At 35.8% G+C, this 57671-nt stretch carries 58 protein-coding genes and 1 other annotated feature (1 of these 59 running past the window's edge); of the genes, 54 read left to right on the plus strand and 4 right to left on the minus strand.

Annotation, left to right across the window (positions count from 1 at the left end; genetic code table 11):
* The first annotated feature begins 327 nt into the window (after nt 1–327).
* The 24 genes from spoIIGA (at nt 328) to pyrE (ending at nt 24880) form a co-directional block, all read left to right on the plus strand.
* Complete coding sequence (gene spoIIGA / locus COD11_RS07825; protein WP_098796208.1) at nt 328–1260, plus strand: sigma-E processing peptidase SpoIIGA; 933 nt, start codon at nt 328–330, stop codon at nt 1258–1260.
* A 218-nt stretch (nt 1261–1478) separates the two neighbouring features.
* Nucleotides 1479–2198: an RNA polymerase sporulation sigma factor SigE gene (sigE, locus tag COD11_RS07830; protein WP_098796209.1), complete on the plus strand. Its 720-nt coding sequence runs from the start codon at nt 1479–1481 to the stop codon at nt 2196–2198.
* Between the two features lie 141 nt (nt 2199–2339).
* Nucleotides 2340–3119, plus strand: coding sequence for an RNA polymerase sporulation sigma factor SigG (sigG, locus tag COD11_RS07835; protein ID WP_098796210.1), 780 nt, complete (start codon nt 2340–2342; stop codon nt 3117–3119).
* A gap of 256 nt (nt 3120–3375) precedes the next feature.
* Nucleotides 3376–3645 carry a YlmC/YmxH family sporulation protein gene (locus COD11_RS07840; protein ID WP_098796211.1) on the plus strand — a complete coding sequence of 90 codons (270 nt, stop codon included), beginning with the start codon at nt 3376–3378 and terminating at the stop codon, nt 3643–3645.
* A 94-nt stretch (nt 3646–3739) separates the two neighbouring features.
* Nucleotides 3740–4576 (plus strand): peptidoglycan editing factor PgeF, encoded by an 837-nt coding sequence (pgeF, locus tag COD11_RS07845; RefSeq protein WP_098796212.1) that lies wholly within the window; start codon nt 3740–3742, stop codon nt 4574–4576.
* A gap of 2 nt (nt 4577–4578) precedes the next feature.
* On the plus strand, nt 4579–5265 hold the full coding sequence (locus tag COD11_RS07850; protein ID WP_098796213.1) for a YggS family pyridoxal phosphate-dependent enzyme: 687 nt from the start codon (nt 4579–4581) through the stop codon (nt 5263–5265).
* A gap of 1 nt (nt 5266) precedes the next feature.
* Nucleotides 5267–5725 carry a cell division protein SepF gene (locus COD11_RS07855; protein ID WP_141549661.1) on the plus strand — a complete coding sequence of 153 codons (459 nt, stop codon included), beginning with the start codon at nt 5267–5269 and terminating at the stop codon, nt 5723–5725.
* Nucleotides 5726–5731: 6 nt separating this feature from the next.
* The gene (locus COD11_RS07860) at nt 5732–5995 is read left to right on the plus strand and encodes a YggT family protein (protein ID WP_098796214.1); all 264 of its coding nucleotides are present in this window, start codon (nt 5732–5734) and stop codon (nt 5993–5995) included.
* Nucleotides 5996–6053: 58 nt separating this feature from the next.
* Nucleotides 6054–6830: a YlmH family RNA-binding protein gene (locus COD11_RS07865; protein WP_098796215.1), complete on the plus strand. Its 777-nt coding sequence runs from the start codon at nt 6054–6056 to the stop codon at nt 6828–6830.
* Nucleotides 6831–6968: 138 nt separating this feature from the next.
* Complete coding sequence (locus COD11_RS07870; protein WP_098796216.1) at nt 6969–7475, plus strand: DivIVA domain-containing protein; 507 nt, start codon at nt 6969–6971, stop codon at nt 7473–7475.
* A gap of 75 nt (nt 7476–7550) precedes the next feature.
* Nucleotides 7551–7783 (plus strand) — a binding site (T-box leader).
* A gap of 111 nt (nt 7784–7894) precedes the next feature.
* The gene (ileS, locus tag COD11_RS07875; protein WP_098796217.1) at nt 7895–10657 is read left to right on the plus strand and encodes an isoleucine--tRNA ligase; all 2763 of its coding nucleotides are present in this window, start codon (nt 7895–7897) and stop codon (nt 10655–10657) included.
* 355 nt (nt 10658–11012) lie between these two features.
* Nucleotides 11013–11336 (plus strand): TraR/DksA family transcriptional regulator, encoded by a 324-nt coding sequence (locus COD11_RS07880; protein ID WP_098796373.1) that lies wholly within the window; start codon nt 11013–11015, stop codon nt 11334–11336.
* Nucleotides 11337–11508: 172 nt separating this feature from the next.
* Complete coding sequence (lspA, locus tag COD11_RS07885; RefSeq protein WP_098796218.1) at nt 11509–11976, plus strand: signal peptidase II; 468 nt, start codon at nt 11509–11511, stop codon at nt 11974–11976.
* A complete protein-coding gene (locus COD11_RS07890) occupies nt 11977–12891 on the plus strand; it encodes an RluA family pseudouridine synthase (protein WP_098796219.1) in 915 nt (304 codons plus the stop codon).
* 219 nt (nt 12892–13110) lie between these two features.
* Nucleotides 13111–13653 carry a bifunctional pyr operon transcriptional regulator/uracil phosphoribosyltransferase PyrR gene (gene pyrR, locus COD11_RS07895; RefSeq protein ID WP_098796220.1) on the plus strand — a complete coding sequence of 181 codons (543 nt, stop codon included), beginning with the start codon at nt 13111–13113 and terminating at the stop codon, nt 13651–13653.
* A 256-nt stretch (nt 13654–13909) separates the two neighbouring features.
* Entirely contained in the window at nt 13910–15190 is a 1281-nt protein-coding gene (locus COD11_RS07900) for a solute carrier family 23 protein (protein WP_098796221.1), read from the plus strand.
* Nucleotides 15191–15365: 175 nt separating this feature from the next.
* Nucleotides 15366–16283, plus strand: a complete 918-nt coding sequence (locus tag COD11_RS07905; protein ID WP_098796222.1) for an aspartate carbamoyltransferase catalytic subunit — start codon at nt 15366–15368, stop codon at nt 16281–16283.
* Nucleotides 16267–17553, plus strand: coding sequence for a dihydroorotase (locus tag COD11_RS07910; RefSeq protein ID WP_098796223.1), 1287 nt, complete (start codon nt 16267–16269; stop codon nt 17551–17553). Before COD11_RS07905 ends, COD11_RS07910 begins: the two co-directional genes overlap by 17 nt.
* Nucleotides 17550–18638 (plus strand): carbamoyl phosphate synthase small subunit, encoded by a 1089-nt coding sequence (locus COD11_RS07915; protein WP_098796224.1) that lies wholly within the window; start codon nt 17550–17552, stop codon nt 18636–18638. The genes COD11_RS07910 and COD11_RS07915 overlap by 4 nt, the downstream gene beginning before the upstream one ends.
* On the plus strand, nt 18638–21850 hold the full coding sequence (gene carB, locus COD11_RS07920; RefSeq protein WP_098796225.1) for a carbamoyl-phosphate synthase large subunit: 3213 nt from the start codon (nt 18638–18640) through the stop codon (nt 21848–21850). The genes COD11_RS07915 and carB overlap by 1 nt, the downstream gene beginning before the upstream one ends.
* Entirely contained in the window at nt 21847–22626 is a 780-nt protein-coding gene (locus COD11_RS07925; protein ID WP_098796226.1) for a dihydroorotate dehydrogenase electron transfer subunit, read from the plus strand. The genes carB and COD11_RS07925 overlap by 4 nt, the downstream gene beginning before the upstream one ends.
* A 1-nt stretch (nt 22627) precedes the next feature.
* Nucleotides 22628–23563, plus strand: coding sequence for a dihydroorotate dehydrogenase (locus COD11_RS07930; protein WP_098796227.1), 936 nt, complete (start codon nt 22628–22630; stop codon nt 23561–23563).
* A complete protein-coding gene (pyrF, locus tag COD11_RS07935) occupies nt 23535–24251 on the plus strand; it encodes an orotidine-5'-phosphate decarboxylase (protein WP_098796228.1) in 717 nt (238 codons plus the stop codon). Before COD11_RS07930 ends, pyrF begins: the two co-directional genes overlap by 29 nt.
* On the plus strand, nt 24248–24880 hold the full coding sequence (gene pyrE / locus COD11_RS07940; protein ID WP_098796229.1) for an orotate phosphoribosyltransferase: 633 nt from the start codon (nt 24248–24250) through the stop codon (nt 24878–24880). The genes pyrF and pyrE overlap by 4 nt, the downstream gene beginning before the upstream one ends.
* An 84-nt stretch (nt 24881–24964) precedes the next feature.
* On the opposite strand, the gene COD11_RS07945 is transcribed toward pyrE, so the two are convergent.
* Entirely contained in the window at nt 24965–25240 is a 276-nt protein-coding gene (locus COD11_RS07945; RefSeq protein WP_098796230.1) for a hypothetical protein, read from the minus strand.
* A 405-nt stretch (nt 25241–25645) separates the two neighbouring features.
* On the opposite strand from COD11_RS07945, the gene COD11_RS07950 reads away from it, so the two are divergent.
* The 7 genes from COD11_RS07950 to COD11_RS07980 all read left to right on the plus strand — a co-directional run bounded on the left by COD11_RS07950 (nt 25646) and on the right by COD11_RS07980 (nt 31425).
* Complete coding sequence (locus COD11_RS07950; RefSeq protein ID WP_098796231.1) at nt 25646–26347, plus strand: phosphoadenylyl-sulfate reductase; 702 nt, start codon at nt 25646–25648, stop codon at nt 26345–26347.
* 12 nt (nt 26348–26359) lie between these two features.
* Nucleotides 26360–27427, plus strand: coding sequence for a sulfate permease (locus COD11_RS07955; protein WP_098796232.1), 1068 nt, complete (start codon nt 26360–26362; stop codon nt 27425–27427).
* A gap of 90 nt (nt 27428–27517) precedes the next feature.
* A complete protein-coding gene (gene sat, locus COD11_RS07960) occupies nt 27518–28657 on the plus strand; it encodes a sulfate adenylyltransferase (RefSeq protein ID WP_098796233.1) in 1140 nt (379 codons plus the stop codon).
* A 13-nt stretch (nt 28658–28670) separates the two neighbouring features.
* Nucleotides 28671–29279, plus strand: coding sequence for an adenylyl-sulfate kinase (gene cysC, locus COD11_RS07965; protein ID WP_098796234.1), 609 nt, complete (start codon nt 28671–28673; stop codon nt 29277–29279).
* Between the two features lie 100 nt (nt 29280–29379).
* Complete coding sequence (cobA, locus tag COD11_RS07970) at nt 29380–30159, plus strand: uroporphyrinogen-III C-methyltransferase (protein WP_098796235.1); 780 nt, start codon at nt 29380–29382, stop codon at nt 30157–30159.
* On the plus strand, nt 30156–30944 hold the full coding sequence (locus tag COD11_RS07975) for a sirohydrochlorin chelatase (RefSeq protein WP_098796236.1): 789 nt from the start codon (nt 30156–30158) through the stop codon (nt 30942–30944). The genes cobA and COD11_RS07975 overlap by 4 nt, the downstream gene beginning before the upstream one ends.
* Entirely contained in the window at nt 30925–31425 is a 501-nt protein-coding gene (locus COD11_RS07980) for a precorrin-2 dehydrogenase/sirohydrochlorin ferrochelatase family protein (RefSeq protein ID WP_176551015.1), read from the plus strand. The genes COD11_RS07975 and COD11_RS07980 overlap by 20 nt, the downstream gene beginning before the upstream one ends.
* Nucleotides 31426–31465: 40 nt before the next feature.
* Here COD11_RS07980 and COD11_RS07985 read toward each other — a convergent pair whose 3' ends face one another.
* Both COD11_RS07985 and COD11_RS07990 read right to left on the minus strand, forming a co-directional pair.
* On the minus strand, nt 31466–32383 hold the full coding sequence (locus tag COD11_RS07985; RefSeq protein WP_098796238.1) for a DMT family transporter: 918 nt from the start codon (nt 32381–32383) through the stop codon (nt 31466–31468).
* A gap of 141 nt (nt 32384–32524) precedes the next feature.
* A complete protein-coding gene (locus COD11_RS07990) occupies nt 32525–34240 on the minus strand; it encodes an Rqc2 family fibronectin-binding protein (RefSeq protein ID WP_098796239.1) in 1716 nt (571 codons plus the stop codon).
* A 291-nt stretch (nt 34241–34531) separates the two neighbouring features.
* Between COD11_RS07990 and COD11_RS07995 the strand changes: the two genes are divergently transcribed.
* From COD11_RS07995 to spoVM, 18 genes are all read left to right on the plus strand, one after another.
* A complete protein-coding gene (locus COD11_RS07995; protein WP_098796240.1) occupies nt 34532–37210 on the plus strand; it encodes a calcium-translocating P-type ATPase, SERCA-type in 2679 nt (892 codons plus the stop codon).
* Between the two features lie 277 nt (nt 37211–37487).
* A complete protein-coding gene (locus tag COD11_RS08000) occupies nt 37488–38351 on the plus strand; it encodes a YicC/YloC family endoribonuclease (protein ID WP_231309463.1) in 864 nt (287 codons plus the stop codon).
* Nucleotides 38352–38425: 74 nt separating this feature from the next.
* Nucleotides 38426–38689 carry an extracellular matrix/biofilm regulator RemA gene (gene remA / locus COD11_RS08005; RefSeq protein WP_098796242.1) on the plus strand — a complete coding sequence of 88 codons (264 nt, stop codon included), beginning with the start codon at nt 38426–38428 and terminating at the stop codon, nt 38687–38689.
* A gap of 15 nt (nt 38690–38704) precedes the next feature.
* Nucleotides 38705–39319 (plus strand): guanylate kinase, encoded by a 615-nt coding sequence (gene gmk / locus COD11_RS08010; protein ID WP_098796374.1) that lies wholly within the window; start codon nt 38705–38707, stop codon nt 39317–39319.
* A 1-nt stretch (nt 39320) separates the two neighbouring features.
* The gene (gene rpoZ / locus COD11_RS08015) at nt 39321–39521 is read left to right on the plus strand and encodes a DNA-directed RNA polymerase subunit omega (protein WP_098796243.1); all 201 of its coding nucleotides are present in this window, start codon (nt 39321–39323) and stop codon (nt 39519–39521) included.
* Nucleotides 39522–39631: 110 nt separating this feature from the next.
* Nucleotides 39632–40843, plus strand: a complete 1212-nt coding sequence (coaBC, locus tag COD11_RS08020) for a bifunctional phosphopantothenoylcysteine decarboxylase/phosphopantothenate--cysteine ligase CoaBC (protein ID WP_098796244.1) — start codon at nt 39632–39634, stop codon at nt 40841–40843.
* Nucleotides 40840–43257: a primosomal protein N' gene (priA, locus tag COD11_RS08025; RefSeq protein ID WP_098796245.1), complete on the plus strand. Its 2418-nt coding sequence runs from the start codon at nt 40840–40842 to the stop codon at nt 43255–43257. Before coaBC ends, priA begins: the two co-directional genes overlap by 4 nt.
* A gap of 152 nt (nt 43258–43409) precedes the next feature.
* Entirely contained in the window at nt 43410–43892 is a 483-nt protein-coding gene (gene def / locus COD11_RS08030; protein WP_098796246.1) for a peptide deformylase, read from the plus strand.
* A 5-nt stretch (nt 43893–43897) separates the two neighbouring features.
* Nucleotides 43898–44857 (plus strand): methionyl-tRNA formyltransferase, encoded by a 960-nt coding sequence (gene fmt / locus COD11_RS08035; protein WP_098796247.1) that lies wholly within the window; start codon nt 43898–43900, stop codon nt 44855–44857.
* Nucleotides 44826–46178: a 16S rRNA (cytosine(967)-C(5))-methyltransferase RsmB gene (rsmB, locus tag COD11_RS08040; RefSeq protein ID WP_098796248.1), complete on the plus strand. Its 1353-nt coding sequence runs from the start codon at nt 44826–44828 to the stop codon at nt 46176–46178. The genes fmt and rsmB overlap by 32 nt, the downstream gene beginning before the upstream one ends.
* A 2-nt stretch (nt 46179–46180) precedes the next feature.
* Nucleotides 46181–47278, plus strand: coding sequence for a dual-specificity RNA methyltransferase RlmN (rlmN, locus tag COD11_RS08045; protein WP_231309465.1), 1098 nt, complete (start codon nt 46181–46183; stop codon nt 47276–47278).
* 5 nt (nt 47279–47283) lie between these two features.
* Complete coding sequence (locus COD11_RS08050; protein WP_098796375.1) at nt 47284–48039, plus strand: Stp1/IreP family PP2C-type Ser/Thr phosphatase; 756 nt, start codon at nt 47284–47286, stop codon at nt 48037–48039.
* Entirely contained in the window at nt 48033–50027 is a 1995-nt protein-coding gene (gene pknB, locus COD11_RS08055) for a Stk1 family PASTA domain-containing Ser/Thr kinase (RefSeq protein ID WP_098796250.1), read from the plus strand. The genes COD11_RS08050 and pknB overlap by 7 nt, the downstream gene beginning before the upstream one ends.
* A 115-nt stretch (nt 50028–50142) precedes the next feature.
* Nucleotides 50143–51027 carry a ribosome small subunit-dependent GTPase A gene (gene rsgA / locus COD11_RS08060; RefSeq protein ID WP_098796251.1) on the plus strand — a complete coding sequence of 295 codons (885 nt, stop codon included), beginning with the start codon at nt 50143–50145 and terminating at the stop codon, nt 51025–51027.
* A 1-nt stretch (nt 51028) separates the two neighbouring features.
* Nucleotides 51029–51685, plus strand: coding sequence for a ribulose-phosphate 3-epimerase (gene rpe / locus COD11_RS08065; RefSeq protein WP_098796252.1), 657 nt, complete (start codon nt 51029–51031; stop codon nt 51683–51685).
* 78 nt (nt 51686–51763) lie between these two features.
* Nucleotides 51764–51943, plus strand: coding sequence for a hypothetical protein (locus COD11_RS08070; RefSeq protein WP_098796253.1), 180 nt, complete (start codon nt 51764–51766; stop codon nt 51941–51943).
* 62 nt (nt 51944–52005) lie between these two features.
* Nucleotides 52006–52650: a thiamine diphosphokinase gene (locus COD11_RS08075; RefSeq protein WP_098796254.1), complete on the plus strand. Its 645-nt coding sequence runs from the start codon at nt 52006–52008 to the stop codon at nt 52648–52650.
* Nucleotides 52651–52796: 146 nt separating this feature from the next.
* Nucleotides 52797–52877, plus strand: coding sequence for a stage V sporulation protein SpoVM (gene spoVM / locus COD11_RS08080; RefSeq protein WP_003328987.1), 81 nt, complete (start codon nt 52797–52799; stop codon nt 52875–52877).
* A gap of 157 nt (nt 52878–53034) precedes the next feature.
* On the opposite strand, the gene rpmB is transcribed toward spoVM, so the two are convergent.
* Nucleotides 53035–53223, minus strand: a complete 189-nt coding sequence (gene rpmB, locus COD11_RS08085) for a 50S ribosomal protein L28 (protein WP_098796255.1) — start codon at nt 53221–53223, stop codon at nt 53035–53037.
* Between the two features lie 276 nt (nt 53224–53499).
* Between rpmB and COD11_RS08090 the strand changes: the two genes are divergently transcribed.
* From COD11_RS08090 to recG, 5 genes are all read left to right on the plus strand, one after another.
* Entirely contained in the window at nt 53500–53862 is a 363-nt protein-coding gene (locus COD11_RS08090) for an Asp23/Gls24 family envelope stress response protein (RefSeq protein WP_098796256.1), read from the plus strand.
* A 17-nt stretch (nt 53863–53879) separates the two neighbouring features.
* On the plus strand, nt 53880–55547 hold the full coding sequence (locus tag COD11_RS08095; protein WP_098796257.1) for a DAK2 domain-containing protein: 1668 nt from the start codon (nt 53880–53882) through the stop codon (nt 55545–55547).
* Between the two features lie 207 nt (nt 55548–55754).
* Nucleotides 55755–56417: an L-serine ammonia-lyase, iron-sulfur-dependent subunit beta gene (gene sdaAB / locus COD11_RS08100; RefSeq protein ID WP_098796258.1), complete on the plus strand. Its 663-nt coding sequence runs from the start codon at nt 55755–55757 to the stop codon at nt 56415–56417.
* Between the two features lie 58 nt (nt 56418–56475).
* On the plus strand, nt 56476–57354 hold the full coding sequence (sdaAA, locus tag COD11_RS08105; RefSeq protein ID WP_098796259.1) for an L-serine ammonia-lyase, iron-sulfur-dependent, subunit alpha: 879 nt from the start codon (nt 56476–56478) through the stop codon (nt 57352–57354).
* A 1-nt stretch (nt 57355) separates the two neighbouring features.
* Nucleotides 57356–57671: the start of an ATP-dependent DNA helicase RecG gene (gene recG / locus COD11_RS08110; RefSeq protein WP_098796260.1), read on the plus strand. The gene runs 1733 nt beyond the window's last position; 316 of the gene's 2049 nt are visible here — the first part of the coding sequence; its start codon is at nt 57356–57358; its stop codon lies beyond the right edge, outside the window.

A 57671-nucleotide genomic window follows, 5' to 3' on the forward strand; every position in this document is an offset into this window, starting at 1 on the left:
AGATCATAATTGTTTTATTTTGAATGATAAAAGATGTACTAGAAACCTAGAACTAGTCAATTAAGTTTGATTTTCCTCATATTTTTCTTCAAGTATCTCTATTTCTACTAATTGTTTTCGAACTTTGACTATGACTCTTATAATTTAGTCGACAAAAATTCTAATAATCTTTCAAAAATTCTTACGTTCTATCGGCACTAAATGACAGACTTCCTATTTCTTAGGATTTATACTTAATGCAACAGGTCCAAAAGCTTTGAATTGTAATATAAGACAGAGTCAGAGTAGAAAGGACTATTATTAAAACAGAAGGGAAAGGAGTAACAGATGTCTATTTATTTAGACGTTATTTGGCTCTTAAACTTTTCCTTTGATTTGTTTCTACTTGTTTTAACAGCCATTGCATTGAAAAGGAAAATAATGAAAATAAGAATTATTCTTGCAGCACTATTAGGCTCAAGTATCGTTATTATGATGTTTAGCCCTTTAGCATTTATCTCTACACATCCTCTTGGAAAAATGAGTATCTCTATTTTAATGGTCTTGTTGGCATTTGGGTTTAAACGATTTCGCTATTTTTTTCATGGCCTTTTCACCTTTTATTTTGTCACTTTTCTAGTAGGTGGTGGAATGATCGGTGTTCATTATTTTTTACAGGCAGAAATCACTTATTTAGACGGAATCTTAATGACTAATTCAACTGGCTTTGGACACCCAATCAGCTGGTTATTTGTACTTATTGGATTTCCGGTTTTGTGGATGTTTGCAAGGAATAGTTTAGAAGGCTTTGAAGCAAAAAAAATACATTACGAACAATTGGTGACTGTTAAGATAAAGGTAGATTCAACTCAAATGACCTTAAAGGGGCTGGTTGATAGTGGAAATCAACTGTTTGATCCGATTACTCGTAGTCCTGTTATGATTTTAGATACACAGAAAGTTAAGGACTATATTCCTGAACAACTCGTTCACCATGCGCTGCAAGATGATGTGATGAAGGCAATGACTGACGATCAACAAGAAGGTCACGAATGGGAGCATCGAGTTCGGATTATACCTTATCGTGTGGTAGGAAAAGAGAATCAGTTTTTATTAGGATTTAAGCCAGATGAAGTGTGGATAGAAACAAATAGTGAAAAAATTAAGGTGCAAAAGACAATTGTTGGTTTAAATCGAACTGCTCTGTCTTCAGAAGATGAATATCAATGTATCGTTCATCCGAAAATGCTTCAAGGCCCATCTATCCAAAATGTTTCGTAAAATTACCTACTTCTATCTTACTCCGGTTCCATTTATTTATTACGCCAGGTATAAGATTTTTTATACTATCAGAACGTAAAAGGTTTAATGGTTGATAGTAGGAGAATATGGCTCACGTCATTTGGATTTGGCATTAAGCCAATTTGTTAAAATAATGAATTTAAGGAAGAGATCAGGGGAGAAAAACGCAACTGTCATATTTTAGAAGGGGGAGGAAAATGAAAAAATTAAAGTTACAGCTAACATACTTATGGTATAAGTTATTAATTAAACTAGGGATTAAATCTGATGAGGTATACTACATTGGTGGAAGTGAAGCATTACCACCACCTCTTTCTAAAGATGAAGAAGAAGTTTTGCTACAAAAACTACCTTCAGGTGATCAAGCCGCTCGATCAATTTTAATTGAACGAAATTTACGATTGGTTGTTTATATTGCACGTAAATTTGAAAATACAGGAATAAATATAGAAGATTTAATCAGTATTGGTACGATTGGCTTGATTAAGGCAGTTAATACATTTAACCCGGAAAAGAAAATAAAATTAGCTACATATGCTTCAAGATGTATAGAAAATGAAATACTCATGTATTTACGAAGAAATAACAAATTACGCTCAGAGGTTTCTTTTGATGAACCCTTAAATATTGATTGGGATGGTAATGAGTTACTATTATCAGATGTTTTAGGTACAGAAGATGACATTATTACAAAGGATCTTGAAGCAAATGTAGACAGAAAATTACTTTTAAAAGCACTACATCAATTAAATGACCGAGAAAAACAAATTATGGAATTAAGATTTGGATTGCTTGGTGGTGAAGAAAAGACTCAAAAGGATGTGGCAGATATGTTAGGCATATCTCAATCCTATATCTCCAGGCTTGAGAAGCGTATTATTAAAAGGCTGCAAAAAGAATTTAATAAAATGGTCTAAAAAATTTTTTTCAGTAAAAAGTCCTTTTATATCAATTATTTAGACGGTTTCTACTCCCTTTAACTTGAAAGCTTGTGCATATTTTTTCCTGTCCAGGAGATACTTAACACTGTACAGCAACTCCTGTTAGGAGGGAAAGATGTGACAAGAAATAAAGTTGAAATTTGTGGAGTAGATACCTCTAAACTTCCAGTTCTTAAGAATGAGAAAATGAGAGAGCTATTTAAGCGAATGCAAAACGGAGACATATCAGCAAGAGAAGAGCTGGTAAATGGCAACTTAAGATTGGTACTTAGTGTAATCCAGCGATTTAACAACCGAGGAGAATTTGTTGACGATTTGTTTCAAGTTGGCTGTATAGGATTAATGAAATCAATCGATAATTTTGACTTAGGCCAGAACGTCAAATTTTCAACATATGCTGTACCAATGATTATCGGAGAAATCCGAAGATACTTAAGAGATAATAACCCAATCCGTGTCTCCCGTTCTTTAAGAGACATCGCTTACAAAGCACTACAAGTAAGAGAACGTTTAATGAGTGAGACCTCCCGGGAGCCAACCGCAGAGGAAATATCAAAAGTACTTGATGTCCCACATGAGGAAATTGTATTTGCACTTGATGCTATTCAAGACCCGGTTTCACTTTTTGAGCCTATTTACAATGATGGGGGAGACCCAATTTTTGTCATGGATCAGTTAAGTGATGAAAAAAATCGCGATATTCAGTGGATTGAAGAATTAGCATTAAAAGAAGGTATGAGACGCCTTAACAGTCGAGAAAAGCTAATTCTACGCAAGAGATTTTTCCAAGGTAAAACTCAAATGGAAGTCGCAGAAGAAATAGGGATTTCTCAAGCACAAGTTTCTCGTCTAGAAAAAGCTGCAATTAAACAAATGAATAAAAATATCCAAAATTAAGGCTGCTCTTTTGAGTAGTCTTTTTATTTTGTAAGTTGTTACCCAGCTCATTCTGTAAAGTCCTTACCACTTCTTCACTACACTTCAGGAATCTAAGCCATCACTTCAGCAACAAGCAGTAGTATACCTATTTTAAGTATGACATAAAAAAATCTGAACGAATTGAATAGTTTATGCTATAAGCTACATAGATATGTAATAGGGGATTTCTTATAAATGTAAACAGGAATGATTTAATAGATAATGAATTTGAATAATGGGGGTAAAGTTAATGAATATATCCGAGTTCCAAACAAAAGATGTTGTTAATGTTTCTGATGGAAAAAAGATGGGTAACATTGGAGATTTTGATATTAATGTTACAACAGGAAAAATTCAAGCCATTATTATAAATGGTCAAGGAAGAATGCTTGGTTTTTTTGGAAAAGACGAGGAATTCGTCATTCCATGGCGAAATATAGTAAAAATAGGGGAAGATGTTATTTTAGTGAGAATGAATCGACAAATTGAGCCTCAAGATGAATAAATTGTCAATGAAAGCTAAACGTAACGGGTAATATGTGGTAAAATAAAGAGCGTTAGAACCGAATTAATGTCGAATATAAAAGGTTGAAACAATGATGACAGCAAACTCTTTTCAGTTAGAAGATAAAATGTATTTGTCAGTCAGTCCCTGGGATGGTTTAATAAAGGGTCTTTCAGTTGGGTTTACAACTAAAAACGGTGGTAATAGTGTTGAAGGATTTTCCTCTTTAAACCTGGGTCTTCACGTTAACGACCAAACCGAAATTGTTATAAAGAACAGAGATCAACTTGCAAAGGCTTTAGGATTTTCATTAGATAACTGGGTTTTTGCAGAACAAGTTCATTCCAATGTTATAAAGAAAGTGACAAAAGAGAGCAAAGGAAAGGGAATAAGTGTATATACAGATGGATTAACTGCATCTGACGGGATTTACACGTCTGAAAAGGGAATCATGTTATCTCTGTGTTTTGCAGATTGTGTGCCTTTATACTTTATTGCTCCCGAACATTCTTTAATTGGTCTTGCTCATGCTGGCTGGAAAGGGACAGTAAAGAATATTGCTGGTGAAATGATCATAAAGTGGAATAAAGACGAGGGAGTAAACCTAAAGGATATTAAAGTAGCTATTGGTCCCGCAATTAATGATTGTTGTTATATTGTTGACGAAAAAGTGATATCCTCTATAGATAAGAATATTTTAAAAGATTACCCATTGCCTTATAACACTGTATCAGAGGGGCAATACAAATTAAACCTTCCTCTACTTAATAAATACTATCTTTTTAGTGCGGGTATACCGGATGAAAATATTATAACATCCGATTTATGTACAAGTTGTGAAAGTGGACTGTTTTTTTCTCATCGTCGTGACAAAGGAAAAACAGGTAGGATGTTAAGCTTTATTGGAATAAATGAGGAGGCTCACCTGTAGAAATGAACGTGCAGGAAAATTACCGTAATATACGTAGTACAATTGAAAAAACATGTGAACGAATAGGTAGAAATGCAGATGAAGTTCATGTAGTTGCTGTAACAAAGTATGTAAGTGTTCAACGTGCTAAGGAAGCCCTTGATGCTGGAGTTAAACATCTAGGAGAAAACAGAGATGAAGGTCTTATTGAAAAAATAGAAAATATAGGAGAAGGTCCTATTTGGCACTTTATCGGTTCATTGCAAACACGTAAGGTGAGGAATATCATCAATAAAGTTGACTATATTCATTCGTTAGATCGTCTTTCATTAGCAAAAGAAATTGATAAGCGTGCTCAAAAACCTATTAAATGCTTTGTTCAAGTTAATGTTTCCGGCGAAGAAGCTAAGCATGGCTGTTCACCAGAAGATGTTTTAAAATTTATTCAAGCATTATCAGAGTATCCTAACATTATTATTATTGGATTAATGACAATGGCACCATTAACTGAAGACCATGATGTTATTCGAGGCTGTTTTAAACGATTAAAACAGCTTCAGCAAGATGTACAAGCATTACAACTCCTATCGGCGCCTTGTATGGAATTATCAATGGGTATGTCTAATGATTATGAAATAGCGATTGAAGAAGGTGCTACTTTTATTAGAATTGGCACTTCTCTCGTTGGAAATGAAATTGGAGGTGTATAAGATGTCAATCAAAAATAGATTTAAAAGTTTTTTTGCATTAGAAGATGAAGAATATGAATATGATGAAAATGAGGGATATGATGAAGAGTTTGAAACAACTCAACAGCAACAACAACCCTTGGCAGCTAAACATCCATCTCAACCAGCAAAGCAAAATGTGGTGAGTTTGCAAAGTATTCAAAAATCCTCTAAAGTTGTTTTAAGTGAACCAAGAGTGTATGCTGAAGCTCAAGAAGTTGCAGATCATTTGAAGAATCGCCGTGCGGTGGTTGTTAATCTTCAAAGTATACAAAGAGATCAGGCGAAAAGAATTGTTGATTTTTTGAGTGGTACGGTATACGCAATTGGTGGAGATATTCAGCGAATTGGAATGAACATTTTTTTATGTACTCCTGATAATGTTGATGTTTCAGGCTCCATATCTGAATTAGTAACAGAAGATGATCATCAAAGGTGGTAGACAAACATGGGTATATTATTTAGTTTACTCTCTACATTAATTACTTTTTATTCGTATGCGTTAATTGTTTACATATTACTTTCTTGGTTTCCAGGGGCAAGGGAATCAGGATTTGGGCAATTTTTAGCAAAAATTTGTGAACCATACTTAGAGCCCTTCCGAAAATTTATTCCACCACTTGGTATGATTGATATTTCACCGATTGTTGCAATTTTAGCTCTACGATTTGCTCAGTATGGAATTGCTTCGATCTTCAGAATGATTGGCTAAGGGACTATAATTAGTCCCTCTTTTTCATTTATGTAAAGAAATATATTGGAGTTGGGTTATGGATCATATATATCAACATTTTCGCAATGAAGAGAAACAATTTATTGATCAAGTTTTAGAGTGGAAGGATACTGTTTTAAATCAATATAGCCCAAAGCTTACTGATTTTTTAGATCCACGCGAGCAAGAGATTGTAGCATCAGTAATAGGTGAAAATCTGGATATAAAGGTGATGTTTTCTGGTGGTGTTCAGGATACCGAAAGAAAAAGAGCTTTTATTTATCCGGATTATTGTCAGCCACTTGAAGAGGATTTTCAGTTAACACTTTTTGAAATTCATTATGCAAGTAAATTTGTTTCTTTACAGCATAGACAAGTATTAGGTTCTTTAATGAGTTTAGGTCTAAAGAGATCTAAATTCGGAGATATACGATTTTACGAAGAAGTTGTTCAATTTGTGTGTGCAAGTGAAATTGCCGATTATTTGCGTGCTAATTTCCATGAGATTGGCCGAGCCAAAGTTACTCTCAAAGAAATGAATGTAGAAAAACTTATTCCTCATGTTGAAGATGTACAGGAAATAGTAACAACGGTATCTTCTCTTAGACTAGATGTGGTTTGTTCAGCTATTTATACTATTTCACGACAAAAGATTCAACCGTTAATTACAAATGGACTCGTAAAAGTGAACTGGAAAACAGTAGACTCGGTCTCATTTGAATGCCGGGAAGGGGATACTCTCTCAGTCAGAGGTTTTGGAAGGAGTAAACTAGTTTCAATGGAAGGAAAAACAAAAAAAGACCGATTTAGAGTTATCATTCATAAACAAAAATAAATGACCCGAAATAGTTTAGAAAAGATTGAAACATAAAATTATTTTAAGAAAAAACAGGAATTTCAACAAACCTGTCGAAATATGATTTATAATGTTGACAAGGATTAACTATTTCACTACATATTGGAGGTGGCACCCGTGCCTTTAACACCGTTAGATATCCATAATAAGGAATTTAATAAAGGGTTTCGTGGATATGATGAAGATGAAGTTAACGAGTTTTTAGATCAGGTTATCAAAGATTATGAAATGATTATCAGAGAAAAGAAAGAGCTTGAATCTCGTGTTACAGAACTAACAGAGAAACTAGGTCACTTTACTAATATTGAAGAAACGTTGAATAAATCGATCATTATAGCACAAGAAGCAGCGGAAGAAGTGAAGCGGAATGCTCAGAAAGAATCAAAGCTGATTATTAAAGAGGCTGAGAAAAACGCGGATCGAATTATTAATGAATCCTTATCTAAATCAAGAAAAATTGCTATGGAAATTGAAGAGCTAAAAAAACAATCAAAAGTATTCAGAACTCGTTTCCAAATGCTTATAGAGGCACAACTTGACCTGCTTAAAAATGATGATTGGGATCATTTATTAGAATATGAGGTTGAGCCTATTTTTGGAGAAACAGAAGAATCCAAAAGTTAAACTTGACTTTTTTAATTTCAATCGCATATAATACGAAAACATAGATATGTTTTTGCTCTAATAATACAAATACTAAATATAACTGTGATAGGGACAGTAGTCTTTTATTTTCTTTATATTAGCGAATCGAGGATGGTGTAAGCTCGACATAAAGATAAAAGATGAACATCACCCTTGAGTTCCAGGCTGAACATGTTACCATTAGTAAGCTGTGGCGTATATATTCACGTTACGAATACTAGAGTGGATTAAAGTAGTGTATTTAATCTAGTAGGGTGGTACCGCGAGAAAACCTTCTCGTCCCTTTTGGGATGAGAAGGTTTTTTGTGTTGTATTAGATAGAATTTTTAAAACATTTACTTATTTTGATCAACAATTTAATGAAAAAAGAGCTATTAAAATAACTGGAGGAATTAGTGATGGAATACAAAGATACCCTTCTGATGCCGAAAACTGAGTTTCCAATGCGTGGAAACCTACCTAACAGAGAGCCGTTAATGCAAGAAAAATGGGATAAGATGAATATCTACGAAATGGTACAAGAACGAACAAAAGATCGTCCACTGTTTGTTTTACATGATGGACCTCCATATGCAAATGGAGACATTCATATGGGGCATGCATTAAATAAAATCTTAAAAGATTTTATTGTGCGTTTTAAATCTACGAGTGGGTATTGTGCACCATATGTTCCGGGTTGGGATACACATGGTTTACCAATTGAGACAGCTCTTACAAAAAATAAGAAAGTAAAAAGAAAAGAGATGTCTGTTGCTGAATTTCGTAAGCTTTGTGAGGAATACGCTTGGGAACAAATTAATGGTCAACGTGAGCAGTTTAAACGCTTAGGGGTTCGTGGGGATTGGGAAAACCCATATGTAACCTTGAAGCCTGAATATGAAGCACAACAAATTAAAGTTTTTGGTGAGATGGCGAAAAAAGGCTATATTTATAAAGGGTTAAAACCTGTATACTGGTCACCATCAAGTGAATCAGCACTCGCTGAAGCAGAAATTGAATATCAAGATAAACGCTCTCCATCGATTTATGTTGCCTTCCCTGTAAAAGATGGAAAAGGCGTATTATCTCATGATGAGAAAATTATCATCTGGACAACAACTCCTTGGACAATGCCAGCAAATTTAGGAATTTCAGTACATCCAGAGTTAGAATATAGTGTTGTAGCTGCTAATGGTGAAAAGTATGTTGTTGCGTCTGAACTAGTTGAATCTGTTGCAACAACTATTGGTTGGGAAAGTTATGAAGTTGACCGTAAGTTAAAAGGTATTGAATTAGACCGTGTAACGGCAAAACACCCAATTTATGACCGAGAATCACTTGTTATGCTAGGTGAGCATGTTACAAGTGATGGAGGAACAGGTTGTGTTCACACTGCTCCAGGTCATGGAGAAGATGACTTTATTGTTGGACAGCAATACGGACTAGATGTATTATGTCCAGTTGATGAAAAAGGATATATGACAAAAGAAGCACCAGGGTTTGAAGGGCTTTTCTATGATGAAGCAAATAAGCCAATCACTGAAAAACTTCAAGAAGTGGGCGCATTACTGAAGCTTCAATTTATTACACACTCTTATCCACATGATTGGAGAACGAAAAAGCCAACAATATTCCGTGCTACTGCACAATGGTTTGCATCAATAAAAGATTTTCGTGAAGATCTTTTAAAAGCTGTTAATGATACAAAATGGGTCCCGGCATGGGGGGAAACTCGTCTTTACAACATGGTTCGTGATCGTGGAGATTGGTGTATTTCCCGTCAACGTGCTTGGGGTGTCCCGATTCCTGTGTTTTACGCAGAAAATGGTGAACCAATCATTACGGATGAAACAATTGAGCATGTGTCAAACTTATTCCGTGATCATGGTTCTAATATTTGGTTCGAACGCGAAGCAAAAGACCTTTTACCAGATGGTTTTTCACATAAAGGAAGCCCTAACGGTAAGTTTACAAAAGAAAATGATATTATGGATGTTTGGTTTGATTCAGGATCTTCCCACCAAGCGGTACTTTTAGAAAGAGAAGATCTTCAAAGACCAGCAGACTTGTATTTAGAAGGATCTGACCAGTATCGTGGTTGGTTTAACTCTTCTTTATCAACAGCAGTTGCTGTGACTGGCAAAGCTCCATATAAAGGTGTCCTAAGTCATGGTTTTGCTCTTGATGGTGAAGGTCGAAAAATGAGTAAATCTTTAGGAAACACTGTTGTACCTGCTAAAGTTATGAACCAATTAGGTGGAGATATTCTTCGTCTATGGGTTGCTTCAGTTGATTATCAAGCAGATGTTCGTGTTTCTGACGCAATTTTAAAGCAAGTTGCTGAGGTTTACCGTAAAATTCGTAATACATTCCGTTTCCTTCTGGGTAACTTAAGTGATTTTAACCCAGCAACTGATTCGGTTAGCTTAGAGAACCTTAGAGATGTAGATCGATATATGCTTGTAAAACTAAATAAGCTAACAAAACGAGTAAAAGAAGCTTATGAACAATATGAATTTGCTGCGATTTATCATGCTGTTCATAATTTCTGTACGATTGAATTAAGCTCATTCTATTTAGATTTTGCAAAAGATGTACTTTATATTGAGTCAAAAGAAAATCAGGAACGTCGTGCGATTCAAACTGTACTACACGAAACATTATTATCACTTGTTAAATTAGTAACACCAATTCTTCCGCACACTGCCGATGAAGTTTGGGAGCATATTGATTCTGTAACAGAAGAGAGTGTGCAGCTTGTTGACATGCCGGAAGTAAAAGAATATGAAAAATCAGATGAACTTGAGAAAAAATGGGATGCATTTATGACATTGCGTGATGATGTTTTAAAAGCATTAGAAGTGGCTCGTAATGAGAAAGTAATCGGAAAGTCGTTAACAGCAAGTATTGCTCTTTATCCAAATGCGGAGTCAAAAGCATTACTTGATTCAGTTGATGAAGACTTAAAGCAATTATTTATCGTTTCAGGCTTTACTATTGCTGGGGATTTTGACAATGCACCTGAAAATGCTCAGGTCTTTGATACAGTGAAAATTGTGATAACACCAGCAGAAGGTAAAACATGTGATCGTTGTTGGATCGTTACACCAGAAGTTGGTCAAGTTGAAGAACATCCAACACTATGTCAGCGATGTGCTTCAATTGTTAAGGATCATTATTAAGATTTAATAAGAGCCTATTTCTTTAATGTGTTAATTGCCTATTAAAGAATAGGCTCTTTTTCTTTTGTACATAACTATGTCAAATCCTAAAAAGTATAGTCTACAGACTATATCCGGAAGTATAAAGCCCAATTTCACAGAAAAAGGTTTTAAAGAGTAAATTCATGGGTAAAAAATACTCATTCAGACAAATGGAAAGAAAGTTAACAAAGTTAGCAGCCATTACAATCACAGGAAAATTCTTATCAGGGTGAGCAATGGATTTTTCGGGCAAAACTAATGTTAACATCATGAGAAGGATAAGGAGTTGTCCATCTTGAATAAATTTTCTGGTATTCGTTACGAATTACAATTGATGAGAGAAGAACTGCGAGCTAGATTATTCAATCACAGTTTGTTTGATATGACTTTAGACGAAGATTACAATAAAAGTCATACATTAATGCATCATATTAAAGAGGAACTTCAAGATGTAGAACGTGCCTTAATGAAAATTGAAAAAGGACTTTACGGGTATTGTGAAGATACCGGTGAAGAAATTCCTTTTGAAAAATTAAGGATACTCCCAACAGCAAGAACAAAATACGATTTCTTTTTTCAAGAATTATTTGAACGAAAATCTCTCCCTCAACACGACTATACTCATGAAGAAACTTATATCACAGGCAGTGATTTCTGACCATCATTGATTTTTGCAACAGCCCAAATTACTTTTTAATTTGGGCTGTAATAATTAATAAATTGTTTTATACAAGCTATACTTCTCCTAATAACTTACGCTTTTGTTCTGATTATGGTACAATTTCTTAGGATAAACCCGAAAATAGAAATTAGAAAGTTGGGGGAAGAACGTGTATTATTACATAATTGCTGCTGTAATTATTTTAATTGACCAAGTCACGAAGTGGTTAATCGTAAAAAACATGCAAATTGGTGAGAATATTACTGTAATAGAAAATTTCTTCTACATTACATCCCATCGGAATCGCGGAGCAGCTTGGGGAATTTTGGAAGGGCAAATGTGGTTTTTCTATATTATAACGGCTGTTGTTATAGTAGGGTTAATTTTTTATATTCAAAAACATACAAAGAATAATAAGGTAATGGGTGTGGCGCTTGGCTTTATGCTAGGTGGTGCAATTGGTAATTTCATTGACCGTTTATTTCGGAAAGAAGTTGTCGATTTTATTAATACATACATTTTTTCTTATGACTTCCCAATTTTCAATATAGCAGATTCTGCTCTTTGTATTGGGGTAGCTTTATTATTTATTCATATGTTGTTTTTTGAAGGGAAACAAGAGAAGGAGCAAGCATAAATGGACATCGTTGAATTACAAGTTAGTGAAGAGCATAAAAACGAACGAATTGATAAGTTTTTGTCTACTTCAAACGAAGAATGGTCAAGAACTCAAGTTCAAATTTGGATAAAAGATGGTTTTGTGAAGGTAAATGAAAAGACCATTAAGACGAATTACAAATGTCAAGTGGATGATAAAGTAGTTTTAGAAATACCTGACCCAGAACCTCTTGATGTAGTAGCCGAAGAAATGGATCTTGATATATATTATGAGGATCAAGATGTGTTAGTTGTTAATAAACCAAAAGGAATGGTTGTTCATCCAGCACCTGGTCATATGAATGGTACCCTTGTTAACGGTTTAATGGCACATTGCAAGGATCTTTCAGGGATCAATGGCGTTTTAAGGCCGGGAATAGTCCATCGAATTGACAAAGACACTTCCGGATTATTAATGGTTGCTAAAAACGATATGGCACATGAATCTTTAGTTCAGCAGCTTGTCGACAAAACGGTAACAAGACGTTATAAAGCAATTGTACATGGCAGCATTCAACATGATCATGGAACAATCAATGCACCAATTGGCCGTGATAAAACAGATCGTCAGAGTATGACGGTAACAAATGTTAGCAGTAAAGAAGCAGTCACACATTTTCATGTGTTAGAGAGATTTGATAACTTTACGTATATCGAATGTCAGCTTGAAACTGGAAGAACCCATCAAATTCGTGTCCATATGAAGTATATAGGCTTTCCGTTAGTTGGTGATCCGAAATACGGGCCGAAAAAAACACTAGACATAAATGGACAAGCACTTCATGCAGGTATCCTAGGGTTTGAACACCCTCGGACTAAAGAATATCTTGAGTTTGAAGCGCCATTACCTAATGAATTTGAAGAAGTATTAAATAGTATTAAAAATAATCGTTGACACATTTCTACATGTTTGTCATAATGTAATTAACTTAATAAGAACCTTTAACACAGTCCCGTGAGGCTGAGAAGGAAAACGGATAAAGACCATAGTCTATATTGGCTTAGTCTAGCTATGTCTTCGTTAACCCTCTCATAAAATCGGTGAGAGGGTTTTTCGTTTTTCAAGGTTATATTTTGAATTTCTACATGTGGAGAAACGAAAGGAGATTATAAAATGTCTCAAAAAGCAGTTTTATTAGATGAACAAGCAATTCGTCGTGCTTTAACAAGAATTGCTCATGAAATTATTGAGAGAAACAAGGGAATTGAAGACAGCATTTTAGTTGGCATTAAAACAAGAGGGATTTACCTCGCCAATCGACTTGCCGAACGAATTGAACAAATAGAAGGTAAAAAAATCGCAATTGGTGAACTGGATATAACACTATATCGTGATGATCTTACGAAGAAAACAGAAGACCTAGAACCGCTTGTAAAAGGTTCTGATATCCCTGTAGATGTAACAAATCAAAAAGTGATTTTGGTTGACGATGTACTATATACTGGCAGAACTGTTAGAGCTGCGATGGATGCACTTGTTGATATTGGAAGACCTGCAAATATACAACTAGCTGTATTAGTTGACAGAGGACACCGTGAACTTCCGATAAGAGCAGATTATGTAGGGAAAAACATTCCAACATCGAGCTCAGAAAAAATTGTCGTTGAATTAAATGAAGCTGATAAAAAAGACCAAGTAACTATTCACGAAAATTAAATAAAACCCTTTTAAGAACAGTCCAGAGAGGCTGCAAAGGGGCGCACATTGGAAGGTGGTCATTAGAATAATGATTGCTGGCCTCTTTGTACCTCTTTGCCTTAGGATTAAGCAAAGAGGTTTTTTTATGGACATAAAAAGCGTTACTTGAGTGAATGGTCGGAAACACAATTCAAAGATTACCGCTATTATAATAAAATTACGATTCTTTCACACATTATAACTAACAAGAATGATGCATATTGGAGGACATAACATGAAAGAAGATCAAATTGTTTTAGATGTAAAAGATACACCAAAACCAATGACCTGGCTTGCACTTAGCTTTCAACATTTGTTTGCCATGTTTGGCGCAACAATTCTAGTACCATTTTTAGTGGAGCTAGACCCAGCTGTAGCACTTATCTCAAGTGGATTAGGAACTATTGCATTTTTACTCATTACAAAAGGTCAGGTACCAGCGTATTTAGGATCGTCCTTCGCATTCATTACGCCAATTATTGTGGCAAAATCAACAGCAGGTGTTGGAGCTGCGATGGTAGGGAGCTTCTTAGCTGGTCTTGTATACGGAATTATTGCTTTACTTATTAAAGGGACTGGTCATAAATGGATAATGAAAATACTTCCGCCAGTAGTTGTAGGACCTGTCATTATCGTTATTGGATTGGGATTAGCAGCAACTGCGGTAGGTATGGCGACAAATAACCCTGCCGGCGATTATAGCTTAAAACATTTCTCGGTTGCGTTGGTAACATTGTTAATCACAATTTTATGTTCAATCTTTCTAAAAGGATTTTTCAACTTAATACCAGTACTTATTGGAATAGCAGGCGGCTATTTCTACTCACTAGCGATTGGAATTATTGATTTTTCAAGCGTAATAGCAGCAAACTGGATTCAAGTACCAAACTTTGTTATACCTTTTGTAAACTACACTCCATCAATCACACTTGATATTGTATTACTTATGGTACCTGTAGTTGTCGTAACAATCTCAGAACATATTGGACACCAACTAGTTTTAGGGAAAGTTGTTGGAAGAGATTATATTGAAAAACCAGGCTTACATCGTTCGATTTTAGGAGATGGTGTAGCTACAATGATTGCTGCTTTAATCGGGGGACCACCGAACACAACATATGGAGAAAACATTGGTGTTCTGGCAATTACAAGAGTTTATAGTGTGTTTGTTATTGCAGGAGCCGCAGTACTAGCCATTTTGTTTGGATTTATTGGAAAGATATCAGCATTTATCAGTTCAATCCCGACACCTGTTATGGGTGGAGTATCCATTCTACTATTTGGTATCATCGCATCATCTGGATTACGTATGATGATAGACAGCAAACTTGATCTTGGAAATAAACGCAACTTAATTATAGCATCTGTTATATTAGTAATTGGAATTGGAGAAGCAACGCTTAAGATTGGAAATTTCGACCTTCATGGGATGGCATTAGCAGCAATAATTGGTATTGTATTAAATTTAGTTCTACCTTATGATAAGGACGAATCAATTAATAATGAAACGGCATAAGAAAATGGCTTAGATCTTTTAATGAAAAGTCCAGAGAGGCTTAAAAGGGTGTAAGGCAAACAAAGGTATTTCTATACCTTCATTTGCTCTACCTTCAAACACCCTGATTTAGTAAATCAGGGTGTTTTTCTATAAAAAGAGACTTATTAAAACAAGATTATAGGAGTGGTTGGGCATGTCAAATCTATTAACTATGAACCAGCTTACAAATGAAGAAATTCACGCCATCTTAGAGGATGCAGAGCAGTATAAATCAGGGCAAGGTTGGAAGGCTCTAGATACAGTGTTTGTCTCAAATTTGTTTTTTGAGCCAAGTACAAGAACAAGATTCAGCTTTGAAGTAGCTGAAAAGAAGTTAGGGCTTCAAGTCTTAAATTTTACAGCAGAACATTCTAGTGTGCAAAAAGGTGAAACTTTATATGATACGGTTAAAACTCTTGAGTCAATTGGGGCAAATGCAGTAGTCATTAGGCATCAACAAGATCACTTTTTTGATGATTTGGTCGGAAAGGTATCAATACCAGTGATTAATGCAGGAGATGGTTGTGGTCATCACCCTACACAATCATTACTTGATTTACTAACAATTAAACAAGAGTTTGGACAGTTTAAAGATTTGACAATATCAATACATGGTGATATTCGACACAGTCGTGTTGCAAGGTCAAATGCGGAAGTATTAACAAGGCTTGGAGCAAGGGTGTTATTTTCTGGACCTGCTAAATGGCAAGATCCATTAAACACATATGGAGAATATGTCGAAGTTGACGAAGCAATCCAACAGTCAGATGTTGTGATGCTTCTTAGAATACAGCATGAGCGACACGAAGAAAAAGCATCAGCACAAGATTATCTACAGCAATATGGTTTAACAAAAGAAAGAGAAAAACAAATGAAACAACATGCCATTATCATGCATCCAGCTCCAGTAAATCGTGGTGTTGAAATTAATGGTGATTTAATAGAATGCGAACGTTCTAGAATATTTAAACAAATGGAAAATGGTGTTTTTGCTAGAATGGCTGTTTTAAAGAGAGCTTTACAACAAATTGAGCAAAATCAGGAGGTAATGAAACATGCTATTTATTCTTAAAAATGGATTAATTTTAGATGAGCTTGGTGAGTTGAAAAAGTCTGATGTGAAGGTGGAAGACGGAGAGATACTTGAGATTGGAGAAAATCTTTCTACAGACGGATGTGAAATCATTTCAGTTGATGGAAAGTTGGTTTCAGCAGGTTTTATTGACCTTCACGTCCATCTAAGAGAGCCAGGTGGCGAGCACAAAGAAACAATCGAAACAGGTACACAGAGTGCAGCAAAAGGCGGATTTACAACAATAGCTCCAATGCCAAATACTCGCCCAGTTCCTGACACCAAAGAGCAAATGGAATGGTTGCAAAATCGAATTAAAGAAACTGGGGTTGTAAAAGTTCTTCCATATGCTTCGATTACAACAAGACAGTTAGGTGAAGAATTAACAGACTTCCAAGGATTAAAAAACGCAGGTGCATTTGCCTTCACGGATGATGGTGTTGGTGTACAATCTGCTGGCAAAATGTTAGAAGCAATGAAACAGGCAGCTTCGATCGGTGCAGCAATTGTGGCACACTGCGAAGAAAATACATTAATTAACAAAGGTTCAGTACATGAAGGTGAATTTTCTAAAAAACATGGTATTAATGGGATTCCTTCTGTATGTGAGTCTGTACATATCGCGAGGGATATCCTTCTAGCGGAAGCTGCAGGCTGCCACTATCATGTGTGTCATATCAGTACAAAAGAGTCTGTACGTGTAGTAAGAGATGCAAAACGTGCCGGAATAAACGTAACAGCTGAAGTAACACCACATCACTTATTATTATGTGAAGAAGATATTCCTGGCCTTGATCCGAATTTTAAAATGAACCCTCCTTTAAGAGGAAAAGCAGATCAAGAAGCTTTAATAGAAGGATTATTAGATGGAACAATTGACTTTATTGCAACAGACCATGCACCACATGCAGCAGAAGAAAAAGCAGAAGGCATGCAGTTAGCACCATTTGGAATTGTGGGATTAGAAACAGCATTTCCACTACTTTATACACATTTCGTACTAACGAAGAAATTTACACTAAAGCAACTTGTAGACTTCTTGACAATTCAACCTGCAAAAGCATTTGGATTATCTGGAGGAGTGCTTGAAGTTGGAGCTGCTGCTGATATTACAGTGGTAGATTTGGAAACAGAATCATCAATTAACCCAAGTGAATTTTTATCAAAAGGCAAAAATACACCATTCACAGGCTGGACTTGCAAAGGTTGGCCAACCACAACAATCGTAGATGGAAACATTATATGGGAAAAGGGAGGCATCACAGTATGAAAAGACAACTAATCTTAGAAGATGGAACAGTATTTTTGGGTGAAGCATTTGGAAGTGATAAGGAAAATTTTGGAGAAGTAGTATTTAACACAGGGATGACAGGGTACCAAGAAATCCTTTCAGATCCATCATATTGTGGACAAATCGTCACTTTAACGTATCCTTTAATCGGGAACTATGGCATTAACAGAGATGATTTCGAAACAATTACGCCATTTATAAACGGATTTGTTGTAAAGGAATTCTGTGACTATCCTTCTAACTGGAGAAGTGAATATACAATTGATGAGTATTTTAAAATGAAAAACATTCCTGGAATCTCAGGCATTGATACTCGTAAGCTTACAAGAATTATTCGTATGCACGGTACATTAAAAGGAGCAATTTGCTCAGCAGATGCAAATCCAGAAGAAGTAATTAGTAAGCTAAAAGGAACGCAACTTCCTACAGATCAAGTACAAGCTGTTTCAACAAAAACAGCCTATCCAAGCCCAGGCAGAGGACATCGTGTAGTGTTAGTTGATTTTGGAATGAAGCATGGTATTTTAAGAGAATTAAATAAACGTAACTGTGACATTGTTGTTGTACCTCATAATGTAACAGCCGAGGAAGTACTACAACTTAAACCAGATGGTATTATGCTATCAAATGGTCCAGGAGATCCAAAAGATGTACCAGAAGCAATTGAAATGATCAAAGGAATTCTTGGTAAAGTTCCATTATTCGGAATTTGTTTAGGTCACCAATTATTTGCCTTAGCTTGTGGTGCAGATTCAGAAAAAATGAAATTCGGTCATCGTGGGTCAAACCACCCGGTAAAAGAATTAAGCACAGGGAAAGTTGATATTACTTCACAAAACCATGGATATACAGTTAGAGAAGATTCAATTAAGGATACAGATTTAGAAGTAACACATGTTGCATTAAATGATGGAACAGTAGAAGGTCTCAAACATAAACAAGCACCTGCATTCACAGTTCAATACCATCCAGAGGCTTCACCAGGCCCTGAGGACGCGAACGGATTATTTGATCAATTTATAAACTTGATGAATGAAGCTAATAAGAAAGAAGGGGTTCTATAATGCCAAAACGTACAGACATCAATAAAATTCTTGTTATCGGTTCAGGTCCAATCGTCATTGGTCAAGCAGCAGAGTTTGATTATGCTGGAACACAAGCATGTATCGCATTAAAAGAAGAAGGATATGAAGTAGTTCTTGTTAACTCAAACCCAGCAACAATTATGACGGATACAGAAATTGCAGATAAAGTATATATCGAGCCTCTTACGGTTGAATTTTTAAGCAACATTATTCGTAAAGAACGTCCAGATGCCCTTGTTCCAACTTTAGGAGGGCAAACGGGTCTTAACATGGCCGTTCAATTAGCAGAATCAGGTGTACTTGATGAATGTGGAGTGGAAATTTTAGGTACTAAGCTTTCCGCAATCCAACAAGCAGAAGATCGTGATTTATTCAGAAGATTAATGAATGAATTAAATGAGCCTGTACCTGAAAGTGAAATTATCCATAACTTAGATGAAGCTTTTGCGTTTGTTAATCAAATCGGATATCCAGTTATCGTAAGACCTGCCTATACATTAGGTGGAACTGGTGGAGGTATTTGTGAAAATGAAGAAGATCTTATCGAAATTGTTACAAGTGGATTAAAAAACAGCCCTGTAACACAATGTCTTCTTGAAAAAAGTATTGCTGGATTTAAAGAAATTGAATATGAGGTAATGCGTGACTCAAATGACCATGCCATTGTTGTTTGTAACATGGAAAACTTTGATCCAGTAGGTGTTCATACAGGTGACTCAATCGTTTTTGCACCAAGTCAAACGTTAAGTGACCGTGAATATCAAATGCTGCGAAACGTATCATTAAAGATTATCCGTGCATTGAAAATTGAAGGTGGCTGTAATGTTCAGCTAGCACTTGATCCAGACAGCTTTAAATACTACATTATTGAGGTTAACCCACGTGTAAGTAGGTCATCTGCGTTAGCTTCTAAAGCAACTGGATATCCAATCGCTAAATTAGCAGCGAAAATTGCTGTTGGTTTAACACTAGATGAAATGAAAAACCCTGTTACAGGGAGAACATATGCATGCTTTGAGCCAGCATTAGATTATATCGTATCAAAGATCCCACGCTGGCCTTTTGATAAGTTTGAGTCTGCAAACCGCCGTTTAGGAACTCAAATGAAAGCAACTGGTGAGGTTATGGCGATCGGTCGTACACTTGAGGAATCACTCTTAAAAGCAGTTCGTTCACTCGAGTCTGATGTAGATTATCTTCGTTTAAAAGATGCTGAACAATTCACAGACGAACTAATTGAAAAGCGTATCCGTAAAGCTGGTGATGAGCGCCTATTTTATATCGCTGAAGCTCTTAGAAGAGGTGTTACGAAAGAAACCATTCATGAGTGGAGCCAAATTGACTTATTTTTCTTAATGAAGATTGAAAAAATTATTGCATTTGAAAAAAATCTTCAAGAAAACCCTTATGAATTAACAACATTACAAACAGCTAAAGAAATGGGCTTTGCAGATTCTGAGATTGCTAAGCTTTGGAATACAAATGATCGTGAAGTTTATGAATTAAGAAAACAAGCAAATATTATCCCAGTTTATAAAATGGTTGATACATGTGCAGCGGAATTTGAATCTGCAACACCATACTTCTATGGATCATATGAAGACGAAAACGAATCAATTGTAACTGAGCGTGAAAGTGTTGTTGTTTTAGGCTCAGGTCCAATCCGAATTGGTCAAGGTGTTGAGTTCGATTATGCAACGGTTCACTCTGTATGGGCAATTAAAGAAGCAGGGTATGAAGCGATCATTGTAAATAACAATCCTGAAACTGTTTCAACAGATTTCAGTATTTCTGACAAGCTTTATTTTGAACCATTAACAATTGAAGATGTTATGCATATCATCGATTTAGAAAAACCAAAGGGTGTTGTTGTTCAATTCGGTGGTCAAACAGCTATTAATCTAGCGGATGAGTTACAAGCTCGAGGTGTAAAAATACTTGGAACATCTTTGGAAGATTTAGATCGTGCGGAAGATCGTGATAAATTTGAACATACTTTAGCTACTCTTGGAATTCCTCAACCACATGGAAAAACAGCTACTTCTGTAGACCAGGCTGTGAAAATTGCAGAAAACATTGGTTATCCAGTATTAGTAAGACCATCTTATGTACTAGGTGGACGTGCAATGGAAATTGTTTACCAAGAGGCTGAGCTTTTACACTATATGAATAATGCTGTAAAAATAAATCCGCAACATCCTGTATTGATTGATAAATATCTAACAGGTAAAGAAATTGAAGTTGATGCAATTTCTGATGGAGAAACAGTTCTTATACCTGGAATTATGGAGCATATTGAACGTGCAGGTGTTCACTCAGGAGATTCAATTGCTGTATACCCGCCGCAATCTTTATCTGAAGAAATTAAAAATAGTATTATTGACTACACAATTAAACTTGCTAAAGGGTTAAATATTATTGGATTGCTAAATATCCAATTCGTATTATCAAAAGGAGCGATTTACGTACTAGAAGTAAATCCTCGCTCAAGCCGTACGGTACCATTTTTAAGCAAAATTACCGGAGTACCGATGGCTAATTTAGCAACAAAAGTAATACTTGGTGCAAAACTTGAGGAACTTGGCTATGAAACAGGATTACATCCAGAAAGTGCAGGTGTGTATGTAAAAGCTCCTGTCTTCTCATTCGCTAAGTTACGCCGAGTGGACATCACATTAGGACCTGAGATGAAATCAACAGGAGAAGTAATGGGTAAAGACATTACTCTTGAGAAAGCTCTTTATAAAGCACTTGTTGCATCTGGAATTCAGATTAAAAACCATGGATCAGTTTTATTAACAGTAGCGGATAAAGATAAAGAAGAAGGTTTAGAGATTGCTAGAAGATTCCACCAAATTGGATATCAAATTCTTGCGACAAGTGGAACCGCAGATTATTTAAGAACCTACAATATTCCGGCGAAAGTTGTTAATAAAATTGGTGCGTCTGAACCGAATTTATTAGATGTTATTCGTAAAGGTGAAGCACAGTTTGTGATCAATACGTTAACAAAAGGAAAACAGCCAGCGAGAGACGGATTTAAAATTCGCCGTGAATCAGTAGAAAATGGAATTCCTTGTTTAACTTCATTAGATACAGCAGTTGCGATTTTACGTGTACTAGAGTCGATGACATTCTCTACAGATACGATGCCAAAGATCAACAAGCAGCTAGAGGTGAGCTTAACGTGATAAAAAAAGAACTAATGGTCGTGACAAAACACGAAAAAATTGCAGAACATATTTTTCAGCTAACACTACAAGGTGAACTTGTTTTAGAGATGGGTAACCCAGGTCAGTTTGTTCATTTAAAGGTGTCTGAGGGTAGCACACCTCTATTAAGAAGACCGATTAGCATTTCTGAAATTAATAAAGATAAAAAGCAATTCACAATGATATATAGAGCAGAAGGGGCTGGTACTCAGCTCCTTTCTAAAAAGGTCGTTGAAAACGTAGTGGATGTTTTAGGACCATTAGGGAATGGATTTCCAATTGATTCAGTTGAAAGTGGACAGATAGCTTTGTTAGTTGGTGGAGGAATAGGTGTTCCTCCTTTACTTGAACTATCAAGGCAATTAGTTGCAAAGGGTGTAAAGGTGCAGCATGTATTAGGGTTTCAAACAAATAATGCTGTCTTTTTAGAAGAAGAGTTTGCTAAACTTGGAACAACAATTATAACAACGGATGATGGATCTTATGGATATAAAGGATTTGTTACAGATGCCATTAAAGATCACAACCTGCAGTTTGATACAATGTTTACTTGTGGTCCAACACCAATGTTAAGAGCACTAGAAAAGCTTCATGGACAGAAACCTTTGTTTCTATCATTAGAAGAAAGAATGGGCTGTGGAGTTGGAGCTTGTTTTGCATGTGTTTGTCATACAGGAGATGACCCTACTGGAACAAGTTATAAAAAAGTATGTAGTGATGGGCCTGTGTTTAAGGCTGGAGAGGTGGTTTTATAACATGCTAGACATCAACTTACCCGGTTTGTCACTTAAAAATCCTATCATGCCTGCATCAGGATGCTTTGGCTTTGGTAGAGAATATAGTAAGTTTTATGACTTGAGTCAGCTTGGATCAATAATGATTAAAGCCAGTACACAGGAGCCCCGATTTGGTAATCCTACTCCTCGTGTAGCTGAGACAGAAGCAGGCATGTTAAATGCTATTGGACTACAAAACCCCGGTGTTCATAAAGTCATTTCAGAAGAGCTTGCTTGGCTTGAGCAGTATGATGTTCCGATTATCGCAAATGTAGCAGGCTCTCAAATTGAGGACTATGTATATGTCGCAGAAAAGATCAGTCAGGCAAACAATGTACATGCTCTTGAATTAAATATTTCATGTCCTAATGTAAAAACAGGTGGCATTGCATTTGGAACAATTCCTGAAGTTGCAGCACAGTTAACAAAAGCTGTGAAAGAGGTATCAGCTGTACCTGTTTATGTGAAATTATCACCTAACGTTGCGAACATCGTTGAAATGGCAAAAGCTATTGAAGATGCAGGTGCTGATGGTTTAACAATGATTAACACTTTAATAGGAATGAGACTTGACCTTAAAACAGGTAAGCCAGTTATTGCAAATAAAACTGGTGGGTTATCAGGTCCAGCTATTAAACCAGTAGCTATACGCATGATTTATGAAGTAAGTCAAGCTGTATCAATTCCGGTCATTGGCATGGGTGGCGTGCAAAACGTTGATGATGTGATTGAATTCTTATATGCTGGAGCAAGTGCTGTTGCTGTTGGTACTGCTAATTTTGTTAATCCATTTGTATGTCCGGAAATTATCGAGCAGTTGCCAGCAAGATTAAATGAACTTGGTTTTGAACATGTTACGGAATGTATCGGAAGGAGTTGGAAGGCTAATGCAAAGACCGCTCATTATAGCTCTTGATTTTAAAGATCAGCAAGAGGTAAAAGAATTTTTACAGCACTTTCAACAAGAACAGTTATTTGTCAAGGTAGGTATGGAATTATTTTATCAGGAAGGTCCTGAGATTATTTCCTATCTTAAAAAACTTGGCCACAACATCTTTTTAGACCTAAAGCTTCACGACATTCCGAATACAGTTAAACAAGCAATGCGTGGGTTAGCCAAGCTTGATGTGGACATTGTAAATGTGCATGCTGCAGGCGGAAAGAGAATGATGGAAGCAGCTATTGAAGGACTTGAGGCAGGAACTCAAGAAGGTAAAAAAAGACCAATATGTATTGCTGTTACTCAGTTAACTAGTACTTCTCAAGATATGATGCATGAAGAGCTATTAATTAATGAAGATATCAATAATGTTGTTCTTCATTATGCACAAATGGCAAAAGAAAGCGGCTTAGATGGAGTGGTTTGTTCTACTCATGAAGTAGAAACATTAAATGCAAAGCTTGGATCTTCTTTTATGACTGTCACACCGGGAATTCGTTTGAAGGAAGATTCGACAGATGATCAAACTAGAATAGCTAGTCCAGACCAAGCACGTCGTCTAGGTTCGACAGCTATTGTAGTCGGAAGAAGCATAACAAAACAAAACAATCCATATGAGGCATATTTAAAAGTGAAAAAAGCTTGGGAGGAATCAGAGGAATGAAACAAACGATTGCAAAAAACCTATTAGAAATTAAGGCAGTTTATCTCCAACCAAATGACCCCTTCACTTGGTCCAGTGGATTAAAGTCACCAATTTACTGTGATAATCGTCTTACATTATCATTTCCTTCTATTCGTACTCAAATAGCTGAAGGTCTTATTGATTTAATAAAAGAGCATTACCCTGAGGTTGAAGTGATCGCAGGGACTGCAACTGCAGGTATCCCTCACGCTGCATGGGTAAGTGATAAAATGGATTTACCAATGGTTTATGTTCGAAGCAAGGCAAAGGGACATGGTAAAGGAAATCAAATTGAAGGACAAGTTAAGCGAAATCAGAAGGTAGTGGTTGTGGAAGATTTGATTTCAACTGGCGGAAGTGCCATTACAGCTGTTGAAGCTCTTCGTGAAGCAGGCTGTGAGGTTTTAGGGATCGTAGCGATTTTTACATATGATCTTGCACTTGGAAAATCAAAACTGGAAGAAGCGAATATTAAAGCACAATCGTTATGTGACTATAACACTTTAGTTGAAGTTGCTGCTAAAGAAGGTTATGTAACAGAGCAGGACATTAGTAAATTAAAAATGTGGAGAGAAGATCCATCTTCTGAACGCTGGCTTAATGTATAACAAATAAATGTAAGTAAAAAGCGTCTTTTATCGTATGCTCAAATAACGTTCATTAACGTGGAAGGATGCAATAAAAAGGCGCTTTTAAATTTTTGATAGAATTAGAAAGAAGGAACTAAACGAAATAATTAGAAATACGATTAAGTAGCTTGGATAAATGAAACGTTCAGGAATTTTCACCTTTTTTAATAAGCTCCATACTGCTATACCAAGGATAGCAAAAATGAAGGAATGCCTTACAGCTTTTAACTGATTCAATAGTTCTTTACTTGGCTTGTACATAAAAATATGAGCGATACTGAGACAAAATAGATAAAAACCAATGAAGACTAAACAAATATTAGCCACGATCTCCCACATAACAATCCTCCTTACACCTTCTATTAAATAGTACAAGTTTATGTATATGATTTTGCTTTTATGATTTATTATAAGAATTTAAGATATTGAATAAAAATTATTAATCCGATAAGTAAACTCGGGTTGACATTTGTTATAATTGTGTTAAAATTTTGAATCAAATAGCATATTATCATAGTAGGTGTGAGTAAGAAAATGCTGGGACAGTAATAGTAACGCTTTTTATACGATCACAAAGTTTAAAATTTTAATAAAAATAATCTAGTAAATGTATTGTCAAATCACAGATAAGGTGTATAATTCATACTATATTAATAGGTTTTACACTTAATCCCGAGTATTAATGTGTGAATAAACGGGATTCTAATTCCGAGTTGAGTAGTATGAGAGAAAGAGGTGAATCGTATGTTAACATATGAAAACTGGACAGAACAAACTGATTCATTTGAAGTTGATGAAACGTATAAAGGTGCACTTAATGTTTTAAATTGGGCATATGACCATTACGGTGAAGAGGTTGTATATGCTTGTAGCTTTGGAATTGAGGGGATCGTTCTAATTGACTTAATTTCTAAAGTGAAACCAGATGCTAAGATCGTTTTCCTTGATACAGATGTACATTTTAAGGAAACGTATGAATTAATTGATAAGGTAAAAGAAAAATATCCATCATTAAATATTGAATTAAAAAAGCCAAAATTAACACTTGAAGAACAAGCTGAGCAATATGGTGATAAATTATGGGAAACAAACCCTAATCAATGCTGTAACATCCGCAAAATTGTTCCTCTAACTGAAACATTAAATGGTGCAACAGCATGGATTTCAGGTTTAAGACGAGAACAGTCTGAAACAAGAAAGAATGTAAATTATATTAATAAGGACGAACGCTTTCATTCAGTAAAGGTTTGCCCGCTTATTCATTGGACGTGGAAGGATGTTTGGAGATACGTTCATAAAAATGACTTAATCTATAACCCTCTTCATGATAGAGGATATCCAAGTATCGGTTGTTTTCATTGTACAAAGCCTGCCTTTGATGAAAATGATTTAAGATCAGGTAGATGGTCAGGGCAAATGAAAACAGAATGTGGCCTCCACCAATAGGAGGATATAATCATGTTAGAAATCATTGCCATCATTATTAGCTTCTTTTTTGCAATGAACATTGGGGCGAGCGGTGCAGCTGCCTCAATGGGGGTTGCATATGGCTCAGGAGCGATTTTACGACCGAGAAATGCGCTTATATTATGTGGGATAGGGGTCATATTAGGAGCTGTTATTGGCGGTGGAGAAGTTGTCAAAACAATAAGTTCTGGAATCATTCCATCATCGCTTATATCGATAAAAATGGTTGTTATTATCCTCTTTTCAGCTACTTTTTCCTTATTCTTGTCCAATCTTTTAGGAATACCACTTTCTACAAGTGAGGTAACGGTGGGATCTGTAGTTGGTGTTGGTATAGCGTACCAAGCCTTATATGTTAATAATTTACTCTATATCATTATGTTTTGGATTATTGTTCCGATCGTTGCGTTTGCCATTGCCTTTCTTTTTATAAAAATCCTTCATTCCTTTAAGCTGACTCAAAAGTATAGCTTTGAAGGAAAGGTGATAACATATTTACTTATATTTGCTGGTTTCTTTGAAGCATTTTCAGCGGGGATGAATAACGTGGCAAATGCTGTTGGACCACTTGTAAGTGCTGGTATTCTAACGGTTTCAAAAGGAACATTAATTGGAGGAGTGTTTGTTGCTCTAGGTGCTCTTCTTTTAGGGAGACGTGTTTTAGAGACAAACGGTAAGAAAATAACGAGCTTCTCAAAAATTGAAGGTGTCTTGATTTCTGGTACTGGTGCTACGCTTGTTATTGTAGCTTCCATCTTTGGTATACCTGTGCCTCTTACTCAAATTACGACCTCGTCGATTTTAGGAATTGGTATTGCAAAATCTGGGTCAAACATCTTTCAACAAAAAATCGTAAAAAATATGCTTATGGTATGGTTAATTTCTCCACTTGTGTCACTAACGATGAGTTACTTCTTAGTGCAGTTGTTTATAGAAAGTGATTTATATACAATTTTTGTATTAGCAAGTCTTTTGCTAGCTACAATTGGCGCAAACACTTTAATGAAAGCAAGCAAACAAGAAAAGCGTGCTGTACACGAAGAAGGTGGAGGAATATAACTATTATTCCTATTAAACTGATTGGATTTCTGTAAGAATCAATCAGTTTAATAATTTTGGTCTATTACATTTTAATTGGAGGAAATGAAAATGAGCTTACTTCCACATGGAGGAACATTAATTCAAAAATTATCACTAGGAACAGATGTATCACATATTGAGAAAGAAATTGAACTAGATGCAATCTCTCTAAGTGATCTTGAACTAATTTCTATAGGTGGTTACAGCCCAATTGAAGGGTTCTTAACTCAAGAAGATTATGAGTCTGTAGTAGAGAATATGAAACTGAAAAATGGTGTGGTATGGAGTATCCCTATTACATTACCAGTATCAGAAGAGAAGGCATCTACTTTAGCAGTTGGTGACGAAGTTCGCCTTGTGCTTGATGAAGTTACATATGGCACAATTAAGGTTTCGGATATCTATACTCCTGATAAACAAAAAGAGGCAGTTAATGTTTATCGTACAGATGATCTTGCACATCCTGGTGTTAAGAAAATGTTCGAACGTGGTAATGTTTATGTTGGAGGAGAGGTAACATTAGTTCATCGCCCGGAAAAGAAATTTGCAGATTTCTATCTTGATCCTAAAGAATCAAGAGCTAAATTCGAAGAACTAAATTGGAAGACAATCGTAGGCTTCCAAACACGTAATCCTGTTCACCGTGCTCATGAATATATCCAGAAAACAGCATTAGAAACTGTAGATGGTTTATTCTTAAATCCATTAGTAGGGGAAACAAAATCTGATGATATTCCAGCACATATTCGTATGGAAAGCTATCAGGTTTTATTAAAAAACTATTATCCTTCAGATCGTGTACATTTAGCTGTATTCCCAGCTGCTATGCGATATGCTGGACCGCGTGAAGCGATTTTCCATGCCTTAGTTCGTAAGAATTATGGTTGTACACATTTTATTGTTGGTAGAGACCATGCTGGTGTAGGCGATTATTATGGAACTTATGATGCACAACTTATCTTTTCTAATTTTACTGCAGATGAATTAGGAATTACACCAATGTTCTTTGAGCATAGTTTCTATTGCATAAAATGTGAAGGTATGGCTTCATCAAAAACATGCCCACATGGTAAAGAAGACCGAGTTATTTTATCAGGTACAAAAGTACGTGAAATGCTTCGTAATGGTGAATTACCTCCTAGCACATTCAGCCGCAAAGAGGTTGTAGAAGTTTTAATTAGAGGTATGAAAGAAACGGTAAATGCATAAGGAGGTAGGAACAATGGCTGCAAATAACATTGTGTGGCATGATGCATCTGTCACAAAAGAAGAGAGAAGAAAGAAAAATAATTACGGAAGCTATGTTTTATGGTTTACTGGTCTTTCAGGGTCGGGTAAATCAACCCTTGCAAATGCCCTTGCAAGATACTTGTTTGAAAATAATATTCAAACCTATGTGTTAGATGGGGACAATATCCGTCATGGCTTAAATAAAGATTTAGGTTTTACTGATGAAGATCGCAAAGAAAATATTCGCCGAATTGGTGAGGTGTCAAAGCTGTTTGTTGATAGTGGGCAAATTGTGTTAACAGCGTTTATTTCACCATTCCGGGAAGATCGCCAGCAAGTAAAGGACATTCTTTCGGAAAATGAATTCTTCGAAGTATATGTAAAGTGTTCGTTAGATGAATGTGAAGTACGTGACCCTAAGGGATTATATAAAAAGGCAAGAAACAATGAAATTAAACATTTCACTGGTATTGATTCACCATATGAGGAACCTGAAAACCCTGCTATAATAGTTGACACAGAAACCCAAGACATAGAACAATCTGTTAAACAAATCGTAAGTTTCCTTGTTGAAAAAGGATTCATTCAAGAAAATAAATAGTGGTCGAAGTAATAGCAATTGGTGAATTCCAATTGCTATTACTTTCATTTGATGATATCTAATACCTTACAATACGCAACTAGAAAAGGGGGGAGAATGCATGGCGAAGGTTTTTTTAGTGGGAGCAGGCCCTGGAGATGAAGATTTGCTTACAATTAAGGCATTAAAATGTATTCAAAAATCAGATGTTATTCTTTATGATCGTTTAGTTAATAAAGAAATTTTAAAACATGCTAAAGAAAATTGTGAGCTTGTTTATTGTGGGAAGCTACCTAACTATCATACAATGAAACAAGAAACGATTAATACTTTTCTTGTTAAATATGCTAAAAGTGGAAAAATCGTTACAAGGCTTAAAGGTGGCGATCCGTTTATTTTCGGTCGGGGAGGAGAAGAAGCTGAAGCCCTAGCTAAACATCATATCCCCTATGAAATCATTCCTGGGATCACTTCAGGTGTTGCCGCAGCAGCATATGCAGGAATTCCAGTAACACATCGGGATTTAAGCGGTAGTGTTGCTTTTGTTACTGGTCATCGAAGAGACGGTATTGATGAGGATACGAAATGGGAATCCCTTGCGAAAGGAATTGATACATTAGCTATTTATATGGGTGTTAGCAATTTACCTTATATTCAGGAACAACTAATGAAGCATGGGAAAAATTCTCAAACACCGGTTGCGGTTATACACTGGGGGACTACTAATGTTCAACGCACGGTCACAGGGACATTAGAAAACATTTATCAACGTGTGTTACAAGAAAAAATAACAAACCCTAGCATGATTATTGTAGGTGAGGTTGTTTCTTTAAGAGAAAAATTAAGTTGGTATGAAGAAGTAATTGCAAAAAATGCACAAAGTGAGGCTCTATTACTATGAAACAAGCTGTTTTATATGTTTGTCATGGAAGTCGAGTACCAAAAGCTCGTGAAGAAGCCATTGAATTTATTTCAAAGGTTAAACCAAGAATAAATGCAAAAGTCCAGGAAGTGTGTTTTTTGGAGCTAGCCGAGCCCTCTATTGAGGAAGGATTTAAAAATTGTGTTAGTCAAGGTGCGACAGACATCGCCGTGATTCCTTTACTTTTATTAACTGCTGCTCACGCTAAAAGTGATATTCCAGAAGAAGTTAAGCATGTTTCATCGCTTTTTCCATCAGTTCGTGTTACCTATGGAAAACCAATTGGTGTTGATCTACGTTTAGCGGAAATGCTGGTTGATAAAATGAATGAAAAATCACCAACTGATAGCTCCAGAACGGCAATCCTTGTCGGAAGAGGAAGCAGCGACATGGATGTAGTAAATGACTTGAACCAAATTGCAGATTTTCTCCAGAATAAATCAGGTGTTAAAAAGGTACATACTTGCTTTTTAACAGCTGCTGAGCCTAAATTTAGTCAAATGATTGAAGATGTTTTCAATTCAGATGAACAATCTCTTTTCATCATTCCTTATTTAATATTTACCGGATTGTTAAAGAAGGAAATTGATCATACTGTTAAACAATATAATTGGGGAGATCGAAAGGTTGAGGTATGTTCGTATTTAGGCCCTCACCCGATTTTACTTGATCTATTTGTTGAACGTGTTCATGAAGCTATAGAAAATACTGATGGTTTGTATACCTTTCATAAAGGAAAACAACATGCTCCCACTTCATATTGATGTAAAAGATCGTTTGGTTCTAATCATTGGTGGCGGGAAAATTGCGTACAGAAGATTATCTTTATTTCTTGAGGAAGGGGCAGAAATTACGGTTGTGAGTCCTGATGTTGTGAAAGAAATAGAGAATCTACATGACGAGAACCTTTTAAATTGGGTGAAAAAAGAAGTTGAACTTAGTGATTTGGAAAATGCACATATCATTATTGCAGCAACTGAGCATCCTTCTATAAACGAATGGGTAGCAGAAAATGCAAACAAGTTTCAGCTGGTTAATGTAGTAAGCAATGTAGATAAAGGAAACTTCCTTGTTCCAAAGTCTGTTAAAAGGGGAAGACTTTCCCTATCAGTATCTACTAATGGTGCAAGCCCAAAGCTTGCAAAAGAAATTTGTGAAAACTTGTCTAATCAATTTGATGACGAGTTTATCGAAAAGCTTGATCACCTCTACGAACAGAGATTAAAGAAAAAGCAGAGAAAATAAAAGGGAATGTACTCGGTTTAAGAGTCATTCCCTTTTATTATTATATAATCTCACTAGCTATAGAGGGGCTGTCTTCAGTAGGTTTTCGTTTTTTTTCCTGAACAATAAATACTGCTACTAATACGAAGAATATACCGATATATTGCCATAGGCTAAGCATTTCCTTAAAGACGAAAAAGCCAACAAGAGAGGCCACTACTGGTTCTACAGTAGCCATGATGGAAGCGCGACTTGATTCAACCGTTTCAAGACCTTTCGTATATAGTAAAAAAGCAAATAAAGTTGAAAATAAGCCAAGTCCTAAAATGGAAAGCCAAACATCGGATCTTGATAATAAATACCCCATCTCCCATATCCCACTTACCGGTGTAATTGCGAGTGCTGCAAAGATAAATGTATAAACTGTAACCGTTAATGAAGAATATTTTTGAAGTGCAAACTTACCGAAAATACTGTATAAGGCATAGAAAAATCCTGAACCTAACCCAAGTATTAATCCATAAATCGAAACCGATTGACTTGTGGATGGAAACAGACCAATGACTAATGTACAACCCAAAAAAGTAATGAAAAGTGCAGAAATTTTTCGCAATGTTAGGGCTTCTTTAAAAAATAATCTTGAAAAAATCGTAACAAACGCGGGAGCGGTATATAATAGAATGCTTGCTACAGAAATGGACGTTTCCTTCATACATTGAAACAAACACCAGTTAAAAAAAACAATACTAATAATACCGGTTCCGATAAAATATTTACTATCTGAAAATTTGATTTTTAAGGCTTTTTTATTTTTAATAAGAATAAAAATGAGCAAAAATGAAGATGCGGATAATGCACGAATTGCCACTACATGAGTTGGGGTAAATCCAGCTTCATAGAGATAGGTAACAAAAAGTCCTATCAATCCCCATAGTGCTGCCCCTGAAAGTATAGATAGATAGGCTATATTTTTTTTCAAAATGTTCCCTTCCTCTCGTTAAATAATGCAAATCTAATCTTATCAAAATCAAGAGTGAATTTGTATAATTTTACAAAATACATATCTAATTGATAGTCATAGAAAAAAGAGCATTGAATAGATCAACGCTCTTTTCAACTATTACCCCTTACGAAGTTGAAATACTAAATCTTCGTTTGGAGTTACATAAACAGTTTGTTGATGATCATAAATTACATAACCAGGCTTAGAGCCACTTGGTTTTTTTACATGGCGAATGGCAGTGAAATCAACAGGGACAGAGCTGGAGCTTTTAGCTTTACTAAAGTATGCAGCGATATTGGCAGCTTCCAGTATTGTCTCTTCTGATGGATTACTGCTTCGTATCACAACATGTGACCCAGGGATGTCTTTGGTGTGTAACCAGATGTCATCACGGGCAGCAAATCTGTTTGTTAAATACTCATTTTGTTTATTGTTTTTACCGACAATGATTTCAGTACCATCTGAAGAAGAGTAATGCTCAAGAACGGGCTTTTGAGATTTCTTCTTTTTTATGTTTTTAGACTGTCTTTGTTTTAAGTAGGCTCCCTCTATTAATTCCTCACGAATCTCCTCGATGTCTTTGGGTGAAGCAGACTCAATCTGTTGAATAAGGCTATCAAAATAGTCAATTTCACGTTCTGCTATTTCAATTTGCTCATGAACCACTTCCACCGAATTTTTAGCCTTTTGATATTTCGAAAAGTACTTCTGAGCATTTTCTGATGGAGTTTTTTGAACATCTAATGGAATGGTAATCATATTGTTTTCTTCATCATAGTAGTTTATCACTTCAGCCTGTTTATCACCTTTGCTTATCGCATAAATATTTGCCGTAATCAATTCCCCGTATAATTGAAATTCATTTGCTTTTTCAGCTTGATCGAGAGTAGCTGTGAGTTTTTTAATTTTCTTTTCGTTCTTTTTCTTTTCATTAACCATAAATCGCTCTAAGTCATTTCCTTGCTGTTTCACTCGATCTCGTTCAGCTTTTCCGTAATAGTACCGATCCAATGTTTCAGAGATAGTTGAAAAACTCTTTGTTTTTGCTTCTGTTAAATGAGCAAGGCGGATCATATAGAACTGCTCACGATTATCTAGTTCATATATAGTAGGTTCAAATTTATGTTCTTTTACATCCGATACTATATCTAAAAAAGCATTCGGTAGTGTTTTGCGATTTACTAACCCAGCGCGCAAGGTGACCTCTTTGGCGAATAACGGAGAAATTCCCGCAAAATTTTGTACAAGCTGTTGATCAATTCTTCCGGTATTAAAATCTAATTTTTTTAGAAGTAAATCTTCATCAGCGCTCAGAGGATTTACTTTTTCTTGGCCAGGTGGCAATACATACGGATGACCAGGTAATACCGTTCTATGGCGATTAACCGCTGGTGAAAGGTGTTTTACACTATCTAAAATCATTTCGCGATCTTTATCGACAAGTATGATATTACTATGTCTTCCCATTATTTCAACCATAAGTCTTTTTACGGTTATGTCACCAAGCTCATTTCTGCTTCTAATATCAAAGATGATGATTCTTTCCATCTCAGGTTGTTCAATCTTTTCTATGACTCCACCTTCTAAATGCTTTCTCAAAAGCATACAAAACATTGGGGGCTCACTAGGGTTTTCATAGCTCTCGTTCGTTAAATGAATTCGAGCATAACTAGGGTGAGCAGATAGGAAAAGTTTATGGTTTTTTCCAGCCGACCTTACTTGAAAAATAAGATCATATTTATAGGGCTGATGGATTTTTGTAATCTTTCCGTTTAATAATACGCTCTTTAGTTCTTCAGTAATTGCATATGTAAATAAACCATCAAAAGACATGGCACAAACTCCTTTTTGTAAACACGCAAGGTGTATAAGTAAATTCTTCTCGGTTACGATCCTCCGGTTTCGTCTTATAAGACTGTTAAATCATTTACCACAATTAACTCTAGGGTAGCAAATAATTAGTGAAACCTTTCAAATTAAATAACTTTTCTAAATGATTATAGCATGTTTTAGGACGAGGCTGAATAAGTTGTCTTATAGGCTAGACAAGTACAAGTTGAACTTTGCAATAAATGCAAAAGACTTCGAAAATTTTTTTGTTTTAAAGGGGTGTGTAGGTGATTCATGAAGTGGCATGAGATGAGATCAGATGAAGTGATGGATTCCATTAATACGGACGGAGATTCAGGATTAACAAGTAAGGAGGTACAAAAGCGAACCCAGAAGTTTGGATTAAATGAATTAAAAGAGGCTGATAGACCATCAGCTATAATTATATTTTTAAGTCAATTTAAAGATTTTATGGTTCTTGTTTTATTAGCCGCTACACTCATTTCAGGACTGTTAGGCGAATATATTGATGCTATTGCCATTATAGCCATCGTTGTTGTCAACGGCGTACTAGGCTTCTTTCAAGAAAGAAAAGCAGAACGATCATTAGAAGCATTAAAAGAATTATCTGCACCACAAGTGAATGTGTTAAGAAATGGGCAATGGGAGAAAATTTTATCGAAAGAGTTAGTGCCGGGAGATATTGTCAAGTTTTCGAGTGGTGATCGAATTGGCGCTGACATGAGATTACTAGATACGAAGAGTCTAGAAGTTGAAGAGTCTGCCCTTACAGGAGAATCACTTCCTGTCCAAAAATCAACTCAACCTATTGCAGGTGAAGAAGTTGGACTAGGTGATTTAACGAATATGGTCTTTATGGGAACTCTTATTACAAGAGGATCCGGAATTGGTGTGGTTATAGGTACCGGTATGAATACCGCAATGGGACAAATTGCAGATCTTCTGCAAAATGCAGAAACAATGGAAACACCTCTTCAACGACGTCTAGAGCAGTTAGGGAAGATTCTCATTGTTGTTGCATTAGCTTTAACAGTTCTAGTTGTTGGAATTGGTGTAATACAGGGACATGATCTTTATAATATGTTTTTAGCAGGTGTTTCATTGGCAGTTGCAGCCATTCCTGAGGGACTTCCAGCTATTGTAACAGTAGCTCTATCTCTTGGTGTTCAACGAATGATCAAACAAAAATCAATTGTTCGAAAACTTCCAGCTGTTGAAACATTAGGCTGTGCCTCTGTAATTTGTTCCGATAAAACCGGAACAATGACTCAAAACAAAATGACCGTAACACATATCTGGTCTGGTGATAAGGTTTGGAATGTAACTGGAACGGGATATCATCCACACGGTGAATTTTTATATGATGATCAACAGGTTGATGTAAATAATACAAGAACTCTTCAACAAATATTAACATTTGGTTCTTTATGTAATAGCGCTTCAATAATTGAAAGCGAGGGTCAGTATCGTTTAGACGGAGACCCGACAGATGGTGCGCTTGTTGTTTCTGCTATGAAAGCTGGAATTAAGCGTGAAACCTTACAGAAAAATTTTGAAGTTGTGGACGAATTTCCGTTTGACTCTACAAGAAAGATGATGAGTGTAGTTGTTAAGGATAAATCAGGTAATCGTTTTGTTGTCACAAAAGGTGCTCCTGATGTGTTACTAGGTGTTTCTAGTAATATATTATGGAATGAAAGACAAGAGGTTTTAAACAGCAAGTATGAAGGGAAAGTAAAACATGCAATTGAATCACTGGCTTCTCAAGCATTACGAACTATTGCTGTAGCCTTCAAGCCATTAAAATCAACTGATAAAATTAACTCAAGCTTTGAAGCAGAAAAAGACTTGGTGTTTATTGGTTTACAGGGCATGATTGATCCGCCTCGTCCTGAAGTGAAACAGGCTGTTAAAGAATGTCGTGATGCTGGAATAAAAACGGTGATGATAACAGGAGATCATGTTATAACTGCAAAAGCAATTGCTAAGCAATTAAACATTCTTCCTCATAATGGGAAAGTAATGGAAGGGAAAGAGTTATCTAATCTTTCTGTTGATGAACTAGAAACCATTGTTGATGATGTCTATGTTTTTGCACGAGTGTCACCGGAGCATAAACTGAAGATCGTAAAAGCATTACAAAATCGGGGACATATTGTTGCGATGACAGGGGATGGGGTAAACGATGCTCCAGCTATTAAAGCGGCAGATATAGGTATATCCATGGGGATTACAGGAACAGATGTTGCCAAAGAAGCTTCATCACTTGTCTTAGTAGATGACAACTTTGCCACAATTAAATCTGCGATAAAAGAAGGCCGTAATATCTATGAAAATATACGAAAGTTTATTCGCTACCTTCTCGCATCAAATGTCGGTGAAATATTGGTTATGCTATTTGCCATGATCTTAGCTCTTCCTTTACCATTAGTCCCAATTCAGATTCTTTGGGTAAATTTAGTAACAGATGGTCTGCCAGCGATGGCTCTTGGGCTAGATCAGCCTGAAGGTGATTTGATGAGACGTAAGCCTCGACACCCTAAAGAAGGTGTATTTGCTAGGGGTCTAGGTTGGAAAGTAATATCACGAGGTTTTTTAATAGGTATAGTAACCTTAGCAGCCTTCATGATTGTTTATTACAGAAATCCTGATGAGCTAGCATACGCACAAACTATAGCTTTTGCAACTTTAGTTATGGCGCAGTTGATACATGTATTTGATTGTCGAAGTGAAAAGTCTATTTTTGAGCGTAATCCTTTTGGTAATATATATTTAATCGGAGCTGTCATTTCATCAATCTTGCTTATGCTTGTTGTTATTTATTATCCGCCGCTGCAACCTATTTTCCACACATTTCCAATACTTGCGAGAGATTGGTTATTGATACTCGGATTGTCCGCAATTCCAACTTTTTTACTTGCTGGATCACTTTTAACAAGAAAATCAGCTTAGATTATGTTATAATCCTAAAGGGGGTGACCCACAAAGTCATCCCCTTTGCTTGTTGGATTATATACATGATATTTTATGATATATAGCTATCTTACTTGTTGATTTCATAATGATCTATTTTATTGGTACTGTAAGCAACTATACATACATAAAGCCTTGAACGGGTAAGACTGCCTGTAAATAAATACCTGTTATCCGAATCAATACACGTTTTAAAAAAGCTGATGGGCCAATAAGTTCGTACGAGAAAGAGATGTGATACATAGTGGTACTAAGTATGACTGGCTTTGGCCGTTCAAGTGGTCAGATACAATCCTGTCTTTTTACGGTTGAAATGAAGTCGGTTAACCACCGTTTTTTGGATATCCAAATTAAAATGCCAAAGCAATTACTAAGTATTGAAGATAAAATTAAAAAGCTTTTATCAACATACATAAGTCGGGGACGGATAGAGGTTTATATTAATCTAGAGGGTGAATTGCAGTCATCGAAAACAATTCATGTTGATTGGGGTTTGTTAGATCAGTATACTGAATCATTACAGCAAATAAAAAAACACTTCTCTATTAAGGATGATCTTTCTTTAAATCATATTCTATCCCTAGGAGAAGGTATGGACATACGTGAGGAATCATTGTCGAGCGATGAGGTTGAAGATGAATTAATTCAACTTGTCGAAGTAGCTGTAAAGCAATTAGCTGATATGAGAAAAGTAGAAGGTGAACAACTGGCTATTGATATTAATAAGCGGTTGGATTTGTTGGCTGAGATTAATGGTGACCTTCAAAAGATGGCTCCTTTAGTGGTGGACCAATACCGAGAAAGAATAAGTAAACGTGTTTCTGAATTTTTATCAGGAAAGATTGATGAAACACGTATTTTGACAGAAGTAGCCCTTTTTGCTGATAAAGTAGATATTAGCGAAGAGATTATTAGAATACATAGTCATGTTCGACAATTTAAGCAAACTCTACAAACAAAAGAACCAGTTGGTAGAAAATTGGATTTTATTGTTCAAGAGCTAAATAGAGAGGCAAACACGATTGGTTCCAAAGCAAATGATGGGACAATTGCAAAAAATGTCGTCGAATTAAAAAGTATTATTGAAAAATTGAAGGAACAAGTTCAAAATATTGAATAGGTTTAATAACCATTGATTATAAAAGGGCTTAAAAGGCAAAAATAGTTTTGTCTATAACCAGGGGGAGCATATTTATGAGCATTAAACTTATTAATATCGGTTTTGGAAACATTGTTTCCGCGAATCGAATTATTTCCATTGTTAGTCCTGAATCAGCTCCAATTAAGAGGATTATTCAAGACGCAAGAGACAGAGGTATGTTAATTGATGCAACATACGGCCGTCGGACTAGAGCAGTTGTTATTATGGATAGCGATCATATTATTCTTTCAGCTGTTCAGCCGGAAACAGTTGCTCAAAGGCTTTCAAATAAAGATGAGGTATCAGATGAAGGGTAGGGAATAGAAGCATTGATTAAAGAAAGAGGATTATTAATCGTCCTATCAGGGCCTTCAGGTGTAGGAAAAGGAACGGTTAGAAAAGAGTTATTTTCACAAGAGGATACAGCATTTGAATATTCCATTTCAATGACAACGAGAAAACCACGTGAAGGAGAAGTGGATGGAGTTGACTATTTCTTTAAATCTCGAGAGGAATTTGAAGATTTAATTACTCAAAATAAGTTGCTTGAATGGGCAGAATACGTAGGAAACTATTATGGTACACCAGTTGATTATGTAGAAAAAACATTGAGTGAGGGTAAGGATGTGTTCTTAGAAATAGAGGTGCAAGGTGCCTTACAGGTAAGAAATGCATTTCCTGAAGGACTTTTTATCTTTTTAAGTCCACCAAGCTTAAATGAGCTTAAAAACAGAATAGTTACAAGAGGTACCGAGTCAGAAGAACTTATTAACAATCGTATGAAGGTAGCAAAGGAAGAAATTATCATGATGGATGCCTATGACTATGTCGTAGAAAATGATAATGTTTTATTTGCTTGTGATCGAATAAAAGCGATTGTTACAGCAGAACATTGCCGTCGTGAACGAGTAGCACCTAGATATAAAAAAATTCTGGAGGTTGAATAATATGTTATATCCATCTATTGATGTTTTAATGAATAAATTAGATTCTAAGTACACGTTGGTAACAGTTGCAGCTAAACGTGCGCGTGAAATGCAGGAGTTAAGTGATCAACAGATCGTAAAGCCGGTTTCATATAAGTATGTTGGAAAGGCTCTTGAAGAAATTAATGCTGGACTTTTAAATTACAAACGAACTGAAAAATAATTGTTTATATGATAACAACCTAGAATTAGGTTGTTATTTTTTTCAGGGTGTAGGATATTTTTCAACCTAACAATATAAATAATAAAATGATGTGAGTAGGTGGGGGAATCATGTTATCAAGAAAAAAAATATTATTATGCGTAAGTGGAGGTATTGCTGTATATAAGGCTGCTGCATTAACTAGTAAATTAGTACAAGCTGGTGCAGAAGTAAAAGTCATTATGAGTGATTCAGCCATTGAGTTTGTCTCACCTTTAACATTTCAAGCTCTTTCAAGAAATGATGTGTATTACGACACTTTTGATGAAAAAAACTCAAAGGTTATTGCTCATATAGATCTTGCTGATTGGGCGGATCTTGTTCTTGTTGCTCCAGCGACTGCAAATATTATTGGGAAACTTGCTAATGGTATAGCAGATAATATGTTAACGACAACATTATTAGCTACCACAGCAAATGTTTGGATCGCCCCAGCAATGAATGTACATATGTACGACCATCCAGCAGTACAGAAAAATATCCAAACACTTTATGACTTTGGATACCGTTTTATTGAGCCTAGTGAAGGTTTTTTAGCTTGTGGATATGTCGGGAAAGGTAGATTAGAAGAACCGGAAAAAATAGTCTCTTTGTTAACTAATTTTTTTGAACAAAGGGAATTTGGAATACCATTAAGTGGATTTAACATAATGGTAACTGCAGGTCCAACGAGAGAAAAGGTAGATCCCGTAAGATATTTTACGAATCATTCTACAGGTAAAATGGGCTATGCAATTGCTGAGGAGGCTGCAAAGCTTGGAGCAAATGTAACTCTAATAACAGGACCGACTTCAATAACACCACCAAATGTAACAACAATTAACATTGAATCAGCTCAAGAAATGTATGAGCAAGTAATGAAACGTTATCCAAACATGGATATTGTTATTAAGTCAGCTGCTGTGGCAGATTACCGACCAATAAGCATACATGAGCAAAAGCTAAAAAAACAAAGTGAAAATTTAACAATTGAACTTGCTAAAACAACAGACATCCTTAAAGAGCTAGGACAAAAAAAATCACATCAATTGTTAGTAGGGTTTGCCGCAGAAACAAATGATCTTGATGTGTATGCCAAAAAGAAATTGGCAACTAAAAACCTTGACTTAATTGTGGCTAATAATGTCACAACGGAAGGGGCCGGGTTTGGAACAGACACAAATATTGTTACAATTTATGATAAATTCTTAAACAAAATGGAACTTCCACTTATGTCCAAAAAAGAAGTGGCTAAGAACTTACTATTAAAAGTTAAAGACATGTTAAAGGATGTTAATGGATGAAGTATGCGAGTGTAATCGTTGATGTTCCTTCAATGCAAACAGATCGGTCCTTTGATTATAAAATACCTGAAGAGTGGCAAGGCTTTTTAACACCAGGTATGCGGGTCGTTGTACCGTTTGGACCAAGAAAGATTCAAGGATTTGTAGTTGAGACAAAAGAACATTCTGATTTTAAACGTTTAAAATCGATTACTGAATGTCTGGATTTAACGCCTTGTTTAACAAAAGAGCTATTACAAGTTGGTCACTGGTTAACAGAAAAAACACTATGTTTTAAGATCTCTGCCTTTCAAGCCATGCTACCAGCCGCTATGAAAGCGAAATATGAAAAAGTGTTATCTTTAACACAAGATGAACACCTTCTTAATATTTCTGATCAATTAAAACCGTTCTTTCAAAAACAAAGTCAAGTTGATTTTAAAGAGATCGAACAAGTTGTCTCTTTAAAAACGATACAAAAAGATATTGAAAATGGGTATGTGGAGCTTATCTATAAAGTAAAACAAAAGGGAAATAAAAAAAGAATTAAAATGATTAATCTTAATGTTTCTTTTTCCGAGCTTGAAGATAAGATGAATAACATACCTGTTAACGCTAAAAAGCAATTAGAAGTGCTGCAATATTTTAAAGATAATGAAGTGAAGACTATAACTTTACAAGATTTACTAGCAGCAACGAATGTATCAGATGCCTCTGTTAAAGCATTGATTGCAAAAGAAATTTTAAGTGAAAAATATCAAGAGGTTTATCGTGACCCCTATCAAGACCGTGAATTCAAGAAAACAAATGCGCTATTATTGAATCATGAACAACAGCAAGCGATTAAGCCAATTTTATCTTCAATAGAAGAAAACGAACATCATGTATTTCTAATGTATGGGGTAACAGGAAGTGGGAAAACCGAGGTTTATCTTCAATCGATTGAAGAAGTGTTGAAAAATGGAAAAGAAGCGATCGTACTAGTTCCAGAAATTTCACTTACACCACAAATGGTAAATAGATTCAAAGGAAGATTTGGTTCAAAAGTGGCTGTTCTTCATAGTGGACTTTCAACAGGTGAAAAATATGATGAATGGAGAAAGATACAGCGTAAAGAAGTTCAATTAGTTGTAGGAGCCAGGTCGGCGATTTTTGCTCCATTTGAAAACTTAGGTATGATTATTATTGATGAAGAACATGAATCAAGTTATAAGCAAGAAGAGAATCCTCGATATCATGCTCGAGATGTTGCTATTTATCGGGCTAGAAACCACCATTGTCCGGTTGTATTAGGGAGTGCAACACCAACATTAGAATCATTTGCTCGTGCTCAAAAAGGTGTGTACAAGCTTCTTTCTTTAAAAGAGCGTGTGAATAAAAGATCTATGCCAGCTGTTGATATTGTTGACATGAGAGAAGAATTACGCAATGGAAATCGTTCAATGTTTTCTACTTCTTTAATAGAAAAGTTAACTGAAAGACTAGAAAAGGGAGAGCAATCAGTCCTATTTCTTAATAAAAGAGGTTACTCCTCGTTTGTTATGTGTCGTGACTGTGGATTTGTCATTCAATGCCCACACTGTGATATTTCCCTAACTTACCATAGATTTGGACAACAACTTAAATGTCATTATTGTGGACATGAAGAGCATATGCCAAATGTTTGTCCGGAATGTCAAAGTGAACATATAAGATTTTTTGGAACAGGTACACAAAGAGTTGAAGAAGAATTGGTTAAAGTGTTACCAGAATCTCGGATTATCAGAATGGATGTTGATACAACTGGGAAAAAAGGAGCTCATGAAAAATTATTAACAAAGTTTGGGAATAAAGAAGCGGATATTTTACTAGGTACACAAATGATTGCAAAAGGCCTTGATTTTCCAGATGTAACCTTAGTTGGAGTTCTAACTGCCGACACAATGCTGCACTTACCTGACTTCCGAGCGTCTGAAAAAACATTTCAGTTGTTAACACAAGTAAGTGGGAGAGCAGGAAGACATGAACTTCCTGGTGAAGTAATCATTCAAACATATACACCAGAACATTATAGTATCCAATTAGCAAGTCAGTATGATTATGATGCTTTTTTTGAACAAGAAATGTTTCTTCGAAAATCCCATGCATACCCACCGTATTATTATTTAACACTTATAACAATTTCTCATCCAGAAATTACAAAAGTAGTTGCTGTAACGGAAAAAATCGTTCAGTACTTAAACAGAAATTTATCGAACACAACAAAAATCCTCGGACCAGTCGCATCACCTATCCCAAGGATCAAAGATAGATATCGATATCAATGCATGGTAAAATACAAACGGGAAAACAACTTACATGAGACTTTACGCAAAATCATTGATCATTTCCAGCAAGAAATGAGTTCAGATGATCTAGCGATTACGATAGATTTAAGTCCAAACACAATGATGTAAGATTTACTTACTTAGCTATAAATAGCAATCATCAAGAATTATATATTTTATTTTAAGGAATATCCGAATGGTTAAATTCAGAAATACTCTGTTTTTACCATTCCATACATAATTTATTTTATAAAGATCTGTAAACGTTTGGAGGAATTTTTTTGGCTGTAAAACAGATTGTTATGTTTCCGGATGAAGTATTAGAAAGGCCGTGTGACAAAGTAACAGTTTTTGATAAAAAATTAACAAAGCTCTTAGGTGATATGTACGATACCATGATAGAAAATGATGGGGTAGGTTTAGCTGCACCACAGATAGGCATTTCTCAACAAATTGCGATTGTTGATATAGATGATCACCACGGGACAATCGAGTTAATTAATCCTGAAATAATAGAGCAACGCGGGAAGCAGACAGGTCCTGAAGGATGTTTAAGCTTTCCAGGTTTATTTGGCGAAGTAAGCCGGGCAGATTATGTGAAAGTTCGTACATATAATCGTAAAGGAAAAGTGAAAGTAATCGAGGCTGAAGGGTTCCTTGCTCGTGCCATTCAACACGAAATGGATCACTTAGAAGGAATTTTATTTACATCAAAAGTAGAAAAGTATTTAGAAGAAGAAGATCTTGAAAGTGCGGAAGGATGAATGTAATGACAAAAATTGTTTTTATGGGAACACCTGATTTTTCTGTTCCGGTTTTAAGAAGACTGGTTGAAGAGGGCTATAATGTTGTAGGAGTTGTTACTCAACCTGATCGGCCAAAAGGAAGAAAGAAAACATTAACTCCTCCTCCTGTTAAAGTTGAAGCTGAGAAACATAATATTAAGGTTCTTCAACCAGAAAAAATTCGTCATGAAGTTGAAACTGTTTTGGAATTGGAACCAGATTTAATTGTAACAGCTGCTTTTGGTCAAATTTTACCTAAAGAGCTCTTAGAAGCCCCTAAACATGGATGTATTAATGTTCATGCTTCACTATTACCAGAATTAAGAGGTGGAGCACCAATTCATTATTCGATCTTACAAGGGAAAACTAAAACAGGTATTACCATCATGTATATGGCTGAAAAGCTGGATGCTGGAGATATTTTAACACAAGCTGAAGTTGAAATTGATGAAAAAGATACAGTAGGTACTCTCCATGACAAGCTTAGTGAAGTAGGAGTTAAGCTCTTAATAGATACTATTCCACCATTATTAGAAGGGAAAATAGTACCGCAAAAGCAGGATGATTCTAAAGCTACTTTTGCTTCTAATATTAAACGGGAACAAGAAATGATTGATTGGACGAAGCCTGGAGAGGAAATATATAACCAAATAAGAGGACTTAACCCATGGCCTGTTGCGTTTACTAGCTTTCAAAATCAACCACTAAAAATATGGTGGAGTGAGAAGGTCGTAAATAAAAATGAATCTACTCCAGGAACGATTATTGGATTTGACCAAGATGGGATTGTTGTTGCAACAGGAAATGATACTGCGATAAAAATAACGGAGTTACAACCTTCAGGTAAAAAAAGAATGCGTGGGGAAGATTATTTAAGAGGTACCACAATGACAGTTGGTGAGAAATTAGGCGATGAAGATGAAAAACAAAATGACCGTACGTGATGTGGCTGTTGAGACATTACTTCAAATTGAAAAAAATCAAGCATACAGTAACTTACTTTTAAATTCTATGATTAAGAAATATCAAGTGAATACAAAGGATATTTCTTTGTTAACTGAAATTGTATATGGAACTTTACAACGAAAAGATACCCTTGATTATTACTTAGAGAACTTTATAAAGAAAACAAAAAAAATCGATGCGTGGGTAAGAATTTTGCTTCGCATCTCAGTTTATCAAATGGTTTATCTAGATCGTGTACCGGAGCGAGCAATTTTTTTTGAAGCAGTAGAAATTGCTAAAAAAAGAGGACATAAGGGAATTTCTTCTTTTGTCAATGGTGTACTAAGATCGCTACAAAGAGAGGGTTTATCAGATATAAACCAGATTGCTGATCCTGTTGAAAGACTCTCGATTAAAACGAGTCACCCAAAATGGTTAGTAGAAAAGTGGATTGATCAGTATGGGTATGAAGAAACAGAAAAAATGTGTGAAGCTAATCTAACACCACCATCACAAACTGCCCGAGTAAATCAAACAAAAATGACAGTTGATGAACTAATGAAGACATTAAATCAAAATGGAGTAAGTGTAGAACATGGTGATCTAGCGGTTGATGCAATTAAAGGGACAAAAGGAAACCTTGCCTTGACTGATGCATTCTCTGAAGGTTTTTTAACGATTCAGGATGAAAGTTCAATGCTGGTTGCAAGAGCGCTGAATCCACAAATTGGTGAAACAATTTTAGATGCTTGTGCTGCGCCTGGAGGAAAGTCTACACATATAGCTGAAAGAATGGAAGGAACAGGTACTGTTCACTCATTGGATCTTCATGAGCACAAAGTAAAGCTAATTAAACAACAAGCAGAACGACTTAATTTAACAAATATTCAAGCAGAGGCTTTAGATAGTAGACTTGCAGGAGAGCGTTTTGAGAAAAATAAGTTTGACCGAATTTTAGTAGATGCGCCATGCTCGGGATTTGGTGTTATTCGAAGAAAGCCGGATATAAAATATACAAAATCTCCTGAGGATGTTCTAAAGCTTGCAGAGTTACAGAAAAATATCTTACATGCTGTTGCCCCTTTATTAAAAAGTAATGGTGTGTTAGTTTATAGTACATGTACAATTGACCGAGAAGAAAACACGGATGTTATTCAATCATTCTTAAAACATCATCCTGAGTTTGAACTTGATCAGGGTGCAATTCATCATTTTCCTGAAAACCTTCATCCATATTTTAATGGAGGAGAAGTACAACTGTTACCACATTACTTTGGAACAGACGGATTTTATATAGTATGTTTACGAAAGAAGGGTTAAAATTGGAACAAGCAAAAGCAACGAGGACTAAAAAAGACAACTTAGAGAAGAATAGCAACCCATCCATATATTCTTTAGAACTTCATGAGCTTGAAGATTGGCTAAAAGAACATGGAGAAAAATCGTTCAGAGCAAACCAGGTTTTTGAATGGCTTTACACAAAGCGTGCAACAAGCTTTGAGGATATGTCAAATCTCTCAAAGAGCTTGAGAACACTATTAAATGAGAATTTTACTTTAACAACATTAAATACTTTAATTCAACAAACATCAAAAGACGGGACAATTAAGTTTCTTTTTGAACTTCATGATGGATACTCTATTGAAACGGTTTTAATGAGACATGAATATGGCAATTCTGTATGTGTAACGACACAAGTTGGGTGTAGAATTGGATGTACATTCTGTGCTTCAACTTTAGGTGGTTTAAAAAGAAATTTAGAAGCTGGAGAAATTGTTGCTCAAGTTGTAAAAGTTCAACAAGCCCTTGACGAATTCGAAGAGCGTGTCAGTCATGTAGTTATTATGGGAATAGGTGAGCCTTTTGATAATTATGATGAAATGATGTCATTCTTAAAAATTATTAATCATGATAAAGGCTTAAATATTGGAGCCCGACACATTACAGTTTCTACTAGTGGTATTATTCCGAAAATTTATAAGTTTGCTGATGAAAAGCTGCAAATTAACTTTGCGATTTCTCTACATGCACCAAATACTGAGTTGAGAACGAAGCTAATGCCCATTAATAAAGCATACAAGCTACCAGATCTTATGGAAGCAGTAAGGTACTATGTAGATAAGACTGGACGACGTGTGAGTTTTGAATATGGATTATTTGGTGGAGAAAATGATCAGGTAGAGCATGCTGAAGAACTTGCACAATTAGTGAAAGGGTTAAAATGTCATATTAATTTAATTCCAGTTAACTATGTACCTGAAAGAAACTATGTTCGTACACCAAAAGAGCAAATCAAACTATTTGAAGATACGCTTAAAAAGCACGGTGTTAATGTGACAACTAGAAGAGAACAAGGACATGATATTGATGCAGCGTGTGGCCAACTTCGAGCTAAGGAGCGTAAAGAGGAGACGAGGTGACCATTTTGGAACACATTTTTTTGACTGATAGGGGAAAGGTTAGACAACATAACGAAGATAGTGTTGGCGTGTTTGAAAATGAAACGGGGATATTAGCAATAGTAGCAGATGGTATGGGTGGTCATTTGGCTGGAGATGTTGCAAGTCAAATGACAATCTCTACTTTTAAGGAATTATGGGAACAAACCCCAACTATTAATGGACCAAGTGATGCTGAAGCTTGGTTAATCGAAAAAGTCGAAGAAGTGAATAAAACTGTTTATGAGCATTCTTTAACTAATTCGGAATGTCAAGGAATGGGGACAACCATAGTTGGAGTTTTGGTTACACCTAATTTTGCCACCATAGGTCATATCGGAGATAGTCGCTGTTACCTTTTAAATAATAGTGGCTTTAAACAAGTTACGCAAGACCATTCACTTGTTAATGAATTGGTAAGATCAGGTCAAATTTCTAAGGAAGATGCAGAACATCATCCTCGTAAAAATGTTCTTTTAAGAGCACTAGGAACTGAACAAACGGTTGATCTTGATGTTAGCACAATTGAACTAGAGGAAAATGATGTACTATTGCTTTGTTCTGATGGATTGTCAAATAAAATATCTGACGAGACATTGGAGCATGAGTTACTTCAATCTAAAGATTTGTCTCATACTGCAAACCATTTAGTACAAATGGCAAATGATAATGGAGGGGAAGATAATATTTCCATTATCATGCTAAAAAAGTCGACAAATAAATTAGGTGAAGAACCGTGCTAATAGGAAAAAGAATTAGTGGTCGATATAAAATTCTAGAAGTTGTAGGTGGCGGTGGCATGGCCAACGTTTACCTAGCTCGAGACATGATTCTAGAACGCGAAGTGGCAATGAAGGTGTTGCGCTTTGATTTTTCCAATGATGATGAATTTATTAAACGATTTAGAAGAGAAGCACAATCAGCAACTAGTTTGGCGCATCCAAATATCGTAAGTATATATGATGTTGGTGAAGAGGACGGTATTTATTATATTGTTATGGAGTACGTGGAAGGCCAGACTTTAAAACAATACATACAACAGTTTGCACCAGTTCATCCAAGAAAAGCAGTGAATATTATGGTGCAAATTGCATCGGCCATTCAGCACGCACATGATAATCAAATTATTCATAGAGACATAAAGCCGCATAATATTCTTATTGATCATCATGGAAATGTGAAGGTAACAGATTTTGGAATTGCTACAGCGTTGAGTTCAACGACCATAACACAAACAAATTCAGTATTAGGATCTGTTCACTATTTATCACCTGAACAAGCAAGAGGTGGACTGGCTAATAAAAAATCAGATATTTACTCTATTGGTATTGTGTTATTTGAGTTATTAACTGGACGATTACCGTTTGATGGAGAATCAGCTATCTCAATTGCCCTTAAGCATTTGCAATCAGAAACTCCATCCCCTAAAAGGTGGAATCCTGACATACCTCAAAGTATTGAAAACATAATTTTAAGATCGACTGCTAAGGATCCTTTTCACCGTTATGATTCTGTAGAAGAAATGGAAAAGGATCTTGAAACAGCCTTTGATGTTAGTAGAATTTCTGAGGAACGTTTTTCTATACCTGAAGATGATGAAGCCACCAAGGCTATACCAATTATTACAAATGAGAATTTTAATGAACATAAGGTAGAAGATACCATTGTCAGAAAACCTGTTAGTAACGAGAGTATTAATAATTCCAATCATGAAGACAATGGCAATAAAGGAAAAAAGCAAAAGAAACCCAAAAAGAAGAAAAGCAAGCTAGCTACCTTTATCGTTTCAGTATTTTTGATTTTACTTGTTGCAGGTATAGCTGCTTTTACAATCATTCCTTCCTTTTTCCTTCCTAAGGATGTTGAGGTTCCGGACGTTACAGGAAAGTCCTACGAAGAAGCTGTTAACATATTGCTTGATAGTGGATTTGAAGTGGCGGATCCAGTGCTGGTAACAGATGAAGAGATTGAAGAGGGGTATGTTATTAAAACAGAACCAACCGCAAATGAAATCACCAAGGAAGGCTCTACTATTACAATCTATGAAAGTATAGGAAAAGAAAAAGTGGTATTAGAGGATTATGTTGGAAGAAAAATCGATCGTATTACCTCTATTCTTGAAATGAAGGGCTTTACAGTAGAGGTTGTAAAAGAAGAATATAGTGAGACCGAGCCTGCTGGTAACATATTGTCCCAAGATCCTGAAATCGGAGAAGAAGTTGTACCAGAAGACACAGTGGTAGAATTTACGGTTAGTAAAGGGCCAAAACTAGTAAAAATAGAGGATCTGGTTGGGAAAACAAAGGAAGAAGTTAATAAATATATTTCAGAAACAGGATTTAGTGTTAATGTTGATGATGAGTATTCAGCAGAAGTGGAGAAAGGATCACTCATCAGGCAAAGTCCAAAGGCTGGTACTGAAGTTGTACCAAAAGAAACAACATTAGAAGTTGTCTATTCTCTTGGTCCGGAGCCTAAGCCTTCTAAGACAGTAACAAAGACAGTAACAATTCCTTATGAAACGGAAGAACAGGGCAAAGAATTAGAGGTGAAGATTTCAATTGATGATGAAGAACATTCTATATCAGACGTATTTGAAACCTTTACTATTACTAGTCCTCGAGTGAAAACATTAGAATTTACAATACCACCAAATGACAAAGCTTTTTATCAGATTACAGTTGATAATAAGGTAGTAATAAGTGAGACTATTCTATATCCTGTGGAATAGAAATGAACAACGAATGAGAATTCTAACTAGCAAAGAGTTTTTTTTATGTTTTGCATAGCCTTTTTTAGCAAATATTCACTATCATCTAAATCGGAACACATCAAGGAGGTTATCCATGCCACAAGGGAAAATTGTGAAGGCTCTTAGTGGTTTTTACTATGTTCAAGATCAAGAGAGATTAGTTCAGTGTAGAGGAAGAGGTGTATTTAGGAAGAATAAGATAACACCTCTTGTAGGCGACGAGGTAGAATATCAAGCCGAAAATGACTTGGAAGGATATATTCTTGAAGTCTTTGAACGAAAAAATGAACTCGTAAGACCACCTATTTGTAATGTTGATCAAGCTATTCTTGTATTTTCTGCAGTAGAGCCTGATTTTAGTCCAACGCTTCTTGATCGATTTCTTGTACTAATTGAAGCAAATGAGATCATTCCAATCATTGTTATTAGTAAAACAGATCTTATATCCTCTGAGAAAATAAGAGGAGAAGTTCAGTCTTATGCAAAAGATTATGAAAATGCAGGTTATACCGTCTTATTAACCTCAACGGTCGAATCAACTGTTGAAAATGATTTGCTACCGTATTTAAATGACCATATTTCAGTTTTTGCAGGTCAATCAGGCGTGGGGAAGTCCTCTTTATTAAATGTATTAAGACCGGATCTAGAATTGAAAACGGATGATATTTCTTCCCATTTAGGGCGAGGGAAGCATACAACAAGACATGTTGAACTTATTTCAGTAGGAACAGGTTTTGTAGCAGATACTCCTGGTTTTAGTTCATTGGATTTTACAGGTATTGAGGTGGAAGATCTTTCATACTGTTTCCCGGAGATGCGTGAACGAAGTAGCAGTTGTAAATTTAGAGGATGCACTCATGTCAAAGAACCAAAATGTGCAGTAAAAGAGGCTGTTGAAAAAGGAGAAATACCACAATACCGATATGAGCATTATTTAACATTCGTAGAAGAGATAAAAGATAGAAAGCCGAGGTATTAATATGATAAAAATTGCTCCATCGATTTTATCGGCAGATTTTGCTAAATTGGGAGAGGAAATCAAAGATGTTGAAAAGGGAGGCGCAGATTATATTCATGTTGATGTAATGGACGGCCACTTTGTTCCTAACATTACGATCGGACCACTTATTGTCGAGGCAATAAGACCTGTAACAAAGCTTCCTTTAGACGTTCATTTAATGATTGAACAACCTGATTTGTATATTAAAGAATTTGTCCGTGCAGGAGCCGATATTATCACTGTTCATGTAGAAGCTTCTAAACATCTGCACCGAACAATTCAACTTATTAAGTCTGAAGGAGTAAAAGCTGGTGTTGTGTTAAATCCACATACACCAATTGAGTTAATATTACACATTCTTGAGGATATTGATATGGTATTGTTCATGACGGTTAATCCGGGCTTCGGTGGGCAATCATTCATTCCGCAAGTCTTACCTAAGATAAAGGCATTAGCTGACATGATTAAAGAAAAGAATCTTTCAGTTGATATTGAAGTTGATGGTGGAATTAATGAAGAAACAGCTAAGCAATGTGTTGCTGCTGGAGCAAATGTTTTAGTTGCCGGTTCTTTTATTTACAATAAGCCTGACCGTCATGCGGCAATACAAAGTCTTAAACAAGCAGTTCTATCTTAAGAACGAAACACCGTCATAAAATAAGTCAAAGAAACTCATCCTATTACAGTAGACTGCTAAGTGATAGGAGGGGGTAGAGTGAATATTTTAAGGGAAGATGTTGCCATAATTGAACAAGCGTTAAAGGTCGCTTCACAAAATAGTTCAGATTATGAAGAAATTTCTCAGTATGAATCAGTATTACAAAAGCTTAAAAGCGGAAGTACTGACGCTCAGCATGATGGTTTTAGATATGATTATGATGATAATATGCAATAGAATGAAAGAAACGAAGTTCTGGCATTACATATGCCAGACTTTTTTCGTAGTGAGGAGATAACATGAAAACAATAGCACTTGTAGCAGGAGGTCCCAAAGAAAATCTTGCTGACTTAACAATATTTAATCAAAGAGAAATAATGTGGGTTGGGATAGATAGGGGTGTTCGTTATATTGAAGAAGCAGGATTTACACCTGCAAATGCATTTGGAGACTTTGATTCCATTTCGAGTGAAGAACATAAAAAGTTAAAAAAGGATCTTCCACATTTATCTACATATCCTTCCGAAAAAGATCAAACAGATACTGAAATAGCTCTAGAATGGGCAATTAATCAAAAACCAGACCAAATTTATCTTTTTGGAGCCACTGGTGGACGAATTGATCATATGCTTGCAAATTTGTATCTCCTTATTAAATCGCCCTCTACTCTATCAAAAATTGAATGTATTGATCGTCAAAATCATATCACGCTCTATGGCCCAGGAACATATAAAGTAAAGAGGAAAAATGAATTGCGTTATATTTCTTTTATCGCCTTAACCCCTGATGTCATAGGCCTGACACTCGAAGGATTTAAATATCCTTTAAAAAATTGTCATATTAGGCTCGGATCAACATTATGTATTAGTAATGAACTCATTTATGAAGTAGGTACTTTTTCTTTCCTAGACGGCATATTAATAATGATAAGAAGCCGAGATTAAATTGTTGGTAAAAGACAATAGGGGATAGCGTCATTTTTTTACAGAGTATGAATATAATTTAAAGAAATGATTTATTTTATTATGACGCTTGAGCACCTTTGAACAAGCATGAAGACTTGTTTAAGATTTGGTTGAGGAGGGAAACAATGAAATTTTATACGATTAAATTACCGAAGTTTTTAGGAGGAATAGTTCGAGCAATGCTCGGTTCGTTTAAAAAAGATTAAGAAAAAAAGCACCGTGATTATCGGTGCTTTTTTTCTTAATCCAGTGTTTTCTCTATAAAAGAAAAAACAAAGCTGCAGAATGCGGCTTTATTTTAACCTGGATTGTTTTTATAGAATGTTAAAGTTAAACATCCATATAGAGAGAGCTTAATATAAATTAAACTCGCTCAACTTTACCTGATCTTAAAGCGCGAGCAGATACATATACTCTTTTTGGTTTACCGTTAACTAAGATGCGAACTTTTTGAAGGTTTGCGCCCCAAGTACGTTTGTTAGCGTTCATCGCGTGTGAACGTGCATTACCTGAGCGAGTTTTTCTACCAGTAACAACGCATTTACGTGCCATGTTATTCCCTCCTTACTACAAAAAAACCTTACATATTTTACGTTAATCATGTACATTGCCATGAGATACTTTAATAATTTATCACAACTCAAATGAGATTGCAATACTTCAACGTTAGTCTTTCAAGAATTTTTCCTTGACATAGTTATTTAAGTATTGTTGTATAATAATAAAGGTTGTATTAATTAACTAGGATTTTATAATCACTTTTAAAATGGGTATGCTTATAGTAAAATAATAAAAGCCAGTGCGAACAATTCCAAAGGGGGAACAAACATGTCCATTGAATTAAAAACAAAGTACGGACAAATCGATATTTCCAACGAGGTCATTGCAACTGTTGCAGGTGGAGCAGCGATCGACTGCTATGGTATTGTAGGAATGGCTTCAAAGAATCAAATAAAAGACGGTCTTACGGATATCCTAAGAAAAGAGAACTTTAGCAGAGGCGTAATCGTACGTCAAGATGACGATTCAATTAATATTGATATGTATATTATCGTCAGCTATGGTACAAAAATTTCTGAAGTCGCGCATAACGTTCAAACGAAAGTTAAGTATACGTTAGATCAGACGGTTGGACTTGCTGTTGATTCTGTTAATATTTTTGTACAAGGTGTTCGTGTAGCGAACCCATAGTAAGGAGGAAACTACCTGTGTCTATTACAACTTTAGATGGTAAGCAATTTGCAGAAATGATCTTGCAAGGTGCTAACCACCTATCGAATAATTCGAAATTAGTCGATGCGTTAAACGTTTTTCCAGTTCCTGATGGTGACACCGGAACAAATATGAACCTATCTATGACATCAGGAGCAAAAGAGGTAAGAAATAATCCTTCTGCTCATATTGGGAAAACTGGTAATGCGCTTTCGAAAGGCTTATTAATGGGTGCCCGAGGAAATTCCGGTGTTATTCTATCGCAATTATTTAGAGGCTTTTCAAAGTTTATTGAATCAAAAGCAAGCATTAATGCAAGTGAATTTGCTGCAGCACTTCAAGCTGGTGTAGATACTGCATATAAAGCTGTAATGAAGCCTGTTGAGGGGACAATTTTAACTGTAGCAAAAGATTCAGCAAAAGCTGCTGTAACTGCTGCACAAAATGAAACTTCGATTGTGAAACTTATGGAAATTACATTGAAAGAAGCTGAAGCATCATTAAAACGTACTCCAGATCTACTTCCTGTATTAAAAGAGGTAGGAGTGGTTGATAGTGGCGGACAGGGCCTTGTATTTGTTTATGAAGGATTTCTTGCCGTTCTAAAGGGTGAAAAACTTGATACAACAAATGTGGCGACACCTAGTATGGATGATCTTGTTAGTGCTGAGCATCATAAAAGTGTACAAAGCCATATAAACACGGAAGATATTGAATTCGGATATTGTACGGAATTTATGGTACGCTTTGAAAGTGGAAAAACGCCTTTTAATGAAGAAACGTTTCGTCAAGATTTAAGTCATTATGGTGATTCTTTATTAGTAATTGCTGATGATGAATTAGCTAAAGTACATATACATGCTGAACATCCGGGTGAGGTTTTATCATATGGTCAGAAATATGGAAACCTTATCAATATGAAAATTGAAAATATGCGTCAACAACATACTGATATCGTAGGTGAAAAACCACAAGTTCATTCTGAACAGAAAATCAAGAAAGAAAAGAACAAATACGGTATTATAACAGTGTCAATGGGAAAAGGTATTGCTGAATTATTTAGAAGCATTGGTGCTAATGAGGTTATTGAAGGTGGCCAAACAATGAATCCAAGCACAGAGGATATTGTTAAGGCTATTCATGATGTGAATGCTGAAAATATTATTATTTTACCTAATAACTCAAACATTGTGATGGCTGCTCAACAGGCGGCATCAGTAGTGGAAGAAAATGTTATTGTTGTCCCTTCCAAAACCGTTCCACAAGGAATGGCTGCTTTACTTTCTTTCAATCCTACGGTTGAGCCTGAAGAAGTCGGGCAAATTATGTCGGATGCATTAGGTAATGTTAAGAGCGGTCAAATTACTTATGCAGTACGTGATACGAACATTGATGGACTTGATATTGCAAAAGGCGATTTTATGGGAATATCTAATGGGAAGATTGTTGTTACTGATCGTGATCAGCTTTCAGTATCTAAAAAACTTCTTTCTGAAATGATTACAGAAGATGATGAAATTTTAACAATCATTCAAGGAGAAGATGCAAGTGATGTAGAAGTCGAGCAGCTTCTAGCATTTGCTGAAGAACAGTTTGAAGATGTTGAAATTGAAGTTCATAAAGGAGAACAACCACTATATTCTTATATTTTCTCTGTGGAATAAATAAGAAAACCCGGCTTATTAGCCGGGTTTTCTTTGGTTTCTGTTAGAAAAGAGATTTGCATTTATTAGAATAGTCCATTTTTTCTTGCTTTTCTTGATATAATAGTGTTTTTTAAAAAATCTGTTAAACTAAAGTTACATGAATCATATGAAGAAAGAAGAGCAACTAGCTTCAACAATACCAGTGCTATAGGGGGAGTGTGTCTAATGAAATATAGAAGTGTTTTTGACATAATTGGACCTGTTATGATCGGTCCGTCGAGTTCACATACAGCCGGTGCGGCAAGAATTGGACGTGTTGCACGAACATTGTTTGGACGTGAACCTAAATGGGTTATCATTTCCCTTTACAACTCTTTTGCTAAAACCTATAAGGGGCATGGTACAGATGTTGCTCTTGTAGGTGGTTTGCTTGATTTTGATACCTTTGACGAAAGAATAAAATCGTCATTAGAAATAGCTAAAGAGAAAGAAATTAAGATAACGTTTATAGAAGAAGAAGCAGTGGCAGACCATCCAAACACAGCTCGACTTATTATTGGTGATGACTATGGACAGTTTGAATTAGTTGGGATTTCAATAGGTGGAGGAAAGATTGAAATAACTGAACTAAATGGCTTTGAATTAAAATTATCAGGAAATCACCCTGCTTTACTGGTTGTGCATAACGATCGATTTGGTGTAATTGCCGCAGTTGCCAATGTGTTGGCAAAGTATGAAATAAACATCGGACATATGGATGTTTCCAGAAAAGAAGTTGGTCAGCTTGCTTTAATGACAATTGAAACAGATCAGAACATTACAAATGAAGTAATTGAAGAATTAAAAACATTAACAAATATATTACAAGTAACAAGAATTGATGATTAACAAAAACAAAGTAGATGATATTTTTATACAACTATGACAAAATGAGGGGGATATCATCATGTTTCGTAACGTAGAAGAACTAGTAGGATTAGCCGAAAGTAAAGGGGTAAAAATCGCAGAGATCATGATTGAACAAGAATGTAGAGTGACAGATCGAAAGCGAGAAGATGTTTTATTACAGATGGAAAAGAACTTAGAAGTAATGGAACAAGCTGTTGAAAAGGGGCTGTCAGGAGTAAAGTCTCATTCTGGTTTAACTGGTGGAGATGCGGTGCTCTTACAATCTTATCTTGAGAAGGGTAACTTTCTTTCCGGAGATACAATTTTAGATGCTGTAAGTAAGGCTGTTGCAACTAATGAAGTGAATGCTGCGATGGGGACAATTTGCGCCACTCCTACAGCTGGATCCGCTGGTGTTGTACCTGGTACACTTTTTGCCGTAAAAGATAAGCTAAAGCCAACAAGAAAAGAAATGATTGAATTTCTTTTTACTTCAGGCGCATTTGGTTTTGTAGTGGCTAACAATGCTTCCATTTCTGGTGCTGCTGGAGGTTGTCAAGCTGAGGTAGGCTCTGCTTCAGGGATGGCTGCTGCAGCAATTGTTGAGATGGCTGGTGGTACTCCCAGACAAGCTGCACATGCTATGGCAATAACATTGAAAAATATGCTCGGATTAGTTTGTGACCCTGTTGCAGGATTAGTGGAGGTCCCTTGTGTAAAAAGAAATGCAATGGGTGCTGCTAATGCAATGATTGCCGCTGATATGGCATTAGCAGGTATTACAAGTAGAATTCCATGTGATGAAGTAATTGATGCCATGTATCGAATTGGGCAAACGATGCCTACAGCATTAAAAGAAACTGCACAAGGGGGGTTAGCTGCGACTCCGACAGGTCAAAAGCTCAAAAGGGAAATATTTGGAGACTCGCACAAGTGACGTGAAAAATATGTTATTGGATCCTATTACCAACTTAAAGGGAGTTGGTAGTGAAACAGAGGAAGTACTAAATGATGTTGGAATTTACACGATTCATGACCTTCTTGAATATTTTCCATATAGATATGAAGATAATAGTTTAAAAGATTTAGAGGATGTAAAGCATGAGGAACGTGTTACTGTTGAGGGAAGAGTTCATAGTGAGCCTTCTCTCCAGTTTTACGGTAAAAAAAGGTCGCGTCTTACGTTCCGATTGTTAGTAGGACGATATTTGCTTTCAGTTGTTTGCTTTAATCGCCCTTACTTTAAAAATAAGC

Source organism: Bacillus sp. AFS040349 (assembly GCF_002577655.1).
Taxonomy (GTDB): domain Bacteria; phylum Bacillota; class Bacilli; order Bacillales; family Bacillaceae; genus Metabacillus.

Excerpts from the sequence above, each read along its gene's own strand:
- COD11_RS07930 (WP_098796227.1), top strand. The coding sequence starts at position 22,628 with ATGCTAGACATCAACTTACCCGGTTTGTCACTTAAAAATCCTATCATG.
- COD11_RS07945 (WP_098796230.1), bottom strand. The coding sequence starts at position 25,240 with ATGTGGGAGATCGTGGCTAATATTTGTTTAGTCTTCATTGGTTTTTAT.
- pyrR (WP_098796220.1), top strand. The coding sequence starts at position 13,111 with ATGTCTCAAAAAGCAGTTTTATTAGATGAACAAGCAATTCGTCGTGCT.
- COD11_RS08000 (WP_231309463.1), top strand. The coding sequence starts at position 37,488 with ATGACTGGCTTTGGCCGTTCAAGTGGTCAGATACAATCCTGTCTTTTT.
- pgeF (WP_098796212.1), top strand. The coding sequence starts at position 3,740 with ATGACAGCAAACTCTTTTCAGTTAGAAGATAAAATGTATTTGTCAGTC.
- COD11_RS07975 (WP_098796236.1), top strand. The coding sequence starts at position 30,156 with ATGAAACAAGCTGTTTTATATGTTTGTCATGGAAGTCGAGTACCAAAA.
- ileS (WP_098796217.1), top strand. The coding sequence starts at position 7,895 with ATGGAATACAAAGATACCCTTCTGATGCCGAAAACTGAGTTTCCAATG.
- COD11_RS07860 (WP_098796214.1), top strand. The coding sequence starts at position 5,732 with ATGGGTATATTATTTAGTTTACTCTCTACATTAATTACTTTTTATTCG.
- spoVM (WP_003328987.1), top strand. The coding sequence starts at position 52,797 with ATGAAATTTTATACGATTAAATTACCGAAGTTTTTAGGAGGAATAGTT.
- remA (WP_098796242.1), top strand. The coding sequence starts at position 38,426 with ATGAGCATTAAACTTATTAATATCGGTTTTGGAAACATTGTTTCCGCG.
- COD11_RS07910 (WP_098796223.1), top strand. The coding sequence starts at position 16,267 with ATGCTATTTATTCTTAAAAATGGATTAATTTTAGATGAGCTTGGTGAG.
- COD11_RS07900 (WP_098796221.1), top strand. The coding sequence starts at position 13,910 with ATGAAAGAAGATCAAATTGTTTTAGATGTAAAAGATACACCAAAACCA.
- COD11_RS07905 (WP_098796222.1), top strand. The coding sequence starts at position 15,366 with ATGTCAAATCTATTAACTATGAACCAGCTTACAAATGAAGAAATTCAC.
- COD11_RS07840 (WP_098796211.1), top strand. The coding sequence starts at position 3,376 with ATGGGGGTAAAGTTAATGAATATATCCGAGTTCCAAACAAAAGATGTT.
- COD11_RS07980 (WP_176551015.1), top strand. The coding sequence starts at position 30,925 with ATGCTCCCACTTCATATTGATGTAAAAGATCGTTTGGTTCTAATCATT.
- rsmB (WP_098796248.1), top strand. The coding sequence starts at position 44,826 with ATGAAGATGAAAAACAAAATGACCGTACGTGATGTGGCTGTTGAGACA.
- sdaAA (WP_098796259.1), top strand. The coding sequence starts at position 56,476 with ATGTTTCGTAACGTAGAAGAACTAGTAGGATTAGCCGAAAGTAAAGGG.
- carB (WP_098796225.1), top strand. The coding sequence starts at position 18,638 with ATGCCAAAACGTACAGACATCAATAAAATTCTTGTTATCGGTTCAGGT.
- pyrF (WP_098796228.1), top strand. The coding sequence starts at position 23,535 with ATGCAAAGACCGCTCATTATAGCTCTTGATTTTAAAGATCAGCAAGAG.
- coaBC (WP_098796244.1), top strand. The coding sequence starts at position 39,632 with ATGTTATCAAGAAAAAAAATATTATTATGCGTAAGTGGAGGTATTGCT.
- fmt (WP_098796247.1), top strand. The coding sequence starts at position 43,898 with ATGACAAAAATTGTTTTTATGGGAACACCTGATTTTTCTGTTCCGGTT.
- COD11_RS07990 (WP_098796239.1), bottom strand. The coding sequence starts at position 34,240 with ATGTCTTTTGATGGTTTATTTACATATGCAATTACTGAAGAACTAAAG.
- COD11_RS07855 (WP_141549661.1), top strand. The coding sequence starts at position 5,267 with ATGTCAATCAAAAATAGATTTAAAAGTTTTTTTGCATTAGAAGATGAA.
- COD11_RS07890 (WP_098796219.1), top strand. The coding sequence starts at position 11,977 with ATGGACATCGTTGAATTACAAGTTAGTGAAGAGCATAAAAACGAACGA.
- cysC (WP_098796234.1), top strand. The coding sequence starts at position 28,671 with ATGGCTGCAAATAACATTGTGTGGCATGATGCATCTGTCACAAAAGAA.
- COD11_RS08075 (WP_098796254.1), top strand. The coding sequence starts at position 52,006 with ATGAAAACAATAGCACTTGTAGCAGGAGGTCCCAAAGAAAATCTTGCT.
- priA (WP_098796245.1), top strand. The coding sequence starts at position 40,840 with ATGAAGTATGCGAGTGTAATCGTTGATGTTCCTTCAATGCAAACAGAT.
- rpoZ (WP_098796243.1), top strand. The coding sequence starts at position 39,321 with ATGTTATATCCATCTATTGATGTTTTAATGAATAAATTAGATTCTAAG.
- COD11_RS08090 (WP_098796256.1), top strand. The coding sequence starts at position 53,500 with ATGTCCATTGAATTAAAAACAAAGTACGGACAAATCGATATTTCCAAC.
- rpe (WP_098796252.1), top strand. The coding sequence starts at position 51,029 with ATGATAAAAATTGCTCCATCGATTTTATCGGCAGATTTTGCTAAATTG.
- spoIIGA (WP_098796208.1), top strand. The coding sequence starts at position 328 with ATGTCTATTTATTTAGACGTTATTTGGCTCTTAAACTTTTCCTTTGAT.
- pyrE (WP_098796229.1), top strand. The coding sequence starts at position 24,248 with ATGAAACAAACGATTGCAAAAAACCTATTAGAAATTAAGGCAGTTTAT.
- COD11_RS07955 (WP_098796232.1), top strand. The coding sequence starts at position 26,360 with ATGTTAGAAATCATTGCCATCATTATTAGCTTCTTTTTTGCAATGAAC.
- rpmB (WP_098796255.1), bottom strand. The coding sequence starts at position 53,223 with ATGGCACGTAAATGCGTTGTTACTGGTAGAAAAACTCGCTCAGGTAAT.
- COD11_RS07950 (WP_098796231.1), top strand. The coding sequence starts at position 25,646 with ATGTTAACATATGAAAACTGGACAGAACAAACTGATTCATTTGAAGTT.
- COD11_RS07850 (WP_098796213.1), top strand. The coding sequence starts at position 4,579 with ATGAACGTGCAGGAAAATTACCGTAATATACGTAGTACAATTGAAAAA.
- COD11_RS07880 (WP_098796373.1), top strand. The coding sequence starts at position 11,013 with ATGAGAGAAGAACTGCGAGCTAGATTATTCAATCACAGTTTGTTTGAT.
- sdaAB (WP_098796258.1), top strand. The coding sequence starts at position 55,755 with ATGAAATATAGAAGTGTTTTTGACATAATTGGACCTGTTATGATCGGT.
- cobA (WP_098796235.1), top strand. The coding sequence starts at position 29,380 with ATGGCGAAGGTTTTTTTAGTGGGAGCAGGCCCTGGAGATGAAGATTTG.
- sigE (WP_098796209.1), top strand. The coding sequence starts at position 1,479 with ATGAAAAAATTAAAGTTACAGCTAACATACTTATGGTATAAGTTATTA.
- COD11_RS07915 (WP_098796224.1), top strand. The coding sequence starts at position 17,550 with ATGAAAAGACAACTAATCTTAGAAGATGGAACAGTATTTTTGGGTGAA.
- sat (WP_098796233.1), top strand. The coding sequence starts at position 27,518 with ATGAGCTTACTTCCACATGGAGGAACATTAATTCAAAAATTATCACTA.
- COD11_RS07995 (WP_098796240.1), top strand. The coding sequence starts at position 34,532 with ATGAAGTGGCATGAGATGAGATCAGATGAAGTGATGGATTCCATTAAT.
- COD11_RS07865 (WP_098796215.1), top strand. The coding sequence starts at position 6,054 with ATGGATCATATATATCAACATTTTCGCAATGAAGAGAAACAATTTATT.
- rsgA (WP_098796251.1), top strand. The coding sequence starts at position 50,143 with ATGCCACAAGGGAAAATTGTGAAGGCTCTTAGTGGTTTTTACTATGTT.